Annotated in this window: 52 protein-coding genes, 2 tRNA genes and 1 pseudogene (1 of these 55 only partly in view); 43 read left to right on the top strand and 12 right to left on the bottom strand. The window is 72.4% G+C overall.

Features of this window, described 5'->3' with window-relative positions:
- The 4 genes in view from ACPZVR_RS06630 to ACPZVR_RS06615 are tightly spaced (each overlapping or abutting the next) and all read left to right on the top strand, a layout consistent with a single transcriptional unit that may run on beyond the window.
- Positions 1-1031 carry the end of a hydantoinase/oxoprolinase family protein gene (locus ACPZVR_RS06630; protein ID WP_436698788.1) on the top strand. Its footprint begins 1126 nt before the window's first position, so the window shows 1031 of its 2157 coding nt (coding positions 1127-2157); its start codon lies off the left edge, out of view; the stop codon is at positions 1029-1031.
- Positions 1028-3169: a hydantoinase B/oxoprolinase family protein gene (locus tag ACPZVR_RS06625; protein WP_436698787.1), complete on the top strand. Its 2142-nt coding sequence runs from the start codon at positions 1028-1030 to the stop codon at positions 3167-3169. Before ACPZVR_RS06630 ends, ACPZVR_RS06625 begins: the two co-directional genes overlap by 4 nt.
- On the top strand, positions 3166-4302 hold the full coding sequence (locus ACPZVR_RS06620) for an iron-containing alcohol dehydrogenase family protein (RefSeq protein ID WP_436698786.1): 1137 nt from the start codon (positions 3166-3168) through the stop codon (positions 4300-4302). Before ACPZVR_RS06625 ends, ACPZVR_RS06620 begins: the two co-directional genes overlap by 4 nt.
- Complete coding sequence (locus ACPZVR_RS06615) at positions 4299-5012, top strand: class II aldolase/adducin family protein (protein WP_436698785.1); 714 nt, start codon at positions 4299-4301, stop codon at positions 5010-5012. Before ACPZVR_RS06620 ends, ACPZVR_RS06615 begins: the two co-directional genes overlap by 4 nt.
- A gap of 25 nt (positions 5013-5037) precedes the next feature.
- Here the strand turns inward: ACPZVR_RS06615 and ACPZVR_RS06610 are convergent, their stop codons facing one another.
- Entirely contained in the window at positions 5038-5745 is a 708-nt protein-coding gene (locus ACPZVR_RS06610; RefSeq protein WP_436698784.1) for a TetR/AcrR family transcriptional regulator, read from the bottom strand.
- Between the two features lie 66 nt (positions 5746-5811).
- Here ACPZVR_RS06610 and ACPZVR_RS06605 point away from each other — a divergent pair, with 66 nt between their 5' ends.
- Both ACPZVR_RS06605 and ACPZVR_RS06600 read left to right on the top strand, forming a co-directional pair.
- Complete coding sequence (locus ACPZVR_RS06605; protein WP_436698783.1) at positions 5812-6570, top strand: SDR family oxidoreductase; 759 nt, start codon at positions 5812-5814, stop codon at positions 6568-6570.
- Between the two features lie 39 nt (positions 6571-6609).
- On the top strand, positions 6610-6936 hold the full coding sequence (locus ACPZVR_RS06600; RefSeq protein ID WP_436698782.1) for a nuclear transport factor 2 family protein: 327 nt from the start codon (positions 6610-6612) through the stop codon (positions 6934-6936).
- Positions 6937-6975: 39 nt separating this feature from the next.
- Here ACPZVR_RS06600 and ACPZVR_RS06595 read toward each other — a convergent pair whose 3' ends face one another.
- Together ACPZVR_RS06595 and ACPZVR_RS06590 are read right to left on the bottom strand one after the other, a co-directional pair.
- The gene (locus tag ACPZVR_RS06595) at positions 6976-8391 is read right to left on the bottom strand and encodes an NAD(P)/FAD-dependent oxidoreductase (RefSeq protein ID WP_436698781.1); all 1416 of its coding nucleotides are present in this window, start codon (positions 8389-8391) and stop codon (positions 6976-6978) included.
- The gene (locus tag ACPZVR_RS06590) at positions 8388-9134 is read right to left on the bottom strand and encodes a response regulator transcription factor (protein ID WP_436698780.1); all 747 of its coding nucleotides are present in this window, start codon (positions 9132-9134) and stop codon (positions 8388-8390) included. The genes ACPZVR_RS06595 and ACPZVR_RS06590 overlap by 4 nt, the downstream gene beginning before the upstream one ends.
- 200 nt (positions 9135-9334) lie before the next feature.
- On the opposite strand from ACPZVR_RS06590, the gene ACPZVR_RS06585 reads away from it, so the two are divergent.
- The 12 genes and pseudogenes from ACPZVR_RS06585 (at position 9335) to ACPZVR_RS06530 (ending at position 23366) form a co-directional block, all read left to right on the top strand.
- Positions 9335-10324, top strand: coding sequence for a sugar ABC transporter substrate-binding protein (locus ACPZVR_RS06585; protein ID WP_436698779.1), 990 nt, complete (start codon positions 9335-9337; stop codon positions 10322-10324).
- A 1-nt stretch (position 10325) separates the two neighbouring features.
- The gene (locus tag ACPZVR_RS06580; protein ID WP_436698778.1) at positions 10326-11858 is read left to right on the top strand and encodes a sugar ABC transporter ATP-binding protein; all 1533 of its coding nucleotides are present in this window, start codon (positions 10326-10328) and stop codon (positions 11856-11858) included.
- Entirely contained in the window at positions 11855-12886 is a 1032-nt protein-coding gene (locus ACPZVR_RS06575; protein ID WP_436698777.1) for an ABC transporter permease, read from the top strand. The genes ACPZVR_RS06580 and ACPZVR_RS06575 overlap by 4 nt, the downstream gene beginning before the upstream one ends.
- Positions 12887-12931: 45 nt before the next feature.
- Positions 12932-15145, top strand: a complete 2214-nt coding sequence (locus ACPZVR_RS06570; RefSeq protein ID WP_436698776.1) for a N,N-dimethylformamidase beta subunit family domain-containing protein — start codon at positions 12932-12934, stop codon at positions 15143-15145.
- A 221-nt stretch (positions 15146-15366) separates the two neighbouring features.
- Positions 15367-19200 carry a DUF7927 domain-containing protein gene (locus ACPZVR_RS06565; RefSeq protein WP_436698775.1) on the top strand — a complete coding sequence of 1278 codons (3834 nt, stop codon included), beginning with the start codon at positions 15367-15369 and terminating at the stop codon, positions 19198-19200.
- A gap of 137 nt (positions 19201-19337) precedes the next feature.
- Complete coding sequence (locus ACPZVR_RS06560; RefSeq protein WP_436698774.1) at positions 19338-19832, top strand: class F sortase; 495 nt, start codon at positions 19338-19340, stop codon at positions 19830-19832.
- A gap of 111 nt (positions 19833-19943) precedes the next feature.
- Positions 19944-20750, top strand: a complete 807-nt coding sequence (gene nadE / locus ACPZVR_RS06555; RefSeq protein WP_436698773.1) for an NAD(+) synthase — start codon at positions 19944-19946, stop codon at positions 20748-20750.
- Positions 20751-20753: 3 nt separating this feature from the next.
- Positions 20754-21275 carry a CinA family protein gene (locus tag ACPZVR_RS06550; protein WP_436698772.1) on the top strand — a complete coding sequence of 174 codons (522 nt, stop codon included), beginning with the start codon at positions 20754-20756 and terminating at the stop codon, positions 21273-21275.
- A gap of 148 nt (positions 21276-21423) precedes the next feature.
- Positions 21424-21972, top strand: a complete 549-nt coding sequence (locus tag ACPZVR_RS06545; RefSeq protein WP_436698771.1) for a hemerythrin domain-containing protein — start codon at positions 21424-21426, stop codon at positions 21970-21972.
- A gap of 40 nt (positions 21973-22012) precedes the next feature.
- A pseudogene (locus ACPZVR_RS06540) lies at positions 22013-22405 on the top strand (MBL fold metallo-hydrolase); the annotation flags it as partial.
- A 58-nt stretch (positions 22406-22463) separates the two neighbouring features.
- A complete protein-coding gene (locus ACPZVR_RS06535; RefSeq protein ID WP_436698770.1) occupies positions 22464-22862 on the top strand; it encodes an MBL fold metallo-hydrolase in 399 nt (132 codons plus the stop codon).
- 48 nt (positions 22863-22910) lie between these two features.
- Positions 22911-23366: a DUF4383 domain-containing protein gene (locus tag ACPZVR_RS06530; protein ID WP_436698769.1), complete on the top strand. Its 456-nt coding sequence runs from the start codon at positions 22911-22913 to the stop codon at positions 23364-23366.
- On the opposite strand, the gene ACPZVR_RS06525 is transcribed toward ACPZVR_RS06530, so the two are convergent.
- Positions 23345-23704, bottom strand: coding sequence for a hypothetical protein (locus tag ACPZVR_RS06525; RefSeq protein WP_436698768.1), 360 nt, complete (start codon positions 23702-23704; stop codon positions 23345-23347). The two genes, ACPZVR_RS06530 and ACPZVR_RS06525, sit on opposite strands and share 22 nt — an antisense overlap.
- Before the next feature lie 197 nt (positions 23705-23901).
- Here ACPZVR_RS06525 and ACPZVR_RS06520 point away from each other — a divergent pair, with 197 nt between their 5' ends.
- Complete coding sequence (locus tag ACPZVR_RS06520) at positions 23902-24774, top strand: alpha/beta fold hydrolase (protein WP_436698767.1); 873 nt, start codon at positions 23902-23904, stop codon at positions 24772-24774.
- 76 nt (positions 24775-24850) lie between these two features.
- Here the strand turns inward: ACPZVR_RS06520 and ACPZVR_RS06515 are convergent, their stop codons facing one another.
- Entirely contained in the window at positions 24851-25591 is a 741-nt protein-coding gene (locus ACPZVR_RS06515; RefSeq protein WP_436698766.1) for a GntR family transcriptional regulator, read from the bottom strand.
- Between the two features lie 119 nt (positions 25592-25710).
- On the opposite strand from ACPZVR_RS06515, the gene ACPZVR_RS06510 reads away from it, so the two are divergent.
- The 8 genes from ACPZVR_RS06510 (at position 25711) to ACPZVR_RS06475 (ending at position 34782) form a co-directional block, all read left to right on the top strand.
- Positions 25711-26541 carry an alpha/beta hydrolase gene (locus ACPZVR_RS06510; protein ID WP_436698765.1) on the top strand — a complete coding sequence of 277 codons (831 nt, stop codon included), beginning with the start codon at positions 25711-25713 and terminating at the stop codon, positions 26539-26541.
- A 56-nt stretch (positions 26542-26597) separates the two neighbouring features.
- On the top strand, positions 26598-27863 hold the full coding sequence (locus ACPZVR_RS06505; protein ID WP_436698764.1) for an MFS transporter: 1266 nt from the start codon (positions 26598-26600) through the stop codon (positions 27861-27863).
- Positions 27864-27927: 64 nt separating this feature from the next.
- Entirely contained in the window at positions 27928-28896 is a 969-nt protein-coding gene (locus tag ACPZVR_RS06500) for a phosphoglycerate dehydrogenase (protein WP_436698763.1), read from the top strand.
- Positions 28893-29960: a tartrate dehydrogenase gene (locus ACPZVR_RS06495; protein WP_436698762.1), complete on the top strand. Its 1068-nt coding sequence runs from the start codon at positions 28893-28895 to the stop codon at positions 29958-29960. The genes ACPZVR_RS06500 and ACPZVR_RS06495 overlap by 4 nt, the downstream gene beginning before the upstream one ends.
- A gap of 20 nt (positions 29961-29980) precedes the next feature.
- Positions 29981-31363: an acyclic terpene utilization AtuA family protein gene (locus ACPZVR_RS06490; RefSeq protein ID WP_436698761.1), complete on the top strand. Its 1383-nt coding sequence runs from the start codon at positions 29981-29983 to the stop codon at positions 31361-31363.
- Positions 31356-31724 (top strand): DUF4387 domain-containing protein, encoded by a 369-nt coding sequence (locus ACPZVR_RS06485; RefSeq protein ID WP_436698760.1) that lies wholly within the window; start codon positions 31356-31358, stop codon positions 31722-31724. Before ACPZVR_RS06490 ends, ACPZVR_RS06485 begins: the two co-directional genes overlap by 8 nt.
- Positions 31711-33096: an MmgE/PrpD family protein gene (locus ACPZVR_RS06480; RefSeq protein WP_436698759.1), complete on the top strand. Its 1386-nt coding sequence runs from the start codon at positions 31711-31713 to the stop codon at positions 33094-33096. Before ACPZVR_RS06485 ends, ACPZVR_RS06480 begins: the two co-directional genes overlap by 14 nt.
- Before the next feature lie 30 nt (positions 33097-33126).
- Positions 33127-34782, top strand: coding sequence for an FAD-binding dehydrogenase (locus ACPZVR_RS06475; RefSeq protein WP_436698758.1), 1656 nt, complete (start codon positions 33127-33129; stop codon positions 34780-34782).
- Here ACPZVR_RS06475 and ACPZVR_RS06470 read toward each other — a convergent pair.
- On the bottom strand, positions 34767-35771 hold the full coding sequence (locus tag ACPZVR_RS06470) for a glycerate kinase (RefSeq protein ID WP_436698757.1): 1005 nt from the start codon (positions 35769-35771) through the stop codon (positions 34767-34769). The two genes, ACPZVR_RS06475 and ACPZVR_RS06470, sit on opposite strands and share 16 nt — an antisense overlap.
- Before the next feature lie 171 nt (positions 35772-35942).
- Between ACPZVR_RS06470 and ACPZVR_RS06465 the strand changes: the two genes are divergently transcribed.
- The 5 genes from ACPZVR_RS06465 to ACPZVR_RS06445 are packed head-to-tail and all read left to right on the top strand — an operon-like array spanning position 35943 to position 42152.
- Positions 35943-37058 (top strand): ABC transporter substrate-binding protein, encoded by a 1116-nt coding sequence (locus tag ACPZVR_RS06465; RefSeq protein ID WP_436698756.1) that lies wholly within the window; start codon positions 35943-35945, stop codon positions 37056-37058.
- On the top strand, positions 37055-38809 hold the full coding sequence (locus ACPZVR_RS06460; RefSeq protein WP_436698755.1) for an ABC transporter permease: 1755 nt from the start codon (positions 37055-37057) through the stop codon (positions 38807-38809). Before ACPZVR_RS06465 ends, ACPZVR_RS06460 begins: the two co-directional genes overlap by 4 nt.
- Positions 38802-39881 carry an ABC transporter ATP-binding protein gene (locus ACPZVR_RS06455; protein WP_436698754.1) on the top strand — a complete coding sequence of 360 codons (1080 nt, stop codon included), beginning with the start codon at positions 38802-38804 and terminating at the stop codon, positions 39879-39881. The genes ACPZVR_RS06460 and ACPZVR_RS06455 overlap by 8 nt, the downstream gene beginning before the upstream one ends.
- Positions 39882-39886: 5 nt before the next feature.
- Positions 39887-40753 (top strand): alpha/beta hydrolase, encoded by an 867-nt coding sequence (locus ACPZVR_RS06450; protein ID WP_436698753.1) that lies wholly within the window; start codon positions 39887-39889, stop codon positions 40751-40753.
- Complete coding sequence (locus ACPZVR_RS06445; RefSeq protein WP_436698752.1) at positions 40746-42152, top strand: DHA2 family efflux MFS transporter permease subunit; 1407 nt, start codon at positions 40746-40748, stop codon at positions 42150-42152. The genes ACPZVR_RS06450 and ACPZVR_RS06445 overlap by 8 nt, the downstream gene beginning before the upstream one ends.
- Positions 42153-42291: 139 nt before the next feature.
- On the opposite strand, the gene ACPZVR_RS06440 is transcribed toward ACPZVR_RS06445, so the two are convergent.
- Positions 42292-42364 (bottom strand) — tRNA-Arg (locus ACPZVR_RS06440).
- A gap of 208 nt (positions 42365-42572) precedes the next feature.
- On the opposite strand from ACPZVR_RS06440, the gene ACPZVR_RS06435 reads away from it, so the two are divergent.
- Together ACPZVR_RS06435 and ACPZVR_RS06430 are read left to right on the top strand one after the other, a co-directional pair.
- The gene (locus ACPZVR_RS06435; RefSeq protein WP_436698751.1) at positions 42573-43961 is read left to right on the top strand and encodes an LCP family protein; all 1389 of its coding nucleotides are present in this window, start codon (positions 42573-42575) and stop codon (positions 43959-43961) included.
- A 10-nt stretch (positions 43962-43971) separates the two neighbouring features.
- Positions 43972-44181, top strand: coding sequence for a hypothetical protein (locus ACPZVR_RS06430; RefSeq protein WP_436698750.1), 210 nt, complete (start codon positions 43972-43974; stop codon positions 44179-44181).
- A gap of 132 nt (positions 44182-44313) precedes the next feature.
- Here ACPZVR_RS06430 and ACPZVR_RS06425 read toward each other — a convergent pair whose 3' ends face one another.
- From ACPZVR_RS06425 to ACPZVR_RS06415, 3 genes are all read right to left on the bottom strand, one after another.
- The gene (locus ACPZVR_RS06425) at positions 44314-44652 is read right to left on the bottom strand and encodes an MscL family protein (protein WP_436698749.1); all 339 of its coding nucleotides are present in this window, start codon (positions 44650-44652) and stop codon (positions 44314-44316) included.
- Positions 44653-44715: 63 nt separating this feature from the next.
- Entirely contained in the window at positions 44716-45381 is a 666-nt protein-coding gene (locus ACPZVR_RS06420; protein WP_436698748.1) for an SAF domain-containing protein, read from the bottom strand.
- Between the two features lie 116 nt (positions 45382-45497).
- The gene (locus ACPZVR_RS06415) at positions 45498-45833 is read right to left on the bottom strand and encodes an FmdB family zinc ribbon protein (RefSeq protein ID WP_436698747.1); all 336 of its coding nucleotides are present in this window, start codon (positions 45831-45833) and stop codon (positions 45498-45500) included.
- A 95-nt stretch (positions 45834-45928) separates the two neighbouring features.
- Here ACPZVR_RS06415 and ACPZVR_RS06410 point away from each other — a divergent pair, with 95 nt between their 5' ends.
- Complete coding sequence (locus ACPZVR_RS06410) at positions 45929-48616, top strand: penicillin acylase family protein (RefSeq protein WP_436698746.1); 2688 nt, start codon at positions 45929-45931, stop codon at positions 48614-48616.
- Between the two features lie 22 nt (positions 48617-48638).
- Here ACPZVR_RS06410 and ACPZVR_RS06405 read toward each other — a convergent pair whose 3' ends face one another.
- A complete protein-coding gene (locus ACPZVR_RS06405; protein WP_436698745.1) occupies positions 48639-49232 on the bottom strand; it encodes a 5-formyltetrahydrofolate cyclo-ligase in 594 nt (197 codons plus the stop codon).
- Positions 49233-49261: 29 nt separating this feature from the next.
- Here ACPZVR_RS06405 and ACPZVR_RS06400 point away from each other — a divergent pair, with 29 nt between their 5' ends.
- The 8 genes from ACPZVR_RS06400 to ACPZVR_RS06365 all read left to right on the top strand — a co-directional run bounded on the left by ACPZVR_RS06400 (position 49262) and on the right by ACPZVR_RS06365 (position 55065).
- Positions 49262-50671, top strand: a complete 1410-nt coding sequence (locus ACPZVR_RS06400) for a UTP--glucose-1-phosphate uridylyltransferase (protein WP_436699123.1) — start codon at positions 49262-49264, stop codon at positions 50669-50671.
- The gene (locus ACPZVR_RS06395; protein WP_436698744.1) at positions 50664-51863 is read left to right on the top strand and encodes a molybdopterin molybdotransferase MoeA; all 1200 of its coding nucleotides are present in this window, start codon (positions 50664-50666) and stop codon (positions 51861-51863) included. Before ACPZVR_RS06400 ends, ACPZVR_RS06395 begins: the two co-directional genes overlap by 8 nt.
- 26 nt (positions 51864-51889) lie before the next feature.
- Positions 51890-52369 carry a cyclic pyranopterin monophosphate synthase MoaC gene (moaC, locus tag ACPZVR_RS06390; RefSeq protein WP_436698743.1) on the top strand — a complete coding sequence of 160 codons (480 nt, stop codon included), beginning with the start codon at positions 51890-51892 and terminating at the stop codon, positions 52367-52369.
- The gene (locus tag ACPZVR_RS06385; RefSeq protein WP_436698742.1) at positions 52366-52869 is read left to right on the top strand and encodes a MogA/MoaB family molybdenum cofactor biosynthesis protein; all 504 of its coding nucleotides are present in this window, start codon (positions 52366-52368) and stop codon (positions 52867-52869) included. Before moaC ends, ACPZVR_RS06385 begins: the two co-directional genes overlap by 4 nt.
- A gap of 35 nt (positions 52870-52904) precedes the next feature.
- Positions 52905-53534 carry a GNAT family N-acetyltransferase gene (locus ACPZVR_RS06380; RefSeq protein WP_436699122.1) on the top strand — a complete coding sequence of 210 codons (630 nt, stop codon included), beginning with the start codon at positions 52905-52907 and terminating at the stop codon, positions 53532-53534.
- A gap of 108 nt (positions 53535-53642) precedes the next feature.
- Positions 53643-54605, top strand: coding sequence for a divisome protein SepX/GlpR (gene sepX, locus ACPZVR_RS06375; protein ID WP_436698741.1), 963 nt, complete (start codon positions 53643-53645; stop codon positions 54603-54605).
- A 41-nt stretch (positions 54606-54646) separates the two neighbouring features.
- Positions 54647-54937: a hypothetical protein gene (locus ACPZVR_RS06370; protein WP_436698740.1), complete on the top strand. Its 291-nt coding sequence runs from the start codon at positions 54647-54649 to the stop codon at positions 54935-54937.
- Positions 54938-54989: 52 nt separating this feature from the next.
- Positions 54990-55065 (top strand) — tRNA-Ala (locus ACPZVR_RS06365).
- An 84-nt stretch (positions 55066-55149) separates the two neighbouring features.
- On the opposite strand, the gene ACPZVR_RS06360 is transcribed toward ACPZVR_RS06365, so the two are convergent.
- Positions 55150-56322, bottom strand: a complete 1173-nt coding sequence (locus ACPZVR_RS06360) for a tyrosine-type recombinase/integrase (RefSeq protein ID WP_495542740.1) — start codon at positions 56320-56322, stop codon at positions 55150-55152.
- Between the last annotated feature and the right edge of the window lie 435 nt (positions 56323-56757).

Here is a 56757-nt window from a genome sequence, read left to right as displayed (position 1 = left end):
CCGGTCCGGTCTGCTACCGGCGCGGGGGCACCCAGGTGACCGTCACCGACGCGGACGTCGCGCTCGGCGTCATCGACCCCGACAACTTCCTCGGCGGCCGGATGGCCATCGACAAGGCCGCCGCGGAGGAGGCGATCCGCACCCAGATCGCCGAGCCGCTGGGCATCAGCGTGGTCGAGGCCGCCGCCGGCGTCCGCGAGATCGTGGACGCCCGGATGGCCGACACCCTGCGGGAGCTGACCGTCGGGCGCGGGCACGACCCGCGCGACTTCGTCCTCTACGCCTACGGCGGCGCGGGCCCCATGCACTGCGCGGGATTCGGCGCCGAGCTGGGCGTCGCGTCGATCGTCGTCCCCGCGACCTCGATGGCCCACAGTGCGTACGGCGCGCTGAGCGCGGACATCCACCACGGCGCGGAGCGCTCGGAGTCGCTGCGCAGCTCGCGCGCCAGTGCCGCGCCGTGGGAGGAGTTCGACCGCTCCCACGTCGAGGCGATCTTCAAGGAGCTCGAGGAGGAGGTGCTGGCCAAGCTGGCCGGCGACGACGTCGCCGAGGCCGACATCGTGATCGACCGGTCGATCGACATGCGCTACCGCAGCCAGACCCACGAGCTGATCATCCCGGTGACCGGGGACCTCGCGGACCCGGACTGCCTGCACGACCTGGTGCTGCTCTTCGAGCGCACCTACGAGGAGACCTACGGCAAGGGCTCCGGCTTCCGGGAGGCCGGCATCGAGCTGACGACCTTCCGGGTCGCCGGGATCGGCCGCACGGTCAAGCCGACCTTCCGGGCCTTCGAGCCCACCGCCGGCGCGGACACGCGCACCCGGCCCGTGTTCGACGTACGCGCGGGCGACTGGTGCGAGGCGTCCGTCGTCGACTGGGACGCGATGGAGCCCGGCCGGCAGCTCGCCGGACCGGTCGTCGTCGAGCACCCCACCACCACCGTGTACGTCGCCCACGGCCAGCGGGTCCACGTCGACGCGATCGGCAACCTGCTGATCACCCCCCAGACAGGAGCAGACGCATGAGCACCACCGCACTCGACCCGATCACCTTCGAGGTGATCCGCAACAAGCTCTCGGCGATCACCGAGGAGCAGGCGACGACCCTCAAGAACGTCTCCGGATCGCCGGTCGTGACCGAGGCGACCGACTTCAACGTCGGGATCTACCTCGGTGACGGCTCCGTCGTCACGATGGGCCCGCAGGTGCTCTTCCACTCGGGCTCGATGGCCAGCGTGGTGCGCAACATCATCGCCGACTGCGAGGAGAACCCCGGGATCGCCGAGGGCGACATGTTCGTGCTCAACGACCCCTACAAGGGGGCGTTGCACCAGATGGACGTCACCTTCGTGGCGCCCGTCTTCGCCGAGGGCCGCCGGGTCGCGTGGGTGGGCGCGTGCGCGCACCAGATCGACGTCGGCGGCATGAACTTCGGCAGCTGGAGCCTCGCCGCCCGGGGCATCCAGGAGGAGGCCATGCTGCTGCCCGGCATCAAGCTCGTCGAGGGCGGCGAGATCCGTGCCGACCTCTGGTCGATGCTCATGGGCATGACCCGGATGCCCACCACCGTGGGCCTGGACTTCAAGGCGATGATCGCGGCCAACAACGTCGCGGCCGGCCGGCTCACCGAGCTCTTCGAGCGCTACGGCCTCGACACCGTGCTGGAGGTGATGGCCCACGAGCTCGACCACTCCGAGCGCGAGCTGCGCCAGGTGCTGAGCACGCTGCCCGACGGCGTCTTCCGCGCCGTCGACTGGATCGAGCACGACGGACACGAGAACAGGCTCTACGAGTTCCGGCTGACCGTGACCAAGACCGGCGACGCGCTCGACTTCGACTTCACCGGCACCTCGGAGCAGGCGCCCGGCTTCATCAACTGCACCTACTCCGGCCTGGTCGCCGGCGTCTTCACCGCCCTGCTGCCGACGCTGGCGCCGAACCTGCGCTGGAACGAGGGCCTGTTGCGCCCGGTGTCGATCACCGCGCCCCAGGGCACCGTCGCGAACGCCACCTGGCCGGCACCGGTCTCGAGTGCGACCGTCTCGGCGGTCTGGGTGGTCACCAACGTCGCGTTCGGCGCCCTGTCGCGGCTGGTGACCACCGCACCGGAGGTGGCCCGGCACGGCGCCGGCGTGACCAAGGGGTCGATGAGCGTGATGGTGCTCAGCGGCCTGTATCCCGACGGCGATCCCTACGGCAACTTCCTGCTCGACTCCACGGCCGGCGGAGGCGGCGCCTACCGCGACCACGACGGTCTCACCGCTTCCGGCGACTTCTGCGTCCCGCGGCCGGCGATCGCCAACGTCGAGTCGCACGAGGCCGACGGGCAGATCCTCTTCCTCTACCGGGGGATCGTGCCCGACTCGTCGGGTCCCGGCCGCCAGCGCGGCGGCTCGACCGTCGGGCTCGCGCTCACTCCTCACGGGACCGACCAGCTGCAGGCGATGCTCATCGGCCACGGCGTCGAGGTGCCCAACAGCGCCGGCATCTTCGGCGGCATGGAGGGATCCTGCAACCGCAACGAGCTGCTGCACCGCGTCGACGGCGTCTCGCCGGTCGGCCGGGTGCACTCGGCCGCCGACCACGCGACCTGGACGGGCGAGCGGGAGACCATGAACGCCAAGCCCGGCTTCTTCACGCTGCGCCGGGGCGATGTCGTGTCCTACAGCTTCCAGGGCGGTGGCGGCTACGGCGACCCGATCGACCGCGAGCCGGCCCAGGTCGCCCAGGACGTGGCGACCCGGCAGGTCGGCCGGGAGACCGCGGCCGACATCTACGGCGTCGTGCTCGACGACGCGCTCGCCGTGGACGACGCGGCGACCGACGCCCGACGGGCCGCGATCCGCGCCGAACGGCTGGGTTCCGCGCCCGCCCTCGCCACCGGCTCCGCCGACAGCGAGGACGGCCGGTGCCTGACCCCCGACCTGCGCGTCGCCGCGGACGGCCACGTGCGCTGCACCTGCGGCCACGACCTGGGCGCGGGAGCGGACTGGAAGCGCTCCGCCCACCGCCGCACCGTCCCGGCGCGCGCACACGGTCCGCTCCTGCGGCTGCACGAGGAGCTGGAGCTGCGCGAGTACGTCTGCCCCGGCTGCGCGCGCCTCCTCGAGTCCAACGTCGCGCGGGTCGGCGCCGCGGACCTGATCACCTCGGAGCTGAGGTGACGACCTTCCCGCGGTACGCCGTGCGCACCGAGGTGGTCACCGGGCTGGGCAGCCTGACACGACTGGACGCGCTCATCGCCGGCTTCGGCCGGCGCGAGGTCGCCGTCGTGGCCGACACCGCGCTCGACCGTGCCGGCGTCCTCGACCGCGTGCTCGACCACGCGCCCACCGCGATCGTCGTCAGCCGGGTGCTGGTCGACCCGGACCCCGACATCGACGTCGTCGAGCAGGCGGTGGAGCAGGCGCGGTCGGCGGGAGCGCGGTGCGTGCTCGCCGTCGGCGGCGGGTCGGCGCTCGGCGTCGGCAAGGCGGTCGGCATCCGGCTCACCAACGACCAGCGGATCGATGCCTACGAGGGGCGGGACAAGGTCGGCGAGCAGCCGGCGCCCACCATCGCCGTCCCCACCACGGCCGGCAGCGGCAGCGAGGTCTCCAACGCCCTCGTCCTCCACGAGGCCGGGCGCGACAACGAGATCGTCGTCCGCGGGGAGCTCTGCGCCCCGCGGGCGGCGGTGCTCGACGCGAGCGTGCTCCGCAGCCTCCCGCGCGACCCGCTCGTGCACTCCGCCCTCGACGCGCTCTCGCACGCGCTGGAGGCGCTGTGGGCCAGGGGAGCGAGCTACTTCACCACCGCGACGGCGATCCCCGCGGCTCGCTCGATCATCGAGCGGCTGCCGGTCGCGGCGGCGGGCGTCGGCGACGGCAGCAACGCCGCGGGCGCCAACGACGAGACCCTGCAGGAGCTGCTCGAGGCGAGCTGCGCGGCCAACATGGCCTGCGGCAACAGCGGTCTCGCCCTCGTCCACGCCTTGTCGTCCTCGCCGTCCGTCCCCGTGCCGCACGGCCTGCAGAACGCCGTGCTGCTGCCGCATGTGGCCCGCTTCAACACTCCGGTGCTCGCCGCGGAGACGCTGGCCCTGCTGCCCCTCGTCGAGGAGCTGTACGACGGGCTGGGCCTGGTCGCCTCCTTCGCGGAGCTGGGCCTGCCCCCCGGATCCGTGGACGGCTCCCGCATGCTCGAGGCGAGCGCCCGCAACCCGTTCCGTGCCAACAACCTGCGCCCGACCACCGACGCCGACCTGATCGCCCTGCTCCGGGCGGCGGGGGCGACCTTCCCCGAGGAGACCCGATGACCGACGACCTGCGCACGCAGCTCGCCGAGGCCAACCACATCCTGTTCGACCAGGGCGTGCTCGACGCCTTCGGGCACGTGAGCGTGCGCAGCGCGGAGCGTGCGGACCGGTTCCTGCTGGCCCGCAACATGGCGCCCGTGCTGGTGACACCCGCGGACATCCAGGAGTACGGCCTCGACGGTGCGACGCACGACCCCGCGCCGTCGTACCTCGAGCGCTTCATCCATGCCGAGATCTACCGCGCGCGCCCCGACGTCCACGCCGTCGTGCACAGCCACTCCGCGTCGGTCATCCCGTTCGGGCTGTCGTCGGCACCGCTGCGCCCGCTCTTCCACATGGCCGGCTTCCTGGCACAGGGGGTAGCGCGCTTCGAGATCCGCGGCACGGCCGGGGACGCGACCGACCTGCTGGTGCGCGACGCCCCGCTCGGCGCCGCGCTCGCCGCGTCGCTGGGCGACGCGCCCTTCGCGCTGATGCGCGGGCACGGCTCGGTCGCGGTCGGGCCATCGCTCCCGCTGACCGTCTACCGCGCCGTGTACGCCGAGGAGAACGCGGCTCTCGTGCTGCGGACCCTGCCCCTCGCGGACGTCGTCGCGCTCACGGAGGGGGAGGGGCACGCGGCGGCGGAGACCAACGCCGGGCAGGTGGCCCGGGCGTGGGACATGTGGCGCCGGCTGGCCGCGCGGCACGAGGTGCTGCGCGCCGGCTGACCCGGCCGACCCGGTTGCTCGCCGGTCAGGCCGGGTCGGCCCCGGCGAGCGTGGCGAGCCAGTGCCGGAGCAGCGCCACCTCGTGCTGTCCGAGCTCCTTCTCGGCGCCGGCCAGCACGTGCAGCAGCTGCCGGGCGAGATCGGCGCGGCCGGTGGACCCGGCGCCCACGGCCCCGGGCAGGCCGGTGATCGCCGCGATCGTGGCGTCGCGCACCTGGTCGGCCAGGGCGAGGTCCGGCTCGGCGGCGGTGATGAGGAAGAGGGTCACGCCGACGTTGGCGGCGAGCACGTGGTCGGCGGCGGCCGCGGCCGGCACGGCCAGCCGGCCCTGCGCCTCGGCCTCGCGGCACAGGCGGAGCAGGGCGGCGTACGGTGCCGCGGCGGCGTCGGGGCGCCGGTGGGGGGTGACCTGCCCGTACATCAGGGCGTAGAAGCCGGCGTGGTCGAGGCCGAAGCGCACGTGCGCGTCCCAGCCGCGGCGGATGTCCTCGACCGGGTCGCCGCTCGGCTCGGCCGCCTCCTTGAGCGCCAGATAGCTCGCGAAGCCGTACTCCACGACGGCCGTCAGCAGTCCCTCCTTGCTGCCGAAGAAGTGGTAGAGCGTGGGCAGCTTGACGCCGACGCGGTCGCAGATCGCGCGCAGCGGCACGTCCTGGCCGGGCGCGTCGCTGATGAGCGCCGCCGCGGCCTCCAGGAGCTCCTGGCGTGTATCGCTCTTGCGTTCTGCTGTCACATCGATACAGTAACTCCCGAAGCCCGATACATGGTCCGTGTATCGCTGAGATAGGGAGGAATGCCCATGTCCGTCTCCACCACTCTCGAGGGCAAGAACGTCCTCGTCGCGGCCGGCGCCAAGAACCTCGGCGGGCTGATCAGCCGCCAGGTCGCCGCCGCCGGCGCCAACGTCGCCGTCCACTACAACTCCGCCGCCACCCGGCCTGCGGCCGAGGAGACCCTCGCCGCGGTCGAGGCCGCGGGCGGCAGGGGCGTGCTGCTCACCGGCGACCTGACCGACGTGCCCAGCGTCGAGCGGCTCTTCGCCGACGCGGCGGCCGCGCTCGGCCCGGTGGACGTCGCGGTCAACACCGTCGGCAAGGTGCTCCGCAAGCCGATCGTCGACACGACCGAGGCCGAGTACGACGACATGCTGGACGTCAACGCGAAGTCGGCGTACTTCTTCCTGCGTGAGGCCGGTCGCCACCTCGCCGACCACGGCAAGATCATCACCATCGTCACCTCGCTGCTCGGCGCGTTCACCGACGGCTACTCGACCTATGCCGGCGGCAAGTCGCCCGTCGAGCACTTCACACGGGCCGCGGCCAAGGAGTTCGCGGCGCGCGGCATCTCGGTGAACTCGATCGCGCCCGGTCCCATGGACACGCCGTTCTTCTACGGTCAGGAGACGCCCGAGCGGGTCGCCTTCCACAAGTCCCAGGCGCTCGGCGGCCAGCTCACGAGGATCGAGGACATCGCGCCGATCGTGCGCTTCCTGGCCACCGAGGGCTGGTGGATCACCGGCCAGACCATCTTCGCCAACGGCGGCTACACCACCCGCTGAAACCACCCGCCGAACCACCCGCTGAGAGAGGATCCACCGATGAGCAAGGACATCCCCGAGCCGGTCGCGACGCTGATCGCGGCCGTCAACGGCCACGACGAGGAGGCCTTCTTGGACTCCTTCACTGCCGACGGCCAGGTCGACGACTGGGGTCGCGTCTTCCGCGGTCGCGCGGCGATCGACGGCTGGAGCCGCAAGGAGCTGATCGGCGCCGAGGGGACGCTGAGCGTGCAGTCCGTGACGGCCGATGGCGACGAGGTCGTCGTGGTCGGCGACTGGCGCAGCAACTACGCGAACGGCCTGAGCCGCTTCACGTTCGCCGTCGCCGGCGACAAGGTCTCCGCGATGACGATCCGCGAGGGCTGAGAGCCGACGCTCCGAGGTGGTCGGACGCCGGCCGGAGGCTCAGGAGTCGAACCCGAGTCCCAGCGCGTCCAGGGTGCGCAGGAACGCGTTGCGCCGGCCCTCCCGGTGGTCCGCGCGGTCGAGCGAGGCGCGGGTGAGATTGATGCCGAGGCTGGCGAGGGGCTCCGGCGGGAAGGGGAGCGGGCGCCGGCGGACCATGGCCAGCTCGGTCCGCTCGCTCCGCTCTCCGGCCAGCAGGTCGAGCAGCACCTCGGCCGCGAACCTGGTCGCGCCGACGCCCAGGCCGGTGAAGCCGGCGGCGTAGGCGACCCGGTCGTCGCGGGCCAGCCCGTAGAACGCCGTGAAGCGGGTGCAGGTGTCGATGGCGCCGGCCCAGCGGTGCGTGAAGGTCAGGCCCTCCAGCTGGGGGAACGTGGCGAGGAAGTGGGACGCCAACCGCTCGAACGTCTCGGGCCGGTCCTCGTAGCCGGCGCGGACCCGGCCACCGGTGTGGTAGACGGCGTCGTACCCGCCGTAGAGGATCCGGTCGTCCGCGGTCAGGCGCGCGTAGTGGAACTGGTTGGCCAGGTCGGCGAGACCCTCGCGGCCCGTCCAGCCGATGGACGCCAGCTGGCTGCCGGACAGCGGCTCGGTCATCAGCACGTAGTCGTAGACCGGCACGGTCATCAACCGGTTCCTGCGGAGCAGGGACGGGAAGGCGTTCGTCGCCAGGACGACCTGGTCGGCCAGCACCTGCGCGCGGGCGGTCTCGACCGCGATCGGTCCGCGCGTCCGGGTGCCGCCGATCGTGGACACCCGCGAGTGCTCGTGGATCTCGACGCCGAGCTCGCCCGCGACCCGAGCGAGCTCGAACGCCAGCCGCGCCGGATGGACCAGGGCGCATCCGTCGGCGTCATGCTGTCCGCCCAGGAACAGGGGGCTGTCGATCCGCGCCCGGACGGCTGCGGCGCCCATCGCGTCGTCGTCGAGCCAGGCGAGCTCGTGCGGCTCGACGGCGACGCTCAGCGCCCCGGTCCGCTCCCACGCGCAGTCCAGCCCGAGGGTCGAGACGTCGCGCTCGAAGGCGTCGAGGTTCTGCCGGCCGAGGCGTTCGAGAGTGGGGTACTCCTCGGGCCACCGCGACCGGCCGTTCTCCTCGCCGTGGGTGATCGACGCCTCGCAGAATCCCCCGTTGCGGCCGGACGCCGCCCAGCCGATCGTCTCCGCCTCGAGCAGCACGACCCGCGTCCCCGGGCTGCGCCGCTTGGCCTGGATCGCCGACCACAGGCCCAGGTAGCCGCCGCCGACGACGACGAGGTCGGCCTTCGTGGTGCTGTGCAGGGGCGGGTGGGCGGTCGGGGTGCCGACGTCCTCCAGCCAAAAGACAGCCTGCCTGCTGGGCCGCAGTGCCTCGCGTACGACGCGGGGGTCGGGGGCGTGGCGTTCGTAGGCCGTCGGGCGCGGCGGGGGGATCATGCGCCGGCCCGCGACGCGGCCGGTGTGCCGGGCCGGTCGGCCGCGTTCGGCCGCAGGAGGCCGCAGCGCTCCGCGAGGACGGCGGCCTCGGTGCGATTGCTGGCCGCCAGCTTGCGCAGGATGCTCTCGACGTGGGTCGTCACCGTGCGGGGCGCGAGGACGAGCTCCTCGGCGATCTGCGCGTTCGACAGCCCGTCGCGGATCAGCGCGAGCACCTGGCCCTCCCGCGCGCTGAGCCGGGCGGCGTCGAAGCGGGCCAGGGTCACCGCCCAGTCGGTCAGCACCGGTCGCGCGGCGATCAGCGCCGCCATGGTCTCGGCGTCGAACAGCGGTGCCCGCACGCTGACGTGCAGCAGGGCGACGCCCCGCCCGCCCGGGGACCGCAGGACGATCGACGTCCCGTTGCGGAAGCCGGCCGGGCCGTACACCGACTGGGCCTCGTAGCTCTCCCGGAAGCGAGGGATGTCCTCCCAGCGATGGAGGGTCTCCGGCCGCCGGAAGACCAGCTTGAGAGCGTCGCAGTGGCGCGTGTAGCGGGCGGTGGTGTGGTGCCGGGCGGTCTCCGGCGGGTACTCGAGGTTGAGCATCTCCCGATGGGAGCCGTCCTCGGCCGAGACCGCCATCAGGCCGATGGCGGAGGCCTGGGTGCTCCGCAGCATGTTCTCCCCGAGTCGACGGCACTTGTCCCCGGTGGAGCTGGCCGCCGCCAGCTCCAGGAGGTCGTCGAAGCTCGTGTGATTCACATCACCCAGTGTAAGGGTCCATTGTTTCGACCGTATTGCCGTCCACGTGCTCGTTGCGGAACCCTGGTGGGCCGTCGACAAAAGGACTACTCCTGAGTCCAATTACGTCTTTCTACCGATACCGGCGGCCCGTCCAGCCTCCTAGCGTCCTCGGTCACCGGCCCCCGCACCCGGGGCCACGGGACACGAGGAGACACACCATGCGCCGCACTTCCTCCCACCGGATCGCCCTCGCGACCGGCCTTCTCGCCGCCGGGGCCGGCCTGGCCGCCTGCAGCCAGGAGGACGAGGCCCTGGCCGGCTGCGAGACGTCGTACACGATCGGCTTCAGCCACCCGGTCGGCGAGGCCGCTGCCCCCAAGGCGATCAAGCGGATGGCCGCCGAGTACGCCGAGGAGAAGGGCTGCATCACGTTCCTCCTCGACAACACCACGGCCAGCAACCTCGAGAGCCAGCGGGCGACCGTCGAGGGCTGGATCACGCAGAAGGTCGACGCGATCTTGATCTTCCCCGTCGACCCGTCCGCCTTCACCAACCTGCAGCGCCAGGCGCAGGAGCAGGACACCGCCTGGTTGACCTACGCCACGCCGATGGAGGGCGAGGACGGCGGGGTGGGGTTCGACAGCGATCAGGCCGGGACCATCATCGCCGACGACATGTCCGCCTGGATCGAGGAGCACCACCCCGACGGCGGCATCTCGGCGGCGATCACCACCCTCAAGGCACTGACCACGATCACCGGTCGCTGGGAGAAGCCGGAGGCCGCCCTCGAGGAGCTCGACGTCCCGGTCGTCTCGATGCAGGACTGCGCCGACCAGACCTGCGGCCTCCAGATCGCCGAGGACGCCCTGCGCGAGAACCCCGACCTGCGGGTGTTCATCGGCCTCAACGACGACGCGGCGCTCGGAGCCCAGAAGGCCTTCCAGAACGCGGGCCTCAGCGCGGACGAGGTCTACATCGCCGGCTCCGACGGCGCGCCCGAGGCGCTCGAGAACATCAAGGACCCCGGCGACGGAGCCTTCCGCACCACGGCCGCGCTCGAGGTGCAGTCCCTGGCCCGGGACATCGTGGACAACTCGATCGCCGCGATCACCGGCGACGGGGAGACCAGCTCCCTCACGCCGGCGGTCCTGGCGAAGACGGGCGACGACGCCACCATCGACGAGCTGCTCGCCCAGCTCAACGGCTGACGTGTCCGCGGAGCCGGCCGGATCGGGCCTGACGATCGCGAACCTCCACAAGTCCTACGACGAGAACCGGGTGCTCCAGGGCATCGACCTCACCTTCGGCTTCGGCGAGGTGCACGCCCTGCTCGGCGCCAACGGGGCGGGCAAGTCCACCCTCCTCGGGTGCCTCAGCGGAGCCGTCCACCCCGACCGGGCGGACATCCGGATCGGGGACAGGTCCTATGACGGCTTCACCCCGCGCCGCGCCTTCGACGCCGGCATCGCCATCATCTACCAGCACTTCCAGCTGATCGGGCCGCTCTCGGTCGCCGACAACATCTTCCTCGGGCGCGAGCTGCGCCGGCCCACCGGCACGGTCGATCGCCGCCGCCAGGAACGGGAGGCCGGCGAGGTGCTGGCGGAGCTGGGGCTCGACCTGGACCCGCGGGCGCCGGTCGACGGCCTGAGCGTCGGTGCCCAGCAGATGGTCGAGATCGCCCGCGCCGTCCGGCTGGACCCGCGGGTGCTGATCCTCGACGAGCCCACGGCGGCCCTCGGAGCGCACGAGGTCGCGGCACTGCTGGCCCTGGTCCGGCGGCTGGCGGCACGGGGCATCGCGGTCGTCTACGTGACGCACCTGCTCGGTGAGGTCCTGGAGGTCGCCGACCGGGCGACGGTCCTGCGCGACGGCCGGGTGCACTGGACCCGTGCCCGCGCGGAGCTGACCCTCGCCGGCCTGGTCGAGGGCATCTCCCCGGACGCGGCCACCGACCGCCGGCGGAGGCGGACGGCGGTCGGGCCCGAGGTGGTGCTGGACCTGGCCGGCGCCCGCTCGGACTTCACCGGTCCCGTCGACCTGGAGATCCGCGCCGGCGAGGTCGTCGGCGTGTTCGGGCTGCTCGGCTCCGGACGCACCGACCTGCTCGAGGCGCTCTCGGGCGTCCGGCCGCTGCGCGCTGGTGCCGTGCGGATCGACGACCGGCCGGTCCGGCTCGACTCGCCCCGCGCCGCCCACCGGGGTGGCGTCGCACTCGTCCCCTCCGACCGCAAGGCACAGGCGCTGTTCGGCAGCATGTCCGCCGTCGAGAACCTGCTGATGCCCCATCTCGGCCGGCTCGCCGGGCGGCGTACGGCGATCCGCAGTCGCCGGCGCGAGTCCGAGGTCTTCGCCCGGATGGTCGAGACCGTCGACCTCGTCCCGCCGCGCGCCGCCCAGCCCGCCGACGGGTTCTCGGGCGGCAACGCCCAGAAGATCGCCGTGGCCCGCTGGACCTGCGGGCTGGGGAACCCCCGGCTCCTGCTCCTCGACGAGCCGACCCAGGGCGTCGACATCGGCGCCCGGCACGACCTCTACGCCCTGGTCCGCTCCTGGGCCGCCGAGGCCGGCGCCGCCGTCCTCTTCTCGACCAGCGACCCGGAGGAGGTGCTGGCCCTCGCCGACCGGGTGCTCGTCCTGGTCGAGGGCCGCGTCGTCCACACCGGCCCGGCCGACCTCGAGGAGTCGGCCCTGGTCGCCCTCGCCCAACCCGCCGTCACCGAGAGGAGCGTCGCCTCGTGACGACCCCGCCCACCGCCCCGTCCAGCCCGCCCGGTCCGTCCACCGCCGTGGTGGCCGCCGCCCCGGACACCGAGCCGCCCCGCCGTCGTACGGCGCGCGCCGGCGCGGTCGTCAGCTGGGTGATGCCGGCCGCGACCGTCCTGCTGATGGCCTACTTCTCGGTCGCGACCGAGAACTTCCTGACCTTCGACAACCTGGCCGCCGTCCTCACCCAGAACGCCGCGGTGTTCATCGTCGCGGCCGCGGCCGCCATGCTGCTCATGGCCGGCTACGCCGACCTCTCGGTCGGCTCGATGATGGCGCTCGCGGGGGTGAGCGCCGGACTGGCCTTCACCCACCACGGCGTGCTCGCGGGGCTGGTCGTCGGCCTCCTGGTCGGCCTCGTCGTCGGCACCCTCAACGGCGTGCTCATCGGGGTCTTCGAGATGTCGCCCATCGTCGTGACGCTCGGCGGCCTCGCCGCCTGGCGGGCGCTGGCGCAGTACCTCGCGCCGGACTCGGTCTTCGGCTTCCCCGACGCGGTGGGTGACTTCGCGATCGGCCGCTTCCTCGGCCTCACCTGGATCGCCTGGATCGCGATCGTCGTCTGCGTCGCCGCGGTCGCGGTGATGGCGCTGCTGCCGCTGGGCCGCCACATCCAGGCGATCGGCGTCAACGCGCGCGCCGCGTTCCTCGTCGGGATCCGCGTCAAGGGCACGATCCTCGCCCTGTACGCCGTCGTGGGCCTCGCCGTCGGACTCGCGGCGCTGCTGCAGATCGCCCGCCTCGACAGCGCGCCGTCCGGAACGCTCGGCGTCGGCTTCGAGGTCACCGTCCTCACCGCGGTGCTGCTCGGCGGCATCCCGTTCACCGGCGGCCGCGGCAGCATGTGGCGCGTCCTCGTCGGCGTCTGGCTGATCGCCGTGCTCAAGAACGGCCTCACCCTCCTCAACTACGGCCCCGAGGTCGCCGGCATGGTCACCGGCGCCGTCCTCGTCGTGGCCGCCGCACTCGAGGCCGTGGCCGTCGCCGCGCGCCGCCGCGGTTGACCCCGCAACCGTTCCCACCGTCCACCGGCAAGAAGGAGCCCCGTCATGTCCACCCTCCCCGTCCGCGCCTACGCCGACGCCCTGTCCTACGAGCGCGGCGGTGTGCTGCGGCTGCACGTCAGCGCCACCGGCCCCGTCGACGTCCGGCTGATCCGGATGCGCAGCGCCGACGCCGCCGACCCCGCACTCGACGCCGACGTCGCCTGGGCCGCCGCGGGCGCGTACGACGCCTCGCCCCAGGAGACGTGCGTCGGCTCGTTCCTGGTCGGCGAGCTCGCGGCGTCCGCACCGCCGCAGAGCGCGGCGGTGAGCCTCGGCGCCTTCGTGTGGTCCACCGACCACGCGGCCGCTCCCGTGCAGGCCCTGGTCTCCCTGGCCGGAGGCCCGGCCCTGGAGCTGCGCGACGGCTGTCCGGCGATCGTCGACGCGGCCGGGGTCGTGCTCGCCGTCGGGTCACGGATGGCCGACCACACCTGGCACCTGGTGGTCGCCAGCCTGGAGCCCGACGCCGTGCGGATCACGGTGACGCCGGTCGACCGCGTCCGCGGCCGCGCCGAGGAGGTCGTCGTCGCCGGTGCGTTCGGGCCGTACGCGGTGCGCGGGCCGGTCACCGTCGGCGCCCGCGACGGGCATGGCGTCGTACCGGGGGAGAACGGTGCGCGCGGCCTGGCCGCCGACGGCTTCAACGGCAAGCTGGAGGACCCCTTCGTCAGCGTCGGCGCGGTCGGTGCCGCCCAGGCCGCCGCGGTCGTGAGCGGCGACCTCGAGCTGTCCGACCTCGATCTCGTCGCGGCCTGGGACCTCTCCTTCCGCCACGGCGAGGACCCCGCCCTCGCGGCCGCCGTCGCCGCCCGCCAGCCGCACGGCACCCTGGTCAACGGGCCGGCCCGCGGCGTCACGGGTCGCCGGTTCACCGGCCGCGCCCTGGACTACAGCGACGCCCCCGGCGAGTACGCCGCGGTGCACGTCCACAGCACCGACCTCAACGACGCGGGCTGGGACTGCGTGCTGGAGGCGGCGCTGCCCGAGGACCTCGAGAGCGGTGTCTACGGCGTGGTCGTCGAGAACGCGGACGGCTCCGACGTCGTACCGATCACCGTCGTGCCACGCGCCGACGACCCCCGCAGCAAGGTGCTCGTCGTCCTGCCGACGTTCACCTACCTGGCCTACGCCAACGAGGCCCTCTTCAACGGCCTCGACCCGACCGCCATGACCGACCAGGAGGTGGTCGTCGAGATCGAGGACGAGGCGCACGTCGGCGACGCGTCCTTCGGCCTGTCGATGTACGACACGCACCCCGACGGCAGCGGTGTCATGCTCTCGTCCGCGCGTCGGCAGATCGTCAACATGCGCCGTGGCTACCGGATGTGGCTGGTCGACGCCGGCCGGTCGTTCTCCTCCGACATGTACCTCGTCGAATGGCTCGCCCGGCGCGGCATCGCCTGCGACGTCGTGACCGACCTGGAGGTCCACGAGCGAGGGGCGGCCTACCTGGCGCCGTACGCCGCCGTGATCTCCGGCTCGCACCCGGAGTACACCTCGGAGGAGATGCTCGACGCGCTCACCGACTACCGCGACGGCGGTGGCGGACTGCTCTACCTCGGCGGCAACGGCTGGTACTGGGTGACCGGCGTGCTCAGCACCGCCCCGCTCGTGACGGAGATCCGCCGCGGCCACGCCGGCATCCGCTGCTGGGAGTCTCAGCCGGGTGAGCTGACCTTGATGTCGACGGGGCTGCCGGGCGGGCTGTGGCGCCACCGCGGCCGGGCGCCGCAGGTCCTCTCCGGCGTCGGCTTCGCGGCGCAGGGCTGGGGGAGGTCCGAGCCGTACTACCGCTCCGCCGCGGCGGGCGACCGGCAGTGGGCCTGGGTGTTCGAGGGGGTCGAGGACGATCCGATCGGCGCGTACGGCGCGGTGATGGGGGGCGCCGCCGGCGACGAGATCGACCGCGCCGACGTCAGCCTCGGCACGCCCGAGCACGCGGTCGTGCTGGCCTCGTCGCGCGGCCACTCGAACTTCTACCAGCGCGTCCTGGAGGAGATCGGGATGAACCTGCCCGACCACGGCGGCGGCGAGCAGGACCCCGAGGTCCACGCCGACATCGTCTACTTCCGCACGCCCGAGGGCGGCGAGGTGTTCAGCACCGGGTCGATCGCCTGGTCCGGGGCGCTGCTGGAGAACGGCACCGAGAACGGCGTGTCCCGGATGACGGAGAACGTGGTCCGCGCCTTCGTCGCCAGGAGGGCGGAGGACGCCTGAGCGGGGTGACCAGGGCCGGACCATCCGAGGACCAAAAGCCGTTGGGAACGGGCCGATCAGCACCTTCGACCGCCACGCTGAGCACCAGCGTGCGGAGTCGTCCGCAGCGCGCGTCACGATCTCGAGGAGCAGTCATGGGCTGGTCGCCGTTCACCGCATCGCCACCGAACCCGCTGAGGCAACGCGGGCACAGTTCGCCGCTACGACGATGGTTGCCGTTGATGCTCTCGTTGGTGGTGGCCATGACCGGTGTCGGCGTGGTCGCCGGCGCGGCGACGGCCGCTCCCGTCTACGAGATCAAGGGCACCTGGGTGAACCCGCCGGCGAGCGTCACGCGCGGCACTCCGGTCGTCGCGGAGTGGCGGATCAACGTCAACGACAACCAGCCGGCTCCGTCGAACGACCCGGTGGAGAACGTGACCGCCACGTTCACCGTGGCGAAGGCGTTCTTCGACGAGATCCCGGACATGTGCAAGACCCAGGGCGTCACGCCGCCGTCCAGCCTGTCGGGCGACGGCACCACGCTGACGTGCAACTTCGGCACCGTCGACATGGGCACGGCGCTCGTGCTGCAGACCCCGGTGGTCGCGAACGGCAACACCAACGAGGAGATCGTGCTCGACGGCACCAGCCCGTCCGGTGAGAACGTCGAGCTGCCGCCGATCCTGATCCGCAACCCGTTCGTGATGGACATGCAGTTCGCGGGCACGTCCAACTACCCCGGTGCGTGGAACGACGTCGACGCGCCCGCCTACGTCGACGTCCCCTTCAACTGGTCGCTGCGGATGGGCAACGGCTCGGACCCCGGTCCGCAGACCGTCAGCTACCGGCTGACGCTGGTCGACGTGAACGGCCGCCCGGTGGTGCTCGGCACCCACCCGACCGGTGTCGGGCTGGCGAAGAACTACGGCGTGCAGGGCTGCACCGAGCACGACCTGGGCAACGCCGACGGCCACCCGTACTCCACCGTGCCCACGAACCCGCGGCACACCAACTTCGTCGACACCTGCACCCTGACCCCGGTGGCGGGCCAGCCCGGCGTGTTCGACCTGCGGATCAGCGGCATCGACTACAGCCTGCTCAACGCGCCGACCCACGACTCCTTCGGCAACCCGCTCCCGGCGAACTGGGACTACGTGGCGGCCGGCCAGCTCTGGTTCCGCGTGCAGACCAACCAGGGCGGGTCGGTGCGGCTGACCTCGAACGCGCCGACCTACACCGCGCCGACCGGTCAGCAGGTCGCCGACCTCGCGGGCAACAACACCGCCACCAAGACCTACACCCTGCCGGGCGGGTTCAGCGCCGCCTACCTGCGGCAGTACACCGGCAACGGCGGCGACCGCTGGGACGACACCTACCGGGTGGCGGCCGGGACCACGGTGTGGACCTATGTCGCCAACCACCTGAGCGCGGACAACGTCCCGGCGACCTCCCGCTACGGCGTCTGCCAGGTCCTCGACAACCAGTTCGTCGACTTCAACCCCACCGCGGAGCGTCCGATCGAGTACTGGGTGAGCACGGACGTCGGCGGCGGACGGCAGCTGACCGCGCCGCCGACCGGCGCGGTGGTCGAGTACTACACCGGTGGCGTCGGTGACCCCAACACGTTCAACTGCGGCAACGGCACCTGGTCCGCCACGCAGCCGGCGAACCCGGCCGCGGTGACGGCGATCCGGATGACCTACCCGCACTCGACGTACTCGGCCGAGAACGCGATCGGCATCCAGTTCCGCATCCCCACCCGGGTCAACCCCAACGCCCCGATCGGGCAGGACATCTGGACCTTCGGCTCCTACCTGCGCAACGGCACCTGGGTCACCCCCGAGGACGTGCCGCCGGGTGTCACGCCGACCCCGGGCGAGCGGTACCCGTACACGAACGGACGTCGCGACGTCCTGTGGGTGGTCCTCGCCACGCCCGCCATCCGCAAGGCCGCTGCGCAGCGGACGGTGACGCCGGGCGTTCCGGCCGAGTTCACGCTGACGTACTCGGCGAACGGCACCGGCACCATCCCGGCCACCGTGGACGACTACGTCATCCGCGACACGCTCCCGGTCGGCATGACCTACGTGCCGGGCTCCGCCTCGCCGGAGCCGGTGATCTCGACGAGCGGCCAGCGCCAGGTCCTCACCTGGACCCTGGACGACGTCGCGACCAACACGGCGAACCGGCTGCTGTACGAGGCGGTGCCGGACGACACCATCGCGCCGGGCACCGCGCTCACCAACACGGCGACGTCGTCGCTGGCGGGGGAGACCTCGGCGCCGGCGAGTGCCACGGTCACGACCACCACGAACGGCTACACCGTCATCAGCAAGACCGCGGACACGCCGTACATCCCCAACCTCGACGGCTCCGGCGACGGTGAGGGCACGTGGACGGTGACGTTGCGCTCGTTCGACCCGCTGCCGCAGGCGTTCACGGACACCATCGACATCCTGCCCTTCGAGGGTGACGCCCGCGGCACCGACTTCGAGGGCGACTACTCCCTCGCGGAGGTGGTCGCGGTCCCCGGCGCGCAGGTGTACTACACGACGGCGGACCCGGCGACGCTGAGCGACGACCCGGCCGACCCGATGAACGGCGCGCCGAACAACCCGGTGGGCAACACCGTCGGGTGGAGCCCGATCTTCACCCCGGCCGCCACGGCGGTGCGGGTCATCGGACCGCGGCTGGACCCGGGCGCGACCCAGCAGTTCCAGGTGCGGATCGCGACTGACGGTGCCGACCCGCGGGACCTGTACGTCAACCGCGCCCAGGCGCGCACCAGCCACACCGAGCTGGTGATGCGGACCTCCGAGCCGATGACGATGGCGTACTACTACGCGGCGAACCTGAAGAAGTACGTCCAGGACCGCTTCGGGGTGTGGCGCGACGCCAACGACGTCGCGGACTTCCCGTCGTTCCAGTACGGCGACACCGTGCGCTACCGCGTGGTCGTCACGAACATCGGCCAGGGCACCCTGACGAACCTGGAGATCAGCGACGACAAGCAGCCGCAGCTGGGCGCGTTCCACGTGGACTCCCTGGCGTCCGGCGAGTCGGCGACCCACGAGTACTCGATCGTGCTCGACGAGTCGGTGTCCGGCACGCTGGTGAACACGGCCTCGGCGACGGTGGACACGCCGCCCGACTACGACACGCCGCCGACCATCCCGTCCGACCCGGCCGGCCTGGAGGTCGCGAACTACACGGTCGCGAAGTCGGCCGACCCGGCGTCCGGCTCCCCGGTCTACCCCGGCCAGAAGGTGACCTACACCGTGACGGTCACGCAGCAGGGTCAGGCCGAGGCGGAGGCGCTGTTCACCGACGACCTCACGAAGGTGTTCGACGACGCCGACTACAACGGGGACGTCACGGCGAGCATCGGCGCGGCCAAGATCGAGGGCAACCACCTGTCCTGGGCCGGAACGGTCCCGGTCGGCGAGCGGGCGACGATCACCTACTCGGTGACGGTCAAGTCGCTCAAGGCCCTCGAGGCGGGCGGTGACTTCCAGCTGAAGAACGTGGTCACCTCCCCGGGCTGCCGGGTGGTGCAGGGCGCCACCGTCGGTTGCGGCACCGAGCACCGCGTCGGTGACTTCGACCTGGTGCTGAACAAGTCCGTGATGGGTCCCGTCCAGGTGCCCGTGGGCGACCGGATCCGCTACCGGCTCTCGGTCAAGAACCTCGGCCCCGACGTCTCGAGCGCCCCGGTCACGGTGACCGACAAGCTGCCCAAGGGACTCAAGCCGATGTCGGCTCGCGGCAAGGGCTGGGAGTGCAGTGTCGTCAAGGCCAAGCGCACGGTGACGTGCGTGCGCGCCACCCCGATCGCGTCGAAGGCGAAGGCGCCGAAGATCGTGGTGTCCGCGAAGACGACGAAGCAGGCGCTCGGGAAGCAGCTGATCAACAAGGCGGTCGTCTCGGCCAAGGGCGACCGCAACCGGAAGAACAACCGGGACCGGGCACAGGTCCGCGTCGGCAAGGTGCCGGCCCTGCCGGGCACCGGCTTCCGGCCGGTCGTGCCGGGCTCACCGCTCGCCCTGCGGGAGCTGCTGCTCCCGTGGTGGTGAGGGGACCGAGGGCTCGGCTCCTGCTGCCGATCCTTCTGCTGGGCGCAGCGCTGGTGACGGGCCCCACCCCTCCCAGCGCGGCCCAGGTGGCCACCCCCGCCACGGCCGGACCGGCTGCGCCGGTCCGCTGTGCGGGGGTGGCCGACCCCTTCCGTCCCCACCGCGTCACGGTGCCGGGACTGAAGCGGGAGGTCACCGTCCTCCCGCGGGGCCGTGAGCGGTCCGGGGTCCCCAAGCCCCCGCCGCTGACCGCGCGGGGGAAGAAGCGGCTGGCGTGGGACCGGACGATCCGGGCGGGTGAGTCGCACGGCGTGGTGCGCCTCACCGCGCACACCTACCCGAGCTCGGCGGGACCCGCGCTCGGCAACCGGCTGCTGCGCAAGCTGAAGGTGGGCGCGGTGCTGGAGGTGACCGGGCGAGACGGGCAGCGGCTCTGCTACCGCGTCTCCGAGCGGCGCCGCGTCCGGGCCGCCGCCTCGGTGGCGGCGTACTACTCCTCCGGTGGACGACCGCGGCTGGCCATCCTGGTGTGCTCCGGCGTACGCCGGGGCCCGGGCGACTGGAGCCACCGCACGATCTGGTTCGCCGAGCCGGTCTCCGCCCCGGACCCGTCCGCCACGGCACGTCCCTGACCCGGCGGGCGGGGTGCGGACTGCCGGAGGCGGAGCGGGGTACCGGCTCGACACGAGCCGGCCACGGGGGCCGGTCACCGACCAGGCGGTGCCGCCGGAAGGGGAGGCAGCGTGCCCGACGCGCCGGATGCAGTCGACCAGGGGACCGTGCGTGCCGAGCTGGGGGTGCCCGACGAGTTCGACCCGGTCGCCGAGACGGGTCGCCGGATCGACTTCCTGGTCGACTACCTGGAGCGGTCCGGTGCCTCCGGCTACGTCCTAGGCATCAGCGGGGGAGTCGACTCCACGGTGGCCGGGCGGCTGGCCAGCGTGGCCTGCGCTCGCGCCGGCGCGTCGTTCACCGCGATGAGGCTGCCCTACGGCACGCAGAGCGACGAGGCCGACGCCGCCGCGGCGGTGGCGTTCATCGAGCCGACGTCGACGGTGACGGTGGACATCAAGCCCGCTGTCGACGCGCTCCACGAGGCGACCACGGCTGCCGGCGTGGACCCCGGGGTCGCCGACTTCGTCAAGGGCAACATCAAGGCCCGGCAGCGGATGGTGGCCCAGTACGCCGTCGCCGGGCGGCTCGGCAGCCTGGTCGTGGGCACGGACCACGCGGCGGAGGCCGTGATGGGCTTCTTCACCAAGTACGGCGACGGGGCCTTCGACGTCGGGCCGCTGCTCGGCCTGACGAAGTCGCGGGTCCTCGCCATCGGGCGCGAATTGGGCGCGCCGGCGCACCTGGTCGAGAAGGTCCCGACGGCCGATCTCGAGGAGCTACGTCCGGGCCTTCCCGACGAGGTGGCCTACGGGGTGACCTACGCCGAGATCGACGACTACCTGGCGGGTCGGGACGTCAGCGACCGCGCGCGGACCGCGATCGAGGAGGCGTACCGTCGTACCGCGCACAAGCGTCGGCTCCCGGCGGGACCCTGAGCCGTGGCTGCGTCGGACGGGGACGGCCTCCGCGACACCGTCGAGCAGATCGCCGCGCTGGCCGCGGAGCGGTCGCTGACGCTCGCGTGCGCGGAGTCCCTCACTGCTGGGGCGATCGCGAGCGCGCTGGCCCGGGGCGAGGACGCCGCGTCCTGGTTCGCCGGCGGGGTCGTGTCCTACATGAGCGAGGTGAAGTTCGACGTCCTGGGCGTGACCGAGGGACCGGTCGTCACCGCGTCGTGCGCCGAGGAGATGGTGCGCGGCGTGGCCACGCTCCTCGGTGCCGATGCCGCCGTCGCGGTCACCGGGGTCGGCGGCCCGGGTGAGGAGGAGGGCCACCCCGCCGGGACCGTCTTCATCGCCACCCTCGTCGGCGGCCGGGCCGGCGTCACCCGGCACCGGTTCGACGGGGACCCTCCGGCCGTCCTGGACGCCACCACGGCCGCCGCGATCACCCAGCTGCTCGGGCACCTGGTGTCGTCGACCGCGGAGCGAGTGGGCCGACGCGCGCGGCGTGGCGACTGATCGACGACCGGCCACGGGCCGGGCTCAGCGACCGGCACCTCGCACCTGCAGGAGCCGCAGGTGGGCGCCCGGGTGGAACCTGCCCGCATCGCATGCCCGGGACCGGGTACTCCGAGACCGACCCAGCCGGTGATCCAGGAGGACCCTCATGCCAGCGTCGAAGAACGTCGTGGAGCTGTTGACCGACCAGCATCGCCACATCGAGAAGCTCTTCGACGAGGTGCAGTCGACCACCGACGCCGCCGAGCGGACGCGGGCGTTCGACGAGCTGCGGCGCCTGTTGTCGGTGCACGAGGCTGCCGAGGAGATCGTCACCCACCCGAACGCCACCCGGCTCGGGAACGGCGACGTCGTCGAAGCCAGGCAGGCCGAGGAGCACGAGGCGAAGAAGCTGCTCTCCTCCCTCGGCGGGATGGACACCACCTCCCCGCACTTCGCCGCCGGCCTCGCCCGGCTGCGCGAGGCGGTCCTCGCGCACGCCCGCAACGAGGAGGAGCTGGAGTTCCCGCTCCTGCTCGCTGAGGCGTCGCCGGAGGAGCTGGAGAAGATGGCCTCGGCCGTCAAGGCGGTGGAGAAGGTCGCTCCCACCCATCCGCACCCCAGGGCGGGCGAGTCCGCCGTCGTGAACGCCGCCGTCGGCCCGCTCGCCGCGCTCGTCGACAAGGTGCGGGACGCGGCCCGCTCCGCCATGTCCTGACCCAGGGCTGCGGCGCGCGCCGGAGGGTACGGCTCCTCACATGACCACCGGACCGACGGACCCGCGCGCCGTCGACGGCGCGCGCCACGGCGGGGACGCCCGGCTGACCTTCATCGGCACCGCGACCACGCTGATCAGACTCGGCGCCTTCACCGTCCTGACCGACCCGAACTTCCTCCACCGGGGCCAGCGCGCCTACCTGGGGAAGGGGTTGTGGTCCCGGCGCCTGACGGAGCCCGCGCTGTCGCCGGCCGAGTTGCCGGGCCTGGATGCGGTCGTGCTGTCCCACCTGCACGGGGACCACTTCGACCGGGTCGCTCGCCGCGAGCTGGACCGCGCCGCGCCCGTCTTCACCACGCCCCAGGCGGCGCGGCGGCTGGGGTCGTGGGGGTTCGACGCGCGACCCCTGGAGGTCTGGCAGCGCGAGGAGCTCGTCCGCGGCGTGGAGTCGCTGACGGTCGAGTCCCTTCCGGCGGTCCACGCGCGGCCTGATGGGACGCTTGCTGCCACCGGTCATGGGCTCGCTCCTGGTCCATCGCGTCGATGGCCGGGTCCGGCACCGCCTGTACGTCAGTGGCGACACCCTCACCGGCGACCATGTCTCCGACATCGCCCGGCGTCATCCCGACATCGACACCGCGGTCGTGCACCTCGGGGGCACCCGGGTCCTGTTCCACACGGTGACCATGGACGCCGACCAGGGGGTCAACTTCCTGCGCCGCGCGCGACCCGGGCGCGTCGTACCCGTCCATCACGACGACTACGGGGTGTTCCGCTCGCCGTTGTCCGCATTCCTCGACCGCGCCGATGCCGCCGGACTCCCCTCGAAGGTGCAGGTGGTCGAACGAGGAGCGACCGTCGACATCGCCGCCGGCGGCTCGCCTCAGTGACGCTCCTCTGCGCCGTGTCGCGATCCCCGGTCCGGGTACCGCCTCCAGATGGACACAGCACACACGACCTCAGCGCTCGCCACGAACACCCAGAAGGCCGCCGCGGTGGTCGCGGGCACCTTCCTCGTTGTCGGCGTCCTCGGATTCATCCCGGGGGTCACGACCCATTACGACGACATGACGTTCGCCGGACACCACTCCGGAGCCCAGCTGCTCGGCCTCTTCGGCGTCTCAGTACTGCACAACATCGTCCACCTCGCCTTCGCAGTGGCGGGTCTCCTCCTCGCGCGGACCTGGAACGGGGCGAGAGCGTTCCTCATCGGCGGAGGCATCGTCTACCTCCTCCTCACCCTCTACGGCCTGCTCGTCGACCGTCACGATCCGGCCAACTTCGTCCCGCTGGACGAGGCGGACAACTGGCTCCACCTCGTGCTCGGCGTCGGCATGGTCGCCCTGGGCACCGTGCTGCCCCGGACGGACGATCACCCCGCCCGCCGGCCGTGAGGGCGCCGCGGTGCCGAGGCCGCTCGCCACAGCGCCAGCCAACCCGACTCGAAGACCGCATCGATCAGGTACGTCCAGCGCAACCGTCCCCGAGAGACGAAGACGACGTCGATGACCAGCAGGGTCGCCGCCGTACCGCGACCCAGGAGGCGTGCCGAACCGAGCTCACCGGATCGGGCCGCCAGGAGCTGCGCGGTCCCGTTCGTGACGAGCAGGCCGGCAACCGTGTACTCGAGCCAGCGGTCGGCCTTGGGGCCGAAGATCTTCTCGAAGCTGCCGATGCCGACGATCGGCCACACGCCGCCGACCACGTTGAACCAGCCCTGCGCCGTGGCCACAGCGCCAGGGCTCAGTGCTCGAGGGCGATCATCGTGACGGGCGGTAGACGTCATGCACAGCGCTACCCGCATCGACTCCTCCCATCCGTGGCGGCATCCTCGGGGCAGCGCCGTGCGGCGGGGACAGACCCCTCCATGCCCGAGGGATTCCAGCGCGACCTTCTCGACACCCGGTTCGTCGACGAGGCGGTGCGCTGATGTTCGAGGGGTTCACCGTCGAGGACGTCCGGGTGAGCGACGCCGCCCTGCACGTCCGGCACGGCGGGGGCGGCCGGGCGGTGCTGCTCCTCCACGGCCACCCCCGCACCGGCTCCACGTGGCACGCCGTCGCACCGGCCCTCGTGGACGCCGGATTCCGGGTCGTCGTCCCGGACTTGCGCGGGTACGGGCGCTCGCGCGGACCCTCGCCGACCGCCGACCACCGCCCCCACTCGAAGCGTGCCCTCGCCGGCGACATGGCCGAGCTGATGGCCGGGCTCGGCCACGACCGCTTCGCGGTGGTGGGGCACGACCGCGGCAGCTACGTCGGCCTGCGGCTGGCCCTCGACCATCCGGACCTGGTCGAGCGCGCGGTCCTCATGGACTGCCTTCCCATCAGCGAGCACCTGCGGCGTGCGGACGCGAGGTTCGCGACCGCGTGGTGGCACTGGTTCTTCTTCGCCCAGCCGGGCGTCCCCGAGCGTGTCATCACCGCGGACCCGGACGCGTGGTACGCCGGCGACCCTGCCGTCATGGGCCAGGAGAACCACGACGAGTGGCGGGCGGCCGTGCGCGATCCCGATGTCGTGCGCGCCATGCTGGAGGACTATCGGGCGGGACTCACGATCGACCGTGAGCACGAGGAGGAGGACCGCGCGAACGGCCGCCGACTGACCATGCCGCTCCTCGTCCTCTGGTCGCTGCGCGACGACCTCGCCGATCTCTACGGCGACCCGCTGGAGATCTGGCGCGACTGGGCCACGTCGGTCGCGGGTCGCGGCATCGACTCCGGTCACCACATCGCCGAGGAGGCGCCGCGCGAGCTCGTCGACGCGATCGTGCCGTTCCTCCGGCGAGGTGGGGATGCCTGAGCGGTACGAGCCGCACGGGATCCAGCCGGTGCCACGGCTCCCCGTCCGCCTCGAGGGAGCTCTCCGGACCCCGCGCTCAGCCGGACTCTGCGCGCAGCTCCTCGGGGCTGCTCGAGGCGAGCAGGTCACCGAGCCCGCCACGAGCGTCGTCGATCACCAACGCCTCGGCCGCCGCCGAGTCGCCGGCCCGCAGCGCTCGGACCAACGCGCGGTGGCTGGAGTAGCGCGCCAGGCCGAAGGTCGGATCCTCGGCGATCCGCTCCAGCAGTAGTGTCCGGCGCTCGGGCCAGGAGAACACCCGCGTCTGGTCGAGCAGGCGCACCAGCACGGGATTGCCCGCTGCGGCATCGACGATGTCGTTGAAGCGCTGCATGCGGTCGAGCAGCTGGTGAAGGTGGCGCTCGATGTCCTCACCGGCTCCGTGCCGCTGCTTGATCACGATCAGGAGGTCGTCGGCGTCGTCGAGGACGGCATCGAGCTCGTCGAGCTGATCGGCCGTGGCGTGCCGGGCGGCGAACCGGGCCACCATCCCGCGCAGGGCGACCTCCACCTCCGCGAGGTCCTGGAGCGCCGCATCGCCGAACGAGGACACCTTCACTGTGCGCGGACCCGTACGGACGAGGAGCCCGTCCTGCTCGAGCCGGCGGATGGCCTCGCGGATCGGGGTCGGGCTCACCTGGAGCCGCTCCGCCAGCCCTCGCTCGGTCACCTTCTGGCCGGGCCGCAGCTCGCCCGTCGTGATCGCGGCTCGGATCGCGCGGTACGACCGGTCGGCGAGCGTGTCGTTCACCAGGGAGCCGAGAGGTTCACGAGCCATAGCCGCATCCTAGGGCGTCCGCGATGGCACCTGCATAAGCAACTATTGACAGCGGTGCTATAGCAAACGTACGGTGACTGCCGCCACCCGATCCCGAGCCGAGGAGTGCCGCGGGCGCCATGACCGCCACCATCCGTTTCGCCGACCTCCCCGTCGGCCATCCCGGCCGCCGGCTGCTGACCGGACGCACGCCGAGTTGCGCCGCGCAGGCCGATCCGCGCTTCTCCTACAGCCTCTTCGTCCCCGAGGACCTGCGGGACGACGAGGCGCCGCTGCGCCTGTGGGTCTTCGTCCACGGCACCGGCCGGCGCACGGAGCTGTACCTCGACGCATTCGCCGAGCGGGCGCGGGCCGAACGCGCGATCGTCATGACGCCGTTGTTCCCGATCGGCATCGACGGCCCCAACGACATCCACAACTACAAGGGCATCGAGGCCGCGGGCGTCCGCTACGACGAGGTGCTGCTGGCGATGGTCGCCGAGGTGGCCGAGCGGTGGAGCGTCGACGTCTCCCGGTTCTTCCTGCACGGCTTCTCCGGCGGCGGCCAGTTCGCGCATCGCTTCGCGATGCTCCACCCCGACCGGCTGACCGCCGTGTCGGTCGGCGCTCCCGGCCAGGTGACGCTGCCGACGGCCGCCCTCTGGTGGCGGGGGATCGGTGATCTCGAGGAGCGCTTCGGCATCGCGTTCGACGCGGCGGCCTTCGCCGCCGTCCCGATGCAGGTGGTGGTCGGGTCGCTGGACGACGACAGCGCGGACCTGCGGGCGATGGGCGCGGACCGGGATGTCGCCGGCCGGCTCACCCAGGCACGGGGACTCACCGAGGCGTTGCGCGCCCTCGGCGCCACCGTCCGGCTCGATGTCGTGCAGGGCGCGGGGCACGACGGGGCCGCGATGATCGGCGCGGTCGAGGAGTTCCTGGCCGAGCAGCTCGCGGCGGGCGCATCATGAGTGGCGTCGTGTCCGACCCGGTCGTCCCGGCGCCTCGGCCCGGCAGGGAGGAAGCCGTGACGGCGAACGGGGGAGTCCCCACGCGACGGATCACCCTCCTGGTCGCGCTCGCCGTCTTCGCCCAGGAGTCGACGTGGAACTTCTACGACTCGCAGGTCCCGCCCCTGCTCCGCGAGCACATCGCCAGCGCCGCCCTGGTGGGCCTGCTGATGGGCATGGACAATCTGCTGGGCATCTTCGTCCAGCCCTGGATCGGCAACCGCTCCGACAACACGCGCACCTCGTGGGGGCGCAGGATGCCGTACCTCATGGTCGGGATGCCGGTCGCCGCGGCGCTCTTCCTCCTCATCCCGCACACGTCGGCCTCGTTGCCGCTGCTCGTGGCGGTGATGTTCGCCTACGCCCTCGTGGCCAACGCCTTCAAGCCGATCGCCGAGTCGCTGCTGCCGGACTTCATCCCTGCCGCCCGGCGGAGCCGGGCCAACGCGGTCGTGAAGATCGCCACCAGCCTCACCGTCATCGTGGCGGCCCTCGTCAGCATCTTCGTGGTCGACGACCACCCGAAGCTCGCCTTCGCGATCCCGGCCGTGCTGCTCCTGATCTCCGCCGTGGTGCTCGCCGCCCGCCTGCGGGACAGCAGGTCGCCCGCCTACCAGGAGGCGCTGGCCGAGGACGCCGCGCGCGGCGGGACGGAGCGCGACGACCTGCGGGTACGGGCGATCGTCGACGACATCCTCCGCGACACCGACCGCAGCCGAGCCCTGCTGCTCCTGGCGATCCTGCTCTTCGGCGGAGCGTGGGCGGCCTCCCGGTCACTGGTCACGCCGTACGGCATGGAGGCGCTCGACCTGAGCCGTGGCTCGGCGGGCGGGCTGACCCTGCCGAGCGGGATCGCGTTCGTCCTGGCCGCCTATCCGATGGCCCTGATCGCCGAGCGGGTCGGCCGCCTGCGCACGATGGTGATCGGGATGGGCCTGTTCGTCCTCGGCATGGCGGTCGGCTCCCTCGCCCAGAGCGCGACGGGCACGGTCGTCGCCCTGTGCATCGCGGCTGCCGGCGCCTCGGCCTTCCTGGTCAACGCGGTCGTGGTGCTGTGGAACCTGGCGCCCTCGAGCCGGGTCGTGGGGACCTACACCGGTCTCTACACGGTCGGCTGGGCCGGCGGGGGCTTCCTCGGTCCGGCCCTGGTCGGCGGCATGGTCGACCTGACCGGGTGGTCGCTGATGATGCTCGACATCGGCCTGGTCGCCCTCATCGCCGTCGCGGTCGTCGTGCGGATCGACGCGCTCCAGCGCCGCGACACGCCTGCCCTGCGCCTGTGACCGGAACCCCTCCGACCCGTCCCGACCACCCGTCCCGAACAAGCACGAGGAGAGACGAGAGAGCGTGTCCCGCATCCTGATCACCACCGACTACCTGCGCCCCGGGGACGAGGTGGACACCTACCTGACGTCCGCAGGGCACACGACCGTGCACGCGCCGCTCCGCGGGCGACGCGACCCCGACGAGCTGGTCGCCCTGCTCGACGGCGCCGACGCCGCCCTCATCGCCAACGAGCCGCTGACCGCCGACGTGCTCGCTCGCGCCTCCTCGCTCAGAGTCGTCGTCCGCACCGGTGTCGGCTACGACTCGGTAGACGTCGAGGCCGCGGCGCGCCACGGCATCACCGTCAGCAACCTGCCGGGCATCAATGCCAACGCGGTGGCCGAGTTCACCCTCGGCCTGCTCCTGGCCGCGGCGCGTCGGATCGTCCAGAGCGCGACCGGCGTGTCCGCGGGGCGCTGGCCCCGGGAGGACGGTCACGAGCTCAGGGGCGCCACGCTGGGGTTGGTCGGGTACGGCGCCGCGGCCCGGGCGGTCGTGCCGCTCGCCCAGGCGTTCGGGATGACCGTCCTCTGCACCACCAGCGTGGCTCCCGGGGAGCGTGGCGGAGCGTCGATCCGCTTCGTGGAGCTGCCGGAGCTGCTCGCACAGGCCGACTACGTCTCCCTCCACACCGCGCTGACCCCTCGCACCCGCGGACTCATCGGCGCCGCCGAGCTGCGCGCCATGAAGCGCACCGCGGTCCTCGTCAACACCGCGCGAGGAGCCGTCGTGGACGAGCACGCACTGGCCGCCGCCGTACGCGAGGGAGAGATCGCCGGCGCGGCGCTCGACGTCGTCGCGGAGGAGCCGTTGCCCGCCGACAGTCCGTTGCGGGGCCTCGACGACGTCATCGTCTGCTCGCACCTCGCCGGCCAGACGGCCCAGGCCCGCGCCGCGGCGGGTCTGGACGGTGCGGCGGAGCTGGTCGCCGCGCTCGACGGTCGGCCCCGGCACTGCGTCAACGCCCACCTGATCGAGGAGACCGCATGAGCACCGTCCCGTCCACCTACCGCGTCGCCGTGATCCCCGGGGACGGCATCGGCGCGGAGGTCCTGCCGCCGGCCCAGCAGGCGCTCGATCTCGTCGCGCGCCGGTTCGGCTTCTCGCTCGAGTACGACGTGTTCGACTGGTCCTGCCAGCGGTACGCCGAGACCGGGGCGATGATGCCCGCCGACGGTCTCGACCGGATCGCGGGGCACGACGCCATCCTGCTCGGAGCCGTCGGCTGGCCCGGCGTACCGGATCACGTCTCGCTGTGGGGCTTGCTGATCCCGATCCGTCGGCAGTTCCGGCAGTACGTCAACCTGCGGCCGATCCGCGTCCTCGAGGGACTGCCGGGGCCCCTGCGCGAGCCCGGCCCGGTCGACTTCGTCGTGGTCCGCGAGAACGTCGAGGGGGAGTACAGCGAGATCGGCGGGCGCCTCAACCGCGGCTTCCCCGAGGAGATGGCCGTGCAGGAGGCGGTGTTCACCCGAGCCGGCGTCACGCGGATCGCCGACTACGCCTTCGACCTCGCCAGCACCCGACGGGGGCACGTCACCTCGGCGACGAAGTCCAACGGGATCGTGCACACGATGCCGTTCTGGGACGAGATCGTGCGTGAGCGCGCAGCGCTGCGACCGGGGGTGGGCTGGCGACAGGAGCACATCGACGCGCTCGTCGCGAAGCTGGTGCTGCGACCCGCCGACTTCGACGTCGTCGTGGGCTCGAACCTGTTCGGCGACATCCTCAGCGATCTCGCCGCGGCGATCGCCGGCAGCATCGGCATCGCGCCGGCCGCCAACATCAACCCGGAGAGGGAGTTCCCCTCGATGTTCGAGCCGGTGCACGGGTCCGCCCCGGACATCGCCGGTCAGGGGGTGGCGAATCCGCTGGGTGCGCTGTGGTCGGCCTCGATGATGCTCGACCACCTCGGCGAACAGGACGCGGCGGCGGCCCTGATGACCGGGATCGAGCGGGCGCTGGCCGACGGCGCCGTCCGTACCCCCGACCTCGGCGGCACCGACACCACCCAGGACCTGGCGGACGCGGTGCTGGCCGCGATCCCCGCCTGAGCACAGGAGAAGAGAGAGCTATGAACGACCGACCGGTCGACCGGGTCCGCGTGCTGACCCCCAGCGGCATGCTGGGAGCGGGCTGGGACGAGGCCACGATCGAACGCGGCCTGGAGCTGGGCATCGACGTCATCACCATCGACGGGGGGTCCACCGACTCCGGGCCCTCCTACCTGGGTGGGTCGCGGCCCAAGACCACGGCGAAGGCCGTCGCGCGGGATCTGCGCAGCCTGCTCAAGGCCGCGGCGCGAGCCGACGTCCCCCTCATCGTGGGCTCGTGCGGCACCAGCGGCACCGACAACGGGGTCGACTGGGTCGCCGGCATCGCCGCCGACGTCATGTCCGAGGAGGGACTGAACCTCAGGGTGGCCCGGATCTACAGCGAGCAGAGCGCCGGCGACCTCAAGGAGGCCCTCGGCGAGGGCCGGATCCACCCGCTGCCGCCGCTGGGCGAGCTCGACGCGGAGACCCTGGAGAGCTGCACCCACATCGTCGGGCTGATGGGCCACGAGCCGATCGTCGAGGCGCTGGAGGCGGGCGCGCAGGTGGTGCTCGCCGGACGGGCGACCGACACGGCGGTGGCGGCGGCCTACCCCCTGATGAAAGGCATGCCCGCCGGACCGACCTGGCACGCGGCCAAGATCGTCGAGTGCGGCGGCCAGGCCACGAGCAACCCGCGCACGGGCGGCGTCTACACCGTCATCGACCATGCCGGGTTCACGATCCAGCCGCTCGACCCCGCCGCCGCGTGCACGCCCACGCTCGTGGCCGCCCACATGCTGTACGAGACGGTGAATCCCTTCCTGCTCCGCGAGCCGGACGGGACCCTGGATGTCCGGGACGCGACCTACACCGCCCTGGACGACCGCACGGTGCGGGTCGAGGGATCCCGGTTCGACGTCGCCGACCAGCACACCATCAAGCTGGAGGGGGCGCGGGTCACCGGCTACGAGACCCTGTCCTTCTCGGCGATCCGCGACCCGCTCATCCTGCGCGACATCGACGCCTGGGCCGGCCTGATGCACACCGTCCTGCGCGACCGGGTGCGCCAGACGCTCGGTCTCGAGGAGCACGAATACGCCTTCGACCTGCGGCTGTACGGGCATAACGCCGTGCTCGGCCATCTCGAGCCGGACAGCGGCCCGCCTCGCGAGGTCGGCGTGATGCTGTTGGTCAATGCGCCCGATCAGGCCACGGCCACCGCCGTCGCCAAGGTCGCGAACCCGCTGATGCTGCACCTTCCGACGCCGTCGATGGACTACCTGCCCAGCCTCGCGTTCGCGAGCTCGCCGGCGGAGGTGGAGCGCGGGGCGGCGTACGAGTTCGTGCTCAACCACGTCGTCGACTCCGTGACACCCACTGCCATGTTCCGCCTCGAGATCGGGGAGCCCACCGATGCCTGAGACCTTCGTGACCGCTCCCGAGCCGACCCTGGGTGACCTCGCGCACGAGGTCCGCTCGAAGAACGCCGGCCCGTTCTGGGTCACCATGGAGCTCTTCATGCGTGACGACGAGGGCTACCGCGTCGCGGCGGATCCGTCCTTCCTCGACGAGGCGGTGATCGCACGGCTGTACGACGTCGACGAGCACTCGGTCCAGCTCTTCCGGATCCCCTCGCTCAACGTCGTCAAGATCTCGTTCCCGCGACCGGTGAGCCAAGGCTCGCTCCGCGACCGCGACATGCACGCCGGACAGCACCACGTCCCGCTCGCCATGCTGCGCGTGCCGCGCTCCGACGAGGAGCACCCCGGTGCCGATCGCTGACGAGCTCGGCGCCTGGGCGGCGGAGCTTCGCTTCGAGGACCTGGGCGAGCACGCCGTGCACACCGTGCGTCAGCGTCTCGTGGACACGGTCGGTTGCGGCCTGGGGGCGTTCCATGCCGAACCCTCGCAGGCAGCACGACGCCTCGCCGGCCGCCTCGGCGGTCGTGGTGCCCGGGTGCTCGGGACCCGCCAGACAGCGAGTGCCGACGTGGCCGCGTTCGTCAACGGAACGATGGCGCGCTACCTCGACTTCAACGACGGCTACATCGGCAAGGAGCCGGGACACCCCAGCGACAACATCCCGGCGTGCCTCGCCGTCGCCGAGGCCGAGGGCCGCACCGGACGCGAGCTCGTGACCGCTATCGCGATCGCGTACGAGGTCCAGGTGCAGCTCCAGGACGGCGCCAACCTGTACCGCCGCGGTTGGGACCACGTGAACTACGTCGTCGTCTCCTCCGCGGTGGCGGCCGGCAAGCTGATGGGCCTCGACCCGCCGCGCCTCGCGCACGCCGTCAACATCGCCCTCAACGGTCACATCGCCTTGCGCCAGGTCCGCACCGGGGAGCTCTCGTCATGGAAGGCGGGATCGGCCCCCAACGCCGCCCGCAACGGAGTCTTCTCGGCCTGGCTGGCGCGCGAGGGCATGACCGGGCCCGCCCCCGTCTTCGAGGGCGAGATGGGCTTCATGCGGCAGGTGAGCGACGTCTTCGAGCTCGAGCCCCACCGCTTTCCGAGCAGGCACGACGACGACTACGCCGTGAGCCGCACCCTCACGAAGCTGCTGCCGACCAACGGAGAGATGCAGACGGCGGTGTGGGCGGCACTCGGTCTGCGAGACCGTGTGGCCGACCCCGCGACCGTCCAGCAGATCGTCGTGGACACGACGCACATCGGCCTGACCATCCTGGCCAGCGACCCGGCCAAGTGGCGTCCGACCACGCGGGAGACCGCCGACCACAGCCTGCCCTACACGGTGGCGCGCGCCCTGCTCGACGGTGAGATCACCGCGGCGTCGTACGAGCCGGCGGTCCTGGCCGAGCCCGCGGTGCTGGCGCTGATGGATCGGGTGATCGTCCGCGAGGACCCGGACCTGACCGCGATGCTGCCCCGCCGGATCCCCAACCGGGTGACCATCCGGCTCACGTCCGGAGAGGAGCTCGTGCGGGAGGTGCGGGACGCTCCGGGCGGACACGCCACACCGATGACCGACGAGCAGTTCGAAGCCAAGTTCCTCGGTCTGGTCGCGCCGCTGGCCTCGCCCGACGCCTCTCGCCGGATGCTCGACGTGCTCTGGTCGGTCGACCGGGCACCGACGGTCGACGAGGTCACGGGCGCACTGGTCCTCGACGCGCAGAACGAGCCGGCCCGCTGACCGGGCACCGAGAGAGGGAGAGGAGCCGTGGTGGATGCGGACATCGTGATCGTCGGGGCGGGCCTGGCCGGCCTCGTGGCAGCCGCCGAGGCGGCCGACGCAGGACGGTCCGTCGTGCTCGTGGAACAGGAGGGCGAGCAGTCGCTGGGCGGACAGGCCTTCTGGTCGCTGGGCGGACTGTTCCTGGTCGACACTCCGGAGCAGCGACGGATGGGGGTGCGCGACTCTCGCGAGCTCGCCGGGCAGGACTGGCACGGCAGCGCCCGGTTCGACCGTGAGGAGGATCGGTGGCCCCGTGCCTGGGCCGATGCCTACCTGGACTTCGCTGCCGGCGAGAAGCGTGCCTGGCTGCGAGCGATGGGCCACCGGATCTTCCCGGTCGTCGGCTGGGCGGAGCGCGGCGACGGCAGGGCGGACGGGCACGGCAACTCGGTCCCTCGCTTCCACCTGACCTGGGGGACCGGTCCGGGGGTCGTGGAGCCGTTCGAGCGCAGGGTGCGCGCGCACGCCGCGACCGGCCGGATCACCTTCGCCTTCCGGCACCAGGTCGACGACCTCGTGGTCGAGTCGGGCACCGTCGTCGGCGTACGGGGGACGCTGCTGGAGCCGGCGAGCGACCCGCGCGGCCGGCCCACCTCGCGGACGGGGGTGGGGGAGTTCGAGCTCCGCGGACAGGCGGTGGTGGTGACCTCGGGCGGCATCGGCGGCAACCACGACCTGGTTCGCAAGGCCTGGCCCGCGCGCCTGGGCACGCCGCCGCGCCGGATGGTCGCGGGGGTGCCCGCCCACGTCGACGGACGGATGCTCGAGATCGCGGCCCGGGCCGGGGCGAATGTCATCAACCCGGATCGCATGTGGCACTACGTCGAGGGACTGCGCAACTGGGACCCGGTCTGGGACAACCACGGCATCCGGATCCTCCCTGGTCCGTCCTCCCTCTGGCTGGATGCGACGGGTCGGCGCCTTCCGGCCCCGTACTTCCCGGGCTTCGACACCCTCGGCACCCTGGCGCACCTGCGGGCGACCGGCTACGACTACTCGTGGTTCGTGCTGACGCAGAAGATCGTCGAGAAGGAGTTCGCACTCTCCGGCTCCGAGCAGAACCCCGACTTCACCGGCAAGGACGTCCGGCTCCTGCTCAAGCGGATCGGCAGCGGCGCGCCGGGCCCGGTCGAGGCGTTCAAGCAGCACGGCGAGGACTTCGTCGTGGCGAACACCCTGGCCGAGCTGGTGCAGGGCATGAACAGGATCGCCGACGACGACGCACCGCGGTTGGCCGAGCCCGACCTCCGAGCGGTGATCGAGTCCCGCGACCGCGCGACCGACCACGAGTTCGGCAAGGACGCGCAGGTGACCGCGATCCGGGGAGCGCGGCGCTACCGGGGCGACCGACTGATCCGCGTCGCCACTCCGCACCGGATCCTGGACCCGCGGTCCGGCCCCCTCATCGCCGTGCGACTCAACGTGCTGTCCCGCAAGACCCTCGGTGGGCTGGAGACCGATCTCGAGGGGAGGTGCCTGCGCGGCGACGGGACGCCCCTCCCTGGTCTCTACGCCGCGGGCGAGGTCAGTGGCTTCGGGGGAGGCGGGATGATGGGCTACAACGCACTGGAGGGCACGTTCCTGGGCGGCTGCCTCTTCTCGGGGCGGGTGGCCGGCCGTGCCGCCGCTCAGGCGGTCGGCTGAGCCCTCGCCAGCACATCCGCAGCGACGACGCGCAGGGACTCCCGGGTGCGCTGGAGTGCGGCCGCGGCGCCGCAGGTCGCTGTCAGGGAGTGCACCGGCACGCCGACCCGTACCGACGGGTCTGCGATGCCGACGATCACGACGGCCGGCACGCCGAGCGCCTCGGCCCGGTCGATCACGCCGCCCACCACCTTCCCCTGCAGGGACGACTCGTCCAGTCGTCCCTCGCCGGTGATGACGAGGTCGGCCGCCGCGATCGCCTGCTCCAGGTCCACGAGGTCGGCGACGTGGTCGATGCCGCGGGTCAGCTCCGCCCCCGCGACGGCCAGTGCACCGCCGAGCCCGCCGGCCGCACCGGACCCCGGCAGCTCGTGGGGGTCCAGGCCCCACCGCTCGCGCAGGCGAGCGCGGGTGTCCTGGAGACGCGACTCCAGGTGGGCGACCTCATCGGCCCCGGCGCCCTTCTGCGGCCCGAAGACGCGGGCTGCGTCGACGTAGCGAGTGTCGACATCGCAGCACACGGTGACGCGGGTGGCGCCGAAACCCGGCCAGTCGGGCGACCAGGCGCCGAGGGCGTCCAGTGCTCCCGCGCCGCCGTCGGTGCAGGCACTGCCGCCGAGGCCGATCACGATCTCGGCGGCACCCGCCCGCAGCGCCTCGGCGATCAGGTCGCCCACGCCGGCCGAGGTGGCCCGCACCGGATCGTTGCCCTCCGCCCCGCCCGCCAGGAGGAGTCCGCAGGCCTCCGCCGCCTCGATGACCGCACGACCGCCCCGGAGCAGCCAGCGCGCCGTGACCGGTGTCCCGAGCGGCCCGGTGACGGTGCTCGACCGGTCGGCGCCTCCGAACACGTCGAGGAGACCCTCACCGCCGTCGCTGAGCGGCAGCGCGACCGCCGACCAGCCCAGGCCGACAGCCACCTCGGCGACCTCGGCGGCCACGTCGGCGGCAGTCGCGGTGCCGCGGAACTTGTCGGGTGCTACGAGCACGTTCGGGGACGGGGCCGCCGTGGCCAGAAATTCCATGGCATCCATCTTCTGCAACTCTTGACACGTTTGCAATAGCAACGCACAGTATGACGGCAGTCACGTTCCGACCACCGCGCGGCTGCTCGTGCCGCCCGCCCGCGTGTGCGCGGGTCATAGGAATCGAGGGATCTCATGCGTAGGACCGCACTCCTGCCGCTGGCCGTGGCCGGCGCCATCGCGCTCGCCGCCTGCGGAAGCTCCGCCGACGACACATCGTCGACCACACCGGCGCCGACCGCGGACGTCGGTGAGGCGTCGGAGGTGACGCCGCTCGACGAGGCCACCATCGACGCCGCCCGCAAGGAGGGCGAGGTCCTGCTCTACACCAACGCCGAGGACCAGCAGACCGCGCCGATCAAGAAGGCCTTCGAGGCGGCGTACCCGGGCATCGCGTTGCGCAGCCTCCCGCTCGACGACTCCGAGATGTTCCAGCGCTACGACACCGAGACCGCCTCAGGCAACACGACGGCCGACGTCGTCATGAACAGCGACGTGGTCGGCTGGCAGTCCTTCATCGCGGGTGGTGGCGTCGAGGAGTACGAGGACCCCAACAGCCCGCACCTCCCGGACTACGCGCGGCTCGCCCCCGGCGTCTACGCCGTGTCCCTCGACCCTGTGATCGCCGTCTTCAACAAGGCGCTGCTGCCCGAGGACGAGCAACCCACCACGCTGGCCGAGCTCGCCGAGATGGCCCCCGAGCTCGACGGCAAGATCGGGACGACGGACATCGGCAACTCGGTGCAGTTCTCCGCGACGACCTCCTATGTGGAGAAGTACGGCGAGGACGGCTGGGAGATCCTCGAGACGATCGGCGCCCACTCCGGGGTGGAGTCGAGCAACGGTCCGCTCGTCACCAAGCTCTCCCAGGGTCAGTACGTCGCCAACTTCTTCGTCGCCGGCGCGGTGCGCGCGTTCATCACCGGCGATGTCGCCGAGGTCGTCAACTACCGCTATCTGGAGGACGGGACGCCGCTGAACCCACGGGCCGTGGCCGTCACCGCCGAGGCGTCCCACCCGAACGCCGCGAAGGTCTTCGTCAACTGGCTCCTCTCGGTCGAGGGCCAGGAAGCCGCCTGCAGCGGAGGCTTCACGCCGTACCGCGACGGCGTCGCGTGCGACTTCGGCCTGCCGCAGGTGATCAACGCCATCGGTGGCGAGGAGAACCTCATCATCGGCTCGCTCGACCCCGAGGTCGTCGAGCAGCGTGATGCCACCGTCGCGCGGTGGAACGAGGCCTTCGGTCGATGACGGTCTCTGCCCGGTCGGCGCCCGGGGCCTCCGCGTCGGGCGCCGACCGCACCGGTCGGTCCGAGCGACTGCGGGTGCCGACGACGGCGAGCCACTACCTGATCTGGCTGCTCACCCTGGTGCTGGTCGTCGGCCCGGTCATCCCGATCACGGTGGCCTCACTGTGGTCGACGCCGCTCTACCGCTCCGGCGGCTCCCTCACTCTCGCCAACTACGGTGACCTGCTCACCGATCCCGCCTGGTGGGGTGCGGTGCGCAACAGCCTGGTGTTCGCCACCATGACGACGGCTCTCTCGGTCGTGCTCGGGGTCGGGACCGCGGTGCTGCTGACCCGCACCAACCTGCCGCTGCGCCGGCTCCTCGCCGCGGTCTTCCTGTTGCCGGTCATGCTGCCCGGGCTGGTCCTGATCGTCGGGTGGATGGCGATGTGGGCACCGTCCGGCTACGTCAGCTCCTGGATCGAGCTCAACACCTTCCTGTCCTTCCCGGTCGACCTGTACTCGATGCCGGGCATGGCCCTGGTGGCGACGAGCGTGGCCGCACCGGTCGTCTTCCTCTTCTGCCGCACCACGGTGCTGGCGATCGACTCCTCGCTCGAGGACGCGGCGCGCAGCTCGGGAGCCGGTCCACTGCGCGCCCTGGTCTCGGTCACCGTGCCGCTGCTGCGGCCGGCGGTCATCAACTCTGCGCTGCTCGTCTTCGCCGTGACCTTCGAGGTGCTCGGCCTGCCGCTCATCCTCGGCTTCTCCAACGACATCACCCTCGTCTCGACGTACCTGTACGAGAACTGGTCGGCGGGCACCACACCGCGCCAGGGCGTGGTGTCGGCGGGGGCGGTCTTCCTGCTCGCCTGCGTCTCCGGTCTCCTGGTCCTGCGCAATCGGCTGGTCGGTGACGCATCCCGCTTCACCACGGTGACCGGCAAGTCGACGGCCCAGCGCGTCGTGGATCTCGGCCCGGCCCGCTGGCCGCTCGCGGGCGCGCTCGCCTCCGTGCTGGGCGTCCTCATCGTCGTACCGCTCGCCGGCGTGGTGCTGACCGCGTTCACGACGATCCTGACACCCTTCATCTCACCCTGGTCGGTGCTGACGACGGACAACTTCAAGGCCGTCTTCGACAACCCGATCTGGACCGAGTCGATCGTCAACAGCCTGCTCATCGCCTTCGTCGGAGGGTTGTTGACCACGCTGGCGATCGCCGTGGTCTCGGTCGTCGCCCACCGCTCCGACTTCCGGTTCCGCGGGTCTCTCCAGCAGGCGGTGCTCTGGCCGCGGATGATGCCGGGGCTCGTGACCGGCATGGCGTTCTTCTGGTCGTTCGCGATCCTCGATCCCGGTGGCGTCGTGCGCGGCACCCTGTGGGGACTCGGGCTGGCGTTCGCGGTCCGCAGCCTCGCTCTCGGGTACGGCGTGTTCTACCCCGCCCTCGCCGCGATCGGTCAGGACCTCGACCGCGCCGCACGCACGTCGGGCGCCACCTGGTGGCGGGCGACCACGAGCATCGCGCTGCGGCTGAGTGCTCCCGCCATGGCAGCCTGCTTCGTCCTCCTGTTCGTGTCGATGCTCAACGACGCCGACCCGGCGGTCTTCCTGGTCACCGACAAGACGCCGGTCATGGGGCTGACGATGCTGCAGCTCGCGGCAACCAGCACCGGCGGCGCCGTCGCGGCCTTCGGCGTGATCCAGATGCTCATCACGGTCGTCGTCCTCGGCGCCGGCCGGCTCTTCCTGGGGGTACGTGCCCATGCCTGACCTGACCCTGACCGACGTCGCCAAGACGTTCGGCGACAACACCGTCCTGCACGAGCTCGACCTCCACGTCCGCGACGGTGAGCTGTACACCCTGCTGGGCCCCAGCGGCTGCGGGAAGTCGACGACGCTGTGGTCCATCGCCGGCCTGCACTCACCGGACCGCGGCCGGATCGCCTTCGGCGACCGGGTCGTGTTCGACGGCGGGCGGATCGACCTCCCGCCGGAGCGACGCAACTGCGGCGTCGTCTTCCAGTCCTACGCCGTGTGGCCGCACCTGACCGTGCACGACAACGTCGCCTATCCCCTCAAGCTGCGCAAGACCGGGCGTCGTGAACGGTCCGCGCGGGTCCACGAGGTGCTGGAGCTCGTCGAGCTCGACCACCTGGCGGGCCGCTACCCGCACGAGCTGAGTGGTGGGCAGCAGCAGCGCGTCGCACTGGCCCGCGCGCTCGCCCACCCGCCCGACCTGCTGCTGCTCGACGAGCCCTTCTCGAACCTCGACGCCAAGCTGCGTGAGCGGGCCCGGGACTGGCTGCGCAGCCTCCAACAGCGCGTCGGCGTCACCACGGTCTTCGTCACCCACGACCAGGACGAGGCACTCTCGATGAGCGACCGGATCGTGGTGATGGACCAGGGGCGGGTGCGCCAGATCGGGACGCCGGAGGAGATCTACCACGAGCCTGCGGATCTGTTCGTCGCCGACTTCGTCGGCACCGTCAACGCTCTCGACGGACAAGTGGTCTCCGCCACGGGGAGGGGCGGACAGGTGTGGCTCGACGGGCTGGGTGAGCCGCTGGACATCGACGGTGAGAACACTCCGGCCGGTGACGTGCGGGTCTGCATCCGACCGGAGCAGATCGTCGTCCACCCGAACGGTGCGGCCACTGCCGGCGTGGCCAACCTGGTGACGACCAAGGTCCGCTCGTTCGCCTTCCTCGGCGACCACTACCGCTACGTCGTCGGCATCGGCGCCGGCGAGCTCGTGGTCCGCACACCGCAGCGCGTCGACGACGGCGCCGAACTGACCGTCGAGCTTCCGGCGACGGCGCTGCGGGCCTTCCCGGTCGCGTGAGCGCCGTGCCGCGTCCGGCGGTCCTCGATCCCGATGTCGCCGCCCTGCTCCGCCCGGCCGGGCAGGGCCTGAGACCGCCCGGACCGGCCGTCCTGGGCGTGCGGGACCTGACGGCGCGCGTGCACGGACGCCGGCTGGCCCTGCGGCACTACCGGGGCGAGCGGGACGACTGCCTGGTCGTGTTCTTCCACGGAGGTGGCTTCGTCACCGGGGATCTCGACAGCCACGACGCGCAGGCGCGTGACCTGTGCCGCTCGACCGGGCGCGACGTGCTGGCGGTCGACTACCGCCTGGCGCCCACCTTCCCCTTCCCGGCGGCGTACGACGACGCGGTCGGTGTCCTGGCCTGGGCGGGCGAGCACCTGGCCGGTCGTCTCGCCGTCGCGGGTGCCAGCGCCGGTGCGAACCTGGCCCTCGGGGCCTCCCTCGCCGCCGCGGGAACGTCGTCCGCGCCGGTCGCGCAGTTGCTCGCCTACCCCCTGGTGAGCGGCGACCCGTCGTACCCGTCGCGCACGGAGCGAGCCGAGGGCTACGGTCTCACCTCCGAGGTCGTCGAGCTGTGTATCGCGGCCTATCTCGGTGAGCACGGGTCGCGCGAGGACCCGCGCTTCGCGCCGCTGCTCTCGCCGGCGCTCGGCAGCGCTCCGCCCGGCGTCGTGGTCGGTGCCGGGTTCGACCCCCTGCGCGACGAGGCGGCGGCGCTGGTCGAGCGGCTACGGTCGCTCGGCGTGCCGGTCCAGCACCTCGAGGAGCCGGCCCTCCCGCACGGGTTCTGGAAGTTCGCCCCCGTGGCGCCGGCCGCCCGCGCGGCCGCCGGGCGGATGGGCCGGGTGTTCGCGGCAGTGCTGGACGAGCGTTCCGAAGGTGGCTGAGCCGCCGCTCGAGCGTCAGGCGCTGCGCACCGCCGTGGCCGTGCTCGTCGGAGGCGTGACGGTCCTGCTCTCCTCGACCGCCGTCAGCATCGCGCTGCATGCCCTGGTCGGCGACCTCGGCGTGGGCGTCGCCGCGGTCCACTGGGTCATCACCGCCTATCTCCTCGCCCTCTGCGTCGTCATCCCGGCCGTCGGCTGGCTGCAGGTCCGCTGCGGCGCTCGGCGCCTGTGGTCGGCCGCACTCGGCGTCTTCCTGCTCGGGTCGGTGCTCTGCGCACTGGCCTGGGACCTGCACAGCCTGATCGCGTTCCGCGTGATCCAAGGCGCCGGCGCCGGGGTGGCGACGCCGCTGCTCACCACGATCCTGATGCAGCGGTCGACAGAACGCGACCGGGTCCGGTTGACGTCGCTCGTCGCCCTGGCCACGACGGTCGGCCCGATCCTGGGGCCCGTGATCGGCGGTCTCGTGCTCGCGGCGGGCTCGTGGCGGTGGCTCTTCGTCATGAACGTGCCCCTCTGCATCCTCGCGCTGCACCTCGCCCGGCGGTTGATCCCGGCCGACGGGCCCGCGGCGCGCCGGCCGCGGTTCGACATCGTCGGCGCCGTCCTGCTGCCGCCGGCTCTGGTGGCGCTGCTGTGGGGACTCTCGAACGTTGCCGGTGCGGGCTCCGCCGCGACGCCCGGCGTTCTCGCTCCGGTGCTGGCGGGCGCCGGCCTGCTCGGCGCCTTCGTGCTGTGGGCGCACCGGCGGCGGGGTGAGGCGCTCGTGGACCTGAGGGTCATGCGCTCGCGCGCCACGGCATCGGCGACCGCGATGCTGTTCCTCGCCGGTGCCGCCCTCCACGGCGCGATGATGCTGCTGCCGCTGTACTGGCAGCAGGCGCGTGGCGCCGGTCCCGTGGAGGCCGGCCTGCTGCTCGTCCCGCAGGGCATCGGCTCCCTGGTGAGCCGGGCGGTCGTCGTACGGATCGTGCGTCGGCGAGGCGCTCGGGTCGCTGCGGTCGTGGGCTTCGCCCTCACCGGCCTCGCCACCGTCCCGTTCGCCCTCGTCGGCCCCGGCGACCCATCCGGCGCCGACGCGACGAGGTGGCTGCTCGTCGGCGCGCTCCTGCTCCGCGGCCTGGGCATCGGGATGGTCGTCGTCCCGCTCATGACGGTCGTGTTCGCGGGGGTGGACCACGACCAGGTTCCCCACGCGAGCATCGTCGCCCGCATCGGGCAACAGGTCGGAGGCTCCGCCGGTGTCGCGCTGCTCTCCGTCGTGCTGGTCTCCGCCGCCGGCACCGGCGGCCCGGCGGCGCCGGGGTTCACCGTCGCCTTCTGGTGGACGGCAGGCATCGCGGCCCTGGCGACGATCCTGTCCGCGAGCCTCCCGGCGGGATCCGCGCGCCGACGGTGAGGGCGGCCTCCGGCGGACGATCGGCCACCCGCGGCTCGCCGGCGCCTCGGGCCCGATCCGTCCGGCCCCACACCCAGGGGAACAACGGACCTACGTCTCTGTAGGTCCGTTGTCACTGATGTCCTGAGACATCACACTGTGCCCCAGGCAAGAGTCGAACTTGCGACCTTTCGCTTAGGAGGCGGCTGCTCTATCCACTGAGCTACTGGGGCGTGGTGACCATCTTGTCAGGTGCCGGAGGTCACGTCCGGATTGGGTCGACGCGAGGCCAGCGGGGACAATGGGAGCGACTCGCCGTGCGACCTTGGTGCGGTCCGTACGGTGGGCGTGGTACCACCGGGTGCCGATCGGCCGCTGACTCGGCAGCGCAGTCGAGCCCTCTGACCATCCGCCGCGAGCGGCCACACGACCAGGTGATGCATGACGCAGGACGACGAGACCGGGCGCGCCGAGGCGACACCCGGGAGCCGTGCCCGCCGGGTACCGACCTCTCGTGCCGACCGGGACCGCCGGCGCCCGCGTGGTGAGCGCGGCGGCCGCCGGGTGTCCGGCGGCCGGCGCAAGGCGCCGCAGCCGGGCAAGGTCGTCTTCAAGGTGATCGTCGCGAGCCTGATGTCGCTCGGCCTCGCCACCGGTCTCGGTGTCGTGCTGATCTACAACAACTGGAACGGCAATATCGACCGGCAGGACCTGGCGGCGCAGCTCGGCGACGACCGGCCGAAGAAGGAGAAGGTCGAGGGCCCGCGGGAGCCGATGAACATCCTCGTGATGGGCTCCGACAGCCGCGACTGCGAGGGCTGCGGCGTCGACGGCGAGTCGACCAACGGCCTCTCGGACACCACGATCCTGTTCCACCTCTCGGCCAACCGGAAGTTCGCCTACGGCATCTCCATCCCGCGTGACACCGCGGTGATGCGGCCGACGTGCTACGAGGAGGACGGCTCGGAGATCCGGGCCGCGTCGGCGTACGACAAGTGGAACGCGGCCTTCTCCTACGGCGGCCCGGCGTGCACGATCCGGCAGTTCGAGCAGGTCACCGGCATCCCGCTCGACAACTACGTCGTGGTGAACTTCGGCCAGTTCAAGGACATGGTCAATGCGCTCGACGGGGTCGAGGTGTGCATCCCCGAGGACATCGACGACGAGGTCCGCAACATCTACCTCAAGGCTGGCACCCGCGAGATCAAGGGCAACGAGGCGCTCACCTACGTCCGGGCCCGCTACCGCATCGGCGACGGCACCGACCCGAACCGGACGCGGCGCCAGCAGGCGTTCATCGGCTCGATGATCAACAAGGCGCTGACGGCCGGCATGCTGGCCCGTCCCGACCGTCTGATCGGCTTCATGAACGCCGCGACCACCGGCCTGCAGACCGACTTCGAGAACATCGCGCAGATGGCGGACCTCGCGGTCACGGCCCAGGGCATCGGCGCCGACAACATCAAGTTCATCACCACGCCGTGGGTCTACTCCGACAAGGTGAGCTCCGGCATCGAGTGGACGCCCGAGGTCCAGAAGCTGTGGCGCCTGGTCCGAGAGGACAAGCGCCTCACCCCGGAGTTCCTCAAGGACGCGCTCAGCGCGGGCGACAAGCCGGACGGCACGCCGACGGCGGACGACCCCGCGAGCGACAGCCCGTCCGACGCCGAGAGCCCGTCCGACCCGGAGAGCCCGACCAGCCCGTCCGGCAGCCCCGACGGCGCGACGACCGGCACCCCCGGCGGTACGCCGAGCAACGGCACCCCGGCCCCGCCGGCGTCGCAGGGCCTGGACGCCTCCGGTCGCGAGGCCGCCGGCCTGTGCACCTGAGGCGGGAGCGATGGGCGAGCAGCGGGAGACACGGCAGGAGACACGGCAGGAGACACGGCGCGAGACGGAGTGGGAGCGGCGTCGCCGGCTCGCCGAGATCTTCGGCGACGTCGAGCCCGCGGTGACCTCCGACGAGCGTGAGGACGAGCCGGCGCGGGCGCGGGAGAGCGCGAACGACCGCTGGCTCCGGGCGCAGGTGCCGCCGCACCACGGCGGCTGAGGCTCCGGGCCGGGACTAGCTGATCGCGGCCGCGACCGGCTGGATCCGGACATGCCGAGGGCCGGTGGGGAGTCCCCACCGGCCCTCGGACCGTTCGACCGGGCGGTGCCCGGCGCCCGCCTGGATCCAGCCTCAGCGCGACGCGAGCGAATCGCGGATCTGGGTGAGCACGTCGAGCTCGGTCTCGCCCGGCTCGGGGTCGGGGAAGAACCGCTCCTTGGCCTTGGTGTAGGGCATCACGACGAGGAAGTAGACGACGGCGGCCAGGATCACGAACGCGATGACCGCGTTGAGGAACGCGCCGAAGGAGTTGGCGGTGTTGTCGAAGACATCGCTGGCCGAGTCCGGCATCTGCGCGGTCAGCCAGTTGACGAAGGTCGTGACGACGGTGCCGAAGGACGCGCCGATGATGAACGCGACCGCGATGTCGACCAGGTTGCCCTGGAGCAGGAACTTCTTGAACCCGGACATGATCTCTCCTCTTTCCCGAGACGAGTGGTGGAGGCCGGGAGCCTCTTCTTGACTTCCGGAAAACTAACTGCGACTCCATGTATAAGTCACGTATTCGGCTGCGGAGGCCGCCGTGACGTGGTAGACCGCGTCCGAATCTAGGGCCAGGACGACGAGCCTGCCGGGAAGCGCGCCGTCGTCGGCCGACGCCCGGTCCGGGACGGCCAGCACGGTCGCGTCGCGGGCCAGCACCCGGGTCGTCCCGGCCTGGGGATCGGTGCCGAGCAGGCTGATCCGGTCGCCCGCGCTCAGCAGCGCCACCTGGCCGGCGTCGGTGAGCCGGACCGGGACGGTGGTCGTGCCCACCGGCTGGGCGGCGCCGAGGTCCGGGCCCACGAGGCGCACGTCGGTGACGGGCTCGCCCGCGCGCAGCGGCGCGGCCAGGCGGCGGCCCACCGGATCGCCGCCCGTCCCGTCCGGTACGGCGTCCGGCGACACCCGCGCCGTGGTCAGGTCGCCGGGCGTCAGCGCCCGGCCCGCCGGCAGGTCACGCGCCGCCACGACCAGCGTCGCGGTGGCCGGTGGCGGCGGGGCGACGGAGCGGACGGCGACCGCGGCGGCCACGCCCAGCAGCAGGGCGGCGATCAGCCGGCGCCGGCGCAGCACGCGGCGTCGTACCTCGTCGAAGGTGTCGCGGGCTCGACCCAGCGGGGTGCGGGCGGACGGGGGCCGGGGATCGCGGGACTCCATGGCGGCGACCGTAGGCCGCCCCGACGCCGGCCGCCAGCGTCATCCACAGGCCCGGGCGGCCGGTGGTGACCGGTGTCGTCTCGCGGCCGTGTCTCCGGCGGTGGCCGGCGCCGGACTCAGGCGGGGGAGGCCGCCGAGCTGGAGCTGGACGAGCCGGCGGAGATGGAGGCGGCCGACGAGCCGGAGGAGCCGGACGGCGAGCTGTCGGCCGAGCCCGACGAGCTCGACGAGCTCGCGGCGGGCGCGTCGCTGGAGCTGCCGGAGCCGCCCGTGGAGGACTTGCTGTCGGTCTTGTAGAAGCCCGAGCCCTTGAACACGACGCCGACCGAGTTGAACACCTTGCGCAGCTTGCCGGCGCACTCGGGGCACGTGGTGAGGGCATCGTCGCTGAACTTCTGGACCTGCTCGAAGGCGTGACCGCACGCGGTGCAGAGGTACTGGTAGGTGGGCATCGACGATCCTCGCTTGACACTCTCGCCCTAGCACTCTTGCCGGGCGAGTGCCAATGCTACGTCAGGATCGGGCGGCACGGCACAATGGCGCCACCATGGTGGACCACGACACGGGGGCCGACGCCCCGGCCGCGAAGCCCTCCTCTCCCTCCTGGCCCCGGTGGCTGCGCTGGACCACGGCGATCGGCGTGCTCGTCGTCCTCGCCCTCGTCGCCGGCATGACCACCGCGGTCGTGATCGTGCGCCGCTCCTGGCCGCAGACGGGAGGCGAGCTGGCGATCAGCGGGCTCGAGGGCGAGGTGCGGGTCGTGCGCGACGACCACGGCATCCCCCAGATCTATGCCGACTCCACCCACGACCTGATGCTGGCCCAGGGGTTCGTGCACGCGCAGGACCGCTTCTTCGAGATGGACGTACGCCGCCACGCGACCGCCGGTCGGCTCTCCGAGCTGTTCGGCGACTCGGGCCTGGAGACCGACCTCGTCGTGCGCACCCTCGGCTGGCGCGACGTCGCCGAACGCGAGCTCGCCCTGCTCCGACCGGCGACCCGCAGCGCCCTCGACGCCTACGCCGAGGGCGTCAACGCCTACCTCGAGGGTCGGTCCACCTCCGAGATGGCACTGGAGTACACACTGCTCGGCGTCACCGGCCTCGACTACCAGCCGGAGAACTGGACCGCGGTCGACTCGGTCGCCTGGCTCAAGGCGATGGCCTGGGACCTGCGCGGCAACCTCGAGGAGGAGATCGGCCGCGCCGTCGCCACCGCGACCGTCGGCGCGGACCGGGCCGCGGAGCTCTACCCCGACTACCCCTACGACGAGCACGCGCCGATCGTGGAGCAGGGCGGCGTGACCGGCAGCGGCGACGGCAGGGTCTTCGACCAGGACGCCGCCGGCAGGACCACCGACCCGGACGGTGCCGATCCCGACGGTGCCGGCGACGCCGAGCCCGGCGGGGTCACCGGCACCGGCGCTGTCGCCGCACTCACCGGGGTGCGCGACGTGCTGGCCGGCGTACCTGCCCTCCTCGGGCAGGGCGACGGCCTCGGCAGCAACGCCTGGGTCGTCGACGGCGACCGGACCGCCAGCGGAGCGCCGATCCTGGCCAACGACCCGCACCTCGGGATCTCGCTGCCCGGCGTGTGGACGCAGGTCGGGCTGCACTGCCGGACGACGTCGCCCGAGTGCCCCTACGACGTGGCGGGCTTCAGCTTCTCCGGCGTGCCGGGGGTCGTGATCGGCCACAACCGCGACATCGCCTGGGGCTTCACGAACCTCGGCCCCGACGTGACCGACCTCTTCGTCGAGCGGATCGACGGCGACACCTGGGAGTACGACGGGCGGCAGCTCCCGCTCGCCACGCGCACCGAGCGGATCGAGGTCCGCGACGGCGAGGACGTCGAGCTCACCGTGCGCTCGACGGCCCACGGACCGCTGCTCTCCGACCTCGCCCGGTTCGCCGACGAGGACGGCATCGAGATCACCGAGGACGGCCTGCTCGACCAGGTCGAGGGCGTCGCCGCGGCCCAGGAGGCCGGGCCGACCGGGGAGGACGCCGTCGCGCTGGCCTGGACGGCGCTGACCCCGCGGCCGACCGTCGACGCGCTGCTCGCGCTCAACCGGGCCAGCGACTGGACCTCCTTCCGCCAGGCGCTCTCCGACTTCGCCGTGCCCGGCCAGAACGTCGTGTACGCCGACACCGCCGGGCACATCGGCTACCAGGCGACCGGCCTGGTCCCGGTGCGCCGCCCCGGCAACGACGGCCGGCTGCCCGCCGCGGGCTGGCGGAAGAACACCGACTGGACCGGCGAGTTCGTGCCCTACGACGCGCTGCCCAGCGTGCTGGACCCGGACTCCGGGATCATCGCCACCGCCAACCAGGCGGTCATCGATCCCGACCGCTACCCGCCGGCGCTCACCTCCGACTGGGACCAGGGCTACCGCTCCGACCGGATCAACCGGCTGCTCGCCGCCGACGACGAGCTGAGCGTCGAGGGGATGGCGGCCATCCAGCTCGACGACCGCAGCGCGATCGGCGAGGCACTCACGCCGTACCTCCTCGACATCGACCTGCCCGCGGGCTACTACTCCGACGGCCAGCGGCTGCTGCGCTCGTGGAACTACCAGGAGGGGGCGGGCAGCGCGGCGGCGGCGTACTTCAACGTCGTGTGGCGCGAGGTGCTCGAGCGCACCTTCGCCGACGAGCTCCCGGCGGTGATCCGGCCCGACGGCGGCGACCGGTGGTTCGCGGTGGTCAGCGCGCTGCTGCCGCGCGGCAAGAGCCAGTGGTGGGACGACGTGACGACCGACGACAAGGTCGAGCGGCGCAGCGACATCCTGCGCGACGCGATGATCGCCGCGCGCGACGAGCTGACCGCCCTGGAGTCGCCCAGCGCCGACGAGTGGACCTGGGGCGCCCTGCACGAGCTCGAGCTGCGGTCGTCGACCCTGGGAGAGTCCGGCATCGGGATCGTCGAGCGGATCTTCAACCGTGGCGGCTGGGAGGTCGGCGGCGGCAGCTCCCTGGTGAACGCGACCGCCTGGGACGCGCGCACCGGCTACGAGGTCGCGACCGCGCCGTCGATGCGGATGATCGTGCCGATGGACGACCTCGACGCGGCCCGCTGGATCAACCTCACCGGCGTCTCCGGCCACGCGTTCCACCCCCACTACACCGACCAGACCGACCTGTGGGCGCGGGGCGAGACCCTGCCGTGGGTGTTCTCCGAGAAGGCCGTGACCGACGCGGCCGACGACGTCCTCCTCCTCACCCCCTCGGGGTGAGCGCCGGCTCCGACCCGCCGACTCAGCCCAGGTGGCGGATCCCCCGGGGAGTGGCGGCGGCGGTGACCGGCCGGTCGTGCGGCTCGGCGGGTACGTCGGGCAGCAGCTCGTCGTCGTAGAGCAGGACGCAGGTGAAGGTACCGACCGGTACGCGGGCCAGCGCGCGGTCGTAGGAGCCGCCGCCGCGGCCCAGGCGCAGCCCGGCGGGGGAGGCGGCCAGGCCCGGGACCAGGACGACGTCGGCGGTGGCGACCGCCTCGACGCCGAGGGCGGGGCCGACGGGCTCGAGCAGGCCGCGGCGGGCCGGCGCGAGCGACGTCGGCCCGTGGTAGGCGGCCCAGTCGAGATCGTTGTCGGGCAGCAGCACCGGCAGGATCACCCGCTTCCCGGCGGCCACCAGCTCGTCGAGGAGGACGGTGGTGCCGGGCTCGGTGCCGACCGAGACGTACGCCGCGACGGTGGCCGCCTGGCGTACCTCCGGCGCCGCGAGCAGGTGCTCCGCGATCGCCCGGGCGGCCTCGCCGACCTCGGCGAGCGGCCGGCGCCGGCGAGCGGCGAGCAGCTGGTCGCGGACCGCGACCTTGGCCGCTCCGTGGCACGGATGTGTACCTGTCACCGGACCAGCCTACGATCGGCGCTATGGGTATGAGTGGTCGCAGCGGCGGCCTCGAGAAGGCGCGGGCGAAGATGCTCGACGCGGGCGTCGACCCGGTCGCGATCGAGACCTTCGCGCACTACTACCGGCTGCTCGAGCACGGCGAGACCGGCATGATCCCGGAGTCGACGATCGCCCCGGTCGACATGGAGAGCCTGGCCGACGTCGAGGTCGACGCCGACGTCGCGGCCGACGCGATCGGCAAGACGGTGGCGATCAAGCTCAACGGCGGACTCGGCACCTCGATGGGCATGGAGCGCGCCAAGTCCCTGCTGTGCGTGCGCCGCGGGCTGTCCTTCCTCGACATCATCGCCCGGCAGGCGCTGCACCTGCGGCAGAAGTACGACGCCCGCCTGCCGCTGCTGCTCATGAACTCCTTCCGCACCTCGGCCGACACGCTGCACGCCCTCGGGCGCTACGAGGACCTGCCGGTGGACGGTCTGCCCCTGGAGTTTCTGCAGAACAAGGAGCCCAAGCTCCTCACCTCCGACCTGACGCCGGTCAGCTGGCCCAAGGACCCCGACCTCGAGTGGTGTCCGCCGGGCCACGGTGACGTCTACACCGCGCTGCGCGGCGCCGGCCTGATCGCGACGATGATCGAGCAGGGCTACCGCTACGTCTTCGTCTCCAACTCCGACAACCTCGGTGCCGTCCCCGACCCGCGCCTCGCCGGCTGGTTCGCCGCGTCGGGAGCGCCGTTCGCGATCGAGGCGGTCCGACGTACCCCCTCCGACCGCAAGGGCGGCCACTTCGCCCAGCGCAAGGCGGACGGCCGGATCGTGCTGCGCGAGACCGCGCAGACGCTGCCCGAGGACCTCGAGGCGCTCGCCGATCTCGACCGGCACCGGTTCACCTCGACCAACAACCTGTGGTTCGACCTGCACGCCATGAAGGCGATGCTCGACGACCGCGAGGGCATCCTGGGGCTGCCGCTCATCCGCAACGTCAAGCCGGTGGACCCCACCGACCCCGCCTCGCCCGAGGTGGTCCAGATCGAGACGGCGATGGGCGCCGCGATCGAGATCTTCGACGGCGCCCGGCTGATCGAGGTGGGCCGCGACCGGTTCATCCCGGTCAAGACCACCAACGACCTGCTGGTGCTGCGCTCCGACGTCTACGAGATCGGCGCCGACTTCGCGCTCACCCAGGTCGCCACCGACATCCCGTACGTCGACCTCGACTCGGGCTACTACCGGACCATCCACGAGTTCGACCAGCGCTTCCCCGACGGCGAGCCGCTGCTGTCGCAGTCCACGGCGCTGCGGGTCCGGGGTGACTGGACCTTCGGCCGCGGGGTCCGGGTGCTCGGCGAGGTGGAGCTCGAGGGCCGGGGGCCGCAGCGGGTGCCCGCCGGCGAGGTGCTCGGGAGCCCGTCGGCCGACCAAGGCGCGGATGACTGACCCGTCCGCCTCCGGACCCGAGGCCGTCCTCGCGTCCGTCGCGGACCACCGGGCCCGGGTGCGGGCCGGGGTCGCGCCGCTGACCCGAGCGGAAATCCTGCCGCTCGGCGACGCGCGGGGCCGGATCCTCGCCGCCGACGTCGTGGCGGACCGCTCGGTGCCGCCGTTCGACCACGCCGCCATGGACGGCTTCGCGGTCCGCGCCGGCGAGGTCGCCGAGCCGCCCGTCGAGCTGCCCGTCGCCGGCGTGGTCGCGGCCGGCGACACGGAGCCGGCGGCACTGCCCGCCGGCGCGGCGTACCGGATCATGACCGGGGCGCCCGTGCCGCCCGGCGCCGACCTGGTCGTCCCGTTCGAGTGGACCAGCGGCACGGACCCGGTCCGGATCCTGCGGACGGCCGGTCCCGGTCGGCACGTGCGGCGCGAGGGCGAGGACGTCCGGGTGGGGGAGGTCGCGCTGACGGCCGGCACCCGCCTCGACGCCGCGCAGATCGCGCTGCTCACCTCCGTCGGTGCCGTCGACGTCGCCGTCCGGCCGCGCCCGCGGCTGGGCGTGATCGCCACCGGCGCGGAGCTGGTCGGCGGTCAGGTCCCCGACAGCAACACCCCGATGCTGCTCGCGGCCGGGCGGGCCGCCGGCGCGGTCGCCACCGCCCACGGCCCGGCTCCCGACGAGCCGGACGCGTTCCGGGCGGTGCTCGCCGCGACCGCCGAGGTCAGCGACCTCGTCGTCACGACCGGCGGCATCTCCGCCGGCGACCACGACGTCGTCAAGGCGGCGCTGCGCGACGACGACGGGTTCTGGTTCGGACCGGTCGCCCTGAAGCCGGGGCGGCCGCAGGGCTTCGGCTGCGTCCGGGCGAGCGACGGCCGGCGGGTGCCGGTCCTGACCCTGCCGGGCACGCCGATCGCCGCGTACGCCGCCTTCCTGCTCTTCGGCCGCGAGGCCCTGGCCCGGCTCGCCGGGGCGCCGGCCGCCCGCCCGAGGCCGGCCCGGCTCGGCGTACCCGTGGCGGCGGGGGACCGCACGGTGGTGCTGCCCGGGCGCTACGACGAGAATGGGCAGGTCGTCCCGCTTCCCGGCCATGCCGGGCACTCCCAGCGGCTGCTCGCGCAGGCCGAGGTGCTGATCGTCGTACCTCCCGCGGGGTGCGAGCTGGCCGCCGGGCACCCGGTCGAGGTGCTGGACTGAGTGAAATCCGAACCCGAAGGAGCTCCATGGCTGACGAGCAGGCACGACTGACCCACGTCGACGCCTCCGGTGCCGCGCGGATGGTCGACGTGTCGGCCAAGGACGTGACCCACCGGGTCGCGACGGCGTCCGGACGGGTGCTCGTCTCGGCCGAGGTCGTCGGGCTGCTGCGCGGCGAGGGCGTCCCGAAGGGCGACGCGCTCGCGGTCGCGCGGATCGCCGGCATCATGGGCGCCAAGCAGACCCCCGCGCTGGTGCCGCTGTGCCACCCGCTGTCGATCTCCGGTGTCACGGTCGACCTGACCGTGGCCGACGACGCCGTCGAGATCGCCGCGACCGTCAAGACCACCGACCGCACGGGCGTCGAGATGGAGGCGCTCACCGCGGTGTCGGTCGCCGCGCTCACCGTCGTCGACATGGTCAAGGCCGTCGACAAGGCGGCGGTCATCACCGACGTGCGCGTCGAGACCAAGACCGGCGGGAAGTCGGGGGACTGGTCGCGATGAGCCGACCGGTCGGGGAAGGGGCGGCGGAGCGCCGGGCCGTCGTGGTCGTGGCGTCGAACCGGGCCGCGGCCGGCGTCTACGAGGACACGACCGGTCCGCTGATCGTCGAGGCCCTGCGGTCGTGGGGGTTCTCGGTGGGCGACCCCGTGGTCCGGCCCGACGGCGAGCCGGTCGGCGCGGCGATCGCCCTCGCCGTCCGCGACGGCGCCCGGGTCGTGCTCACCACCGGGGGCACCGGCCTCACCCCCACCGACCGAACGCCCGAGGTCACCCGCCCGCTGCTCGACCGCGAGGTCCCCGGCCTGGCCGAGGCCATCCGGGCCGCCGGTGTCGCGAAGGGCGTGCCGACCGCCGTCCTCTCCCGCGGCCTGGCCGGCGTCGCGGGCTCCGCGCTCGTCGTCAACCTGCCCGGCTCGCGCGGCGGCGTGAAGGACGCGCTCGCCGTCCTCGAGCCGGTGGTGGTGCACGCCGTGGAGCAGATCGTCGGGAGCGACCATTGAGCGAGGCCCGACCCGACGGCAGCCCGCGGGAGCGGATGATCGTCGGCGTTCCCGGACGCGCCTGGCCCAACGAGCTGATCTCCGGCACCGACCCGGTCGTCCGGCTCCGCCCGATCTCGCGCGGTGACGCCCGCGCCTGGCGGAGCGCCCGGCGCCGCAACGCGCTGTGGCTCGGCCCGTGGGACGCCACCGCCCCGCCCGGCTCCGACGCCCGGCCGACCTCGTTCCGCACGCTGGTCAAGAGGCTGCGCCGGGCCGCGCGCCGCGGGACGACGTACCCGTTCGTCGTCGAGGTCGACGGCTCCTTCGCCGGCCAGGTCAGCGTCAACAACATCGTGCGCGGCTCGGCGCAGTTCGCGTCGGTGGGGTACTGGATCGACCAGCAGTACGCCGGTCGCGGCGTCATCCCGCGCGCCGTCGCGATGGTGATCGACCACTGCTTCTTCCTCGGCGGCCTGCACCGCATCGAGATCTGCATCCGCCCCGAGAACACCAACTCGCTGCGGGTCGTCGAGAAGCTCGGCATCCGCGAGATCGGCTACGCGCCGTACTTCCTGCACATCGACGGCGAGTGGCGCGACCACCGCATCTTCGCCGTCACCCGCGAGGAGGCCCCCCGCGGCGTCCTCATCCGGCTCGAGCGATCCGCCGAGGGTGGCGCCTAGGGTGATCTGCCGGGGGGAACCGGCAAATCACATGCGTCACACGAATCAATCTGTGACACACCGATGGACATGCGCCCCGTCCTGCGGTAGCGCTCCTAACCTCTCGGTGTGGACCTCAGCTCACTGATCTTCGTCGCCTTGTTCGTGGCGTGGGCTGTCTATCTCGTCCCCAAGGCGCTGCGCCACCACGAGGAGGACGCCACCAGCCGCTCGGTCGAGGGCTTCTCCGACCGGCTCCGCGTGCTCGCCCGGCGCGAGGCGGTGTCGTCCACGCAGGCCCAGCTCGTCGGGAGGGACCGTCCGGTCGCGCGAGATCGCGCGGCCGAGACGGAGTCGCGCGCCGAGGAGAAGGCGCCCCTGGACACGACCTCCGCGGCCCGGACGTCCGAGGCCCGGACCTCCGAGGAGCCGGCGGAGGAGACGTCCGCGCAGACCGACGCGGAGCTCGCGGCGCCCACCCCTGCGCCGCGCGCCTCCCGTCCGGTCGACCGTCCCGCGGCCCGTCGTGCCGCCGCCCGGCGCCGTCGGGTCTTCAACGTCCTGCTGCTCGCCATCGTGGTCGTCGCCGGACTCGCCATCGGCAAGGTCGTCGCGTGGGCCTGGCTCGCCGCGCCCACGGGCCTGATGGTCGCCTGGCTCGTCGCGTGCCGGCTCATGGTCAAGCGCGAGCGCGCGGCCCGGTCCACCCGCTCCACGCAGGTCCGCAAGCGTCGTACCACGCTCGCGGACGAGGCCCTCGCCGACGAGGACGCCGCCGCTGAGGTCGAGGACGGACCGTTCGGCGAGCTGCGCGACGACACCGACGAGATCCCCGTCGTCACCGCCGAGGTGCGCGACGAGTCCGCTGCCGACGTCGTCGAGGACGGCTGGACGCCGGTCTCGGTGCCCCTGCCGACGTACGTCGCCAAGGCGCCCGCGGGTCGCACGGTCCGCACCATCGACCTCGACTCCACCGGCGTGTGGAGCTCGGGCCGCAACGAGGCCGACTCCCAGCTCGCCCGCGAGGCCGACGCCCAGCGTGCCCAGGCCGACGCCGCCGAGGCCGAGCAGCGCCGCGCCACCGGCTCCTGACCCTCCCGGATGCGGGGCGGGCCCGCGGGTAACGCCGGGCCATGAGCCACGACGAGGACGAGGGCACCGCGGCCGACCGACAGGCGGCCCAGCAGGCGCGCGAGCAGGAGAAGAAGTACGGCGACTCCGCGACCGCCGTCTCGCCCGACACCCAGTTCGCCGACCCCGACGAGATCGTCGACGACAGCCCGTTCTCGGGTGCGTCGTCCCGCGGCCAGTCGACGACCTTCGAGGACCCGCCCAAGCCCCGCGGCAGCTCCGACGTCGACCGCGGGCCGCACGGCGACGAGCAGCCGCGACCCGCCGGCCACGCCGACGAGGACCGCAACTGAGCATCCCGATTCGGACCCAGCCCGGGCCGGGTGCTACCGTTTCTCCTCGCTTGGGGGTGTGGCGCAGTTGGTAGCGCGTCTCGTTCGCAATGAGAAGGTCAGGGGTTCGAATCCCCTCACCTCCACCAGCACGCAAGAACCGGCAGGTCGCCTCTGACCTGCCGGTTCTCGCGTTTTCGGGTCTGCTGGCTTGGGACTTGCACGGACGGGATTCACCGCGCTGGGCCGTCTCGCTTACCCCCGGCGTACCCCCGGCCGGTCGGGGAGCCACGAAGGGCCTCTCGAGTGCTCCGGCCGAGGCGGCCTGCCGCCTCGGTTTGTATGTCGAGTTTCGCCGCGGGACCGCGGCTGGGGTCGTTCAACCGGTCCAAACCGGCCTGGTCCGCTGACGTGCCGAGGAAGTGCAGGTAGCGGTTCGTCGTGGCGATCGACTCGTGCCCCATCCACGTTTGAACGGTGCCGGGGTCGACCCCGCGAGCCAGCCACAGGCACGCGGCGGTGTGGCGGAGGTCGTGGATTCGTCGGCCTCCCGCTGTCTGGTCCCACTTGACCGTACGCAGCACTGCCGTGCGGTGCAGCTGAGCACCTCCCCCGGTGGTGATCAGGAGGTCGGTCGGCTCCTTGCCCTCCGCCATGCGTTGGACGATCGGCAGTACCCGATCGGCAACCGGCACTCGCCGCCCGCGACGTCCCTTGGTGGCCTTGACCGCGCCGCCCTCGGTCTGCGAACGCCGCACCAGCAACCCGGGCGTCGGTACGTCGACCACGTCCTCGACCAGCACGGAGCGCGCCTCGCCCCACCGCATCCCGGTCCAGCCCAGCACGAGGAGGACGTCCGCCAGCTGCGGGTCGCGCGCCTTCCAACGGTCGTAGGTGGCCTCAAGCTCGGCCTCGGTCCACGGCCGCATCTCCGTCGGCTCCTCCGAGGACCGCGGCACCTTCGTCGCGGTCACTGGATTGCGCACGACCGCCTTCTCCCGCACGCACCAGGCGAAGAACGTCGACAGGCTGGCGCGGTACCGCACCACCGAGCGCTCGCTGAGGCCGCGCTGGATCAGCGTCTCGAAGGAACGCGCGATCTCCCGCTCCGAGACAGCCCCCACCTGCATCGCCTGCATACTCGTCGGCACGAGCCGCTGCAAGGCCTGGTCGCTGCGGTAGGTCTTCGCCGCGACCGTGAACTCTCGGACGACCAACCACTCCTCGAGCAACGTCCGGACCGGCCGGCGCCCGGCACGTGGGTCCATCCCGCCGTCGAGCGCAGCCTTCTCCCGCGCCAGCCAGTCGCTCGCCTCACGCTTGGTGTCGAAGGTACGGCTCGCGACGAACTGCCGCCCACTCTTCAACCGCGCCCGGAACCGGCCGCTCGAGGTCTTCTCGATCATGACCGCTGCCGGCTGATGGTCAGGACGCGCGCGCGAGCCACTGCTCGACGTCGCTGCGGCGGTACCGGGGACAGGTCGACGTCATCCACGTGACCCGTGGCCCCATCCCACGTTGCCGCCACCGGCACAACGTCGACTCCGAGACCCGGATCCACCGGGCCACCTCGCTGCTGGTGAGAATCTCCTCCACCGTTTCCATCTGGTCACCTCCGACTCCGAGAGCGGCGAACGCCGCCCGAGACACCTGACAGTCACCTAAGGGAGTTATGGGCGCTCGAGCGATCAGATGTCGGCGGTGAATCTCCTGCATTGCCCAGCCCCCGCCGGGCAACCTGCGGTGGATTCTGAGGTTCCCCAAGTTGAGTCCCCGATAGTGGTGTAGCGCGGTCGCCGAGATCGTCACCGGCGTGTACGTCGGACGAAGACGCGGCCACC

Origin of the sequence: Nocardioides segetis (assembly GCF_051390595.1) — a bacterium.
Classification (GTDB): domain Bacteria; phylum Actinomycetota; class Actinomycetes; order Propionibacteriales; family Nocardioidaceae; genus Nocardioides.
Note: the sequence above shows the minus strand (reverse complement) of the source record. Positions and strands in the feature narration are given on the sequence as shown.

Bases quoted from the DNA above. Each gene is read 5' to 3' on its own strand.
- ACPZVR_RS06420 (WP_436698748.1), bottom strand. From the start codon at position 45,381: ATGGAGTCCCGCGATCCCCGGCCCCCGTCCGCCCGCACCCCGCTGGGT.
- ACPZVR_RS06495 (WP_436698762.1), top strand. From the start codon at position 28,893: ATGAGCACCGTCCCGTCCACCTACCGCGTCGCCGTGATCCCCGGGGAC.
- ACPZVR_RS06605 (WP_436698783.1), top strand. From the start codon at position 5,812: ATGTCCGTCTCCACCACTCTCGAGGGCAAGAACGTCCTCGTCGCGGCC.
- ACPZVR_RS06415 (WP_436698747.1), bottom strand. From the start codon at position 45,833: ATGCCCACCTACCAGTACCTCTGCACCGCGTGCGGTCACGCCTTCGAG.
- ACPZVR_RS06545 (WP_436698771.1), top strand. From the start codon at position 21,424: ATGCCAGCGTCGAAGAACGTCGTGGAGCTGTTGACCGACCAGCATCGC.
- ACPZVR_RS06535 (WP_436698770.1), top strand. From the start codon at position 22,464: ATGGGACGCTTGCTGCCACCGGTCATGGGCTCGCTCCTGGTCCATCGC.
- ACPZVR_RS06430 (WP_436698750.1), top strand. From the start codon at position 43,972: ATGGGCGAGCAGCGGGAGACACGGCAGGAGACACGGCAGGAGACACGG.
- ACPZVR_RS06520 (WP_436698767.1), top strand. From the start codon at position 23,902: ATGTTCGAGGGGTTCACCGTCGAGGACGTCCGGGTGAGCGACGCCGCC.
- ACPZVR_RS06455 (WP_436698754.1), top strand. From the start codon at position 38,802: ATGCCTGACCTGACCCTGACCGACGTCGCCAAGACGTTCGGCGACAAC.
- ACPZVR_RS06400 (WP_436699123.1), top strand. From the start codon at position 49,262: ATGAGTGGTCGCAGCGGCGGCCTCGAGAAGGCGCGGGCGAAGATGCTC.
- ACPZVR_RS06515 (WP_436698766.1), bottom strand. From the start codon at position 25,591: ATGGCTCGTGAACCTCTCGGCTCCCTGGTGAACGACACGCTCGCCGAC.
- ACPZVR_RS06530 (WP_436698769.1), top strand. From the start codon at position 22,911: ATGGACACAGCACACACGACCTCAGCGCTCGCCACGAACACCCAGAAG.
- moaC (WP_436698743.1), top strand. From the start codon at position 51,890: ATGGCTGACGAGCAGGCACGACTGACCCACGTCGACGCCTCCGGTGCC.
- ACPZVR_RS06380 (WP_436699122.1), top strand. From the start codon at position 52,905: ATGATCGTCGGCGTTCCCGGACGCGCCTGGCCCAACGAGCTGATCTCC.
- ACPZVR_RS06565 (WP_436698775.1), top strand. From the start codon at position 15,367: ATGCTCTCGTTGGTGGTGGCCATGACCGGTGTCGGCGTGGTCGCCGGC.
- ACPZVR_RS06370 (WP_436698740.1), top strand. From the start codon at position 54,647: ATGAGCCACGACGAGGACGAGGGCACCGCGGCCGACCGACAGGCGGCC.
- ACPZVR_RS06585 (WP_436698779.1), top strand. From the start codon at position 9,335: ATGCGCCGCACTTCCTCCCACCGGATCGCCCTCGCGACCGGCCTTCTC.
- ACPZVR_RS06410 (WP_436698746.1), top strand. From the start codon at position 45,929: ATGGTGGACCACGACACGGGGGCCGACGCCCCGGCCGCGAAGCCCTCC.
- ACPZVR_RS06425 (WP_436698749.1), bottom strand. From the start codon at position 44,652: ATGTCCGGGTTCAAGAAGTTCCTGCTCCAGGGCAACCTGGTCGACATC.
- ACPZVR_RS06625 (WP_436698787.1), top strand. From the start codon at position 1,028: ATGAGCACCACCGCACTCGACCCGATCACCTTCGAGGTGATCCGCAAC.
- ACPZVR_RS06595 (WP_436698781.1), bottom strand. From the start codon at position 8,391: ATGATCCCCCCGCCGCGCCCGACGGCCTACGAACGCCACGCCCCCGAC.
- ACPZVR_RS06600 (WP_436698782.1), top strand. From the start codon at position 6,610: ATGAGCAAGGACATCCCCGAGCCGGTCGCGACGCTGATCGCGGCCGTC.
- ACPZVR_RS06570 (WP_436698776.1), top strand. From the start codon at position 12,932: ATGTCCACCCTCCCCGTCCGCGCCTACGCCGACGCCCTGTCCTACGAG.
- ACPZVR_RS06510 (WP_436698765.1), top strand. From the start codon at position 25,711: ATGACCGCCACCATCCGTTTCGCCGACCTCCCCGTCGGCCATCCCGGC.
- ACPZVR_RS06465 (WP_436698756.1), top strand. From the start codon at position 35,943: ATGCGTAGGACCGCACTCCTGCCGCTGGCCGTGGCCGGCGCCATCGCG.
- ACPZVR_RS06395 (WP_436698744.1), top strand. From the start codon at position 50,664: ATGACTGACCCGTCCGCCTCCGGACCCGAGGCCGTCCTCGCGTCCGTC.
- ACPZVR_RS06615 (WP_436698785.1), top strand. From the start codon at position 4,299: ATGACCGACGACCTGCGCACGCAGCTCGCCGAGGCCAACCACATCCTG.
- ACPZVR_RS06385 (WP_436698742.1), top strand. From the start codon at position 52,366: ATGAGCCGACCGGTCGGGGAAGGGGCGGCGGAGCGCCGGGCCGTCGTG.
- ACPZVR_RS06435 (WP_436698751.1), top strand. From the start codon at position 42,573: ATGACGCAGGACGACGAGACCGGGCGCGCCGAGGCGACACCCGGGAGC.
- ACPZVR_RS06485 (WP_436698760.1), top strand. From the start codon at position 31,356: ATGCCTGAGACCTTCGTGACCGCTCCCGAGCCGACCCTGGGTGACCTC.
- ACPZVR_RS06490 (WP_436698761.1), top strand. From the start codon at position 29,981: ATGAACGACCGACCGGTCGACCGGGTCCGCGTGCTGACCCCCAGCGGC.
- ACPZVR_RS06360 (WP_495542740.1), bottom strand. From the start codon at position 56,322: ATGATCGAGAAGACCTCGAGCGGCCGGTTCCGGGCGCGGTTGAAGAGT.
- ACPZVR_RS06460 (WP_436698755.1), top strand. From the start codon at position 37,055: ATGACGGTCTCTGCCCGGTCGGCGCCCGGGGCCTCCGCGTCGGGCGCC.